This is a genomic window from Streptomyces sp. NPDC058653, assembly GCF_042716895.1.
GTDB lineage: Bacteria > Actinomycetota > Actinomycetes > Streptomycetales > Streptomycetaceae > Streptomyces.
In genome coordinates this window covers 1-49,376 of record NZ_JBHXRM010000056.1, presented here as the reverse complement: position 1 = coordinate 49,376, position 49,376 = coordinate 1, and the positions used below count along the sequence as shown (strand labels likewise).

Below are 49,376 nucleotides of genomic sequence, written 5' to 3'. Positions count from 1 at the left end.
CGCGAACACCGCGATCGTGGTGACGACGAAGGCCAGATCGGCCATCGTGAGCTCCTGAAAGAGGTCGGGAAATCATGGACCTCTAGAGGAAAGCCTCTTTTCCCGGGAACACGAGTGACGTTGACGGGTCCCATACGGCGGGAGAGGCGTGTTTTACGGATCTCATACACGGATGGCCCATACATGACTTGCGCCCGGCAGGAATCCTGCCGGGCGCGTGTCGTACGAGCGGATGTCGTTCTCCGGGCGGTGCCCCGGGGCCGCCACCCGGCCGGTCTCCGGCCGTACTCCGGTGTAGGCCGGGTACGCCGGTGTCAGCCGGCGTGCGCGGCCGGCGTGCTCGTTACGGCTTCCGGGCCCTGCCCGGCGGGGTGGGCGTCCGCGGGGCGCAGTGCGCGCTCCGCCAGCGCCCCGAAGATCAGCCCGAAGGCTGTCCACAGCAGCGCCTGCACACCCAGTGAGGCCAGCCTGAACTCCCAGAGCAGCGCGGCCGGGAAGGTCTCCCTCACCGCGTCGGTGTTGGCGGGCAGCAGCAGACAGGCCAGGGCCATGACCACCACATAGCCGCCGCCGGCGGCGACGGTCGCGTTCCAGTTGCCGAGCGTCGGCGCGAGCCGGCGTCCGGCGATGACGGCGATGACCGCGACCAGCACGCTGAGCACGATCATCAGGAAGAAGAGCGTCGTGCGCTTGCCGATGGTGTCGGGATTGCCCACGGCGGGTGGCGTCGCGGGGTACTTGAGGAACGGCACCAGATAGACGGTGGTGAACGCGGCGCCCGCGACCAGCGCGGCCGTCGCCCGTGGCCGGAGCCGGCCGACCCGGCCCAGACAGACGGCGAAAGCCAGGGAGGCGATGCCGCCCAGGGCGACGCCGTAGACGAGGACGCCGGTGGCGAGACCGAAGGTCGACTGGACCGGCCGCGTGACCAACTCCTCCTCTTCCTCGGCGGGCGCGGCCGGTTCGGCGGCAGCGCCGTCGTGCTCGTGCGCCGGCGCGGACGCGGCCTCCTCCAGGGCGATGGAGTCCTCGATGGACGGCTCCCCCACCACGTAGGCGAGCGCGAACGCGAGCAGCCCGGCGACGACGCCCGCGATCATGCCGCGGACCAACAGGGTTCTGACGGTGGACGATTGCATGGTGATGTTCTCCGAGGGTGGCCTCCGTCCGTCGGATCAGTGGCAGGGGAAGCCGAGCAGATGACGGCCGTCGTGCACCCACTCGTGCACCCCCGCCCCGGAGAACACCGACGTCGCGCCCTGTTCGGCACCGACGAAGTACAGCAGCACCAGCATCAGCGTGCCCACGAAGACAGCCCACGGCAGAACCGCCCGCAGGGGCAGGGGAGTCAGGGGCGATATCGCTGATCCGGCGGGTGAAGAAACGGCCGGGGGCACAATGGACTCAGCCACGGCACAACCTCCTTGGGAACTCGCGTCCCGTTCAGTGGAGCTCGCACGACGACCATCGGGTCTGACTCACCGGGCCGCCTCGCCGCGCGTACGCGGTGGCTGCTCGGCATACAGTGGCGCGACCGTGCCGGAATCTCACCGGACTTCCGTCTTGCCGTCGTGATATCGACGTGAACGTACCGCGATCGGGCAGGTCGGCCAAGAGGGCGACGGGTCCGGCGGCCGGCGCCGGAGCCGGACGACGGGGGCCGCGTCCGGTGAACGTACGACTCTGGGGAGCCCGATGACCGTACGCGTGACGTTGATCTCACCGGCGCTCAGCACCGCGTTGCGCGAGGCGCGTTTCGGCGACGGTCCGCTGGACGCGGCGGGGCTGCGCCAGGCCGGGGCCGTACGGGACGCGCCCACCGTCGCGGAGCAACGCGCCGCCGCCGCCCGGGTGTTCACGTCCCCCTCGGAGCGCTGCCGGCAGACGGCGGAGGCGCTGGGCCTGGTCGCGGAGCCGCTGCCCGAGCTGCGTACGTGCGCGATGGGCCGGTGGCGCGGCAGGCGGCTGGACGAGGTCGGCGCCGCCGAGCCGGAGGCGGTCGCCGCCTGGCTGGGCAACCCGGCGGCGGCGCCGCACGGCGGGGAGTCGCTGGAGGCGCTGCACAGCCGCCTCGGCCACTGGCTCGACGCGCTCGACGCCGACGCGCTGCGCGCCGATCCACCGGGCCCCGAGCCGTTGGGCGCCGAGCCATTGGGCGCCGAGCCATTGGGCGCCGATGCGCCGGGCTCCGATCCGCTGGGAAAGGACGCGCGCCCCCGTTCGGCGCGCGTCCTCGCGGTGGCCGAGCCCGATGTCGTACGCGCGCTGACGGTCCACGCGATCGGCGCGCCGGCCCAGGTGTTCTGGCGTATCGACATACAGCCGCTGACCGTCACGGAGCTGAGCGGGCGGAACGGCCGCTGGAATCTGCGCGGCGGCCGTCCCCTGCACGGCGGTTGACGCCGGGCCCTACCTGTCACGCGGCCGGGGCCGGCCCCACCAGTTCGCCGAGCACGTCCTCCATCGTGACGAAGCCCAGCACCGTGCCCGCCTCGCCCGTCACGGCCGCGAGATGGCTGTCGGCCGCCCGCAGCGCGGTGAGTGTGTCGTCCAGCGGGGTGTCGATCCGGACCCGTGTCACCGCGTGCAGTGTCGCGCGCGGAAACGGCTTGGTCCGGTCGGCGACGCCGAGGGTGTCCTTGATGTGCAGATAACCGAGGACGGCGCCCGCGGGCCCGGTGACCGGTATCCGCGAGAAGCCGGCCGACGAGGCGATCCGCTCCAGCTGTTCGGGCGTCACCCGGTGGTCGACGGTGACCATCCGGCGCAGCGGTACGAGCAGTTCGCCGACCGGGCGGGTGCCCAGTTCCAGCGCGTCCCGCAGCCGTTCGCCGTCGGCCGGTGAGAGCAGCCCCGCCTCGCTGGAGACGGCGACCATCCGGGCGAGTTCGTCGTCGTTGAAGACGGCGGCGACCTCGTTCTTGGGCTCCACCTTGATCAGCCGGAGCAGGACGTTGGCGAACGCGTTGATACCGAAGATCAGCGGACGCAGCGCGCGGGTCAGCGCGACCAGCGGCGGACCGAGCAGCAGCGCCGTCTTGGTGGGCGCGGCGAGCGCGATGTTCTTCGGGACCATCTCACCGAACAGCATGTGCAGATACGTGGCCACGGTCAGCGCGATCACGAACGCGATCGGGTGCACCAGCGCCTCGGGCACCCGCGCCGCCTCGAAGCCGGGCTCCAGCAGATGCGCGATGGCGGGTTCGGCCACGGCACCGAGGACCAGCGAGGAGACGGTGATGCCGAGCTGGGCCGTGGCCATCATGGCCGACAGGTGTTCGAGCCCGTACAGCACGGTGTGCGCCCGCTTGTCGCCCTTGCGGGCGTGCGGCTCGATCTGGCTGCGGCGGACGGCGATGAGGGCGAACTCGGCGCCGACGAAGAACGCGTTGGTCAGCAGTGTCAGGGCGCCGATGGCGAGTTGCAGGGCGGTCATCGGGCTTCTCCGGCGTACTGGCGCGAGGGGTTGTCGGTGTCGGGTGCGGGAGTCGTGGGCGCGGCCCCGGGCTTGGGCAGCCCGCGGGGGACGGGCCCCGGCCCGGCGGCGGTCTCCCGCGCGGGCTCGGTGATGTGCACACGGTCCGCGCGGTGGTGCTCGATGTCCAGGACATCCAGCCGCCAGCCGTCCAGTTCGACCGTGTCGCCCTCGACGGGGATACGCGCGAGCCTCGTCGCGACGAGCCCGGCGACGGTCTCGTACGGTCCCTCCGGGGCGACCAGACCTATTCGCGCCAGCTGGTCGATCCGTACGCTGCCGTCCGCCTCCCAGGTCGCGAGCCCGGCCGCGTTCGGTGGCGCGGGCAGCAGGTCGGGGGTCTCGACGGGGTCGTGCTCGTCGCGTACCTCGCCGACGACCTCCTCGACGATGTCCTCCATGGTGGCCACTCCGGCCGTGCCGCCGTACTCGTCGATGACGACGGCCATCGTGCGCGAGGCGCGCAGCCGGTCCAGCAGCCGGTCAGCGGTCAGGGTGTCGGGCACCAGCAGCGGCTCACTGGCCAGCTCGGTGACGGACACCCGGGCACGCCGCTCCGGGTCCAGGGCGAGGACGTCACGGATATGGACCGTGCCGATCACCTCGTCCAGGGAGTCGCGGTAGACGGGGAAGCGGGAGAGGCCGGTGGCGTACGTCAGATTGGCCGCGTCGGCGGCGGTCGCGCCCGCCTCCAGGGCCTGGACGTCGACACGGGGTGTCATCACGTTCTCGGCGGTCAGCTCGCCGAGGCGCAGTGTCCGTACGAAGAGCTCGGCCGAGTCCTGCTCCAGCGCGCCCTCGGCGGCGGAGTGCCTGGCCAGCGAGATCAGCTCGTCCGGTGTACGGGCGGAGGCCAGCTCGTCGGTGGGCTCAAGGCCCATACGGCGGACAAAACGGTTCGCCGTGCTGTTGAGATGGCGGATGAGCGGGCCGAAGGCGGCGGTGAAGCCGCGCTGGGGGCCCGCGACGACCTTGGCGACGGCCAGTGGCCGGGAGATCGCCCAGTTCTTGGGGACCAGCTCGCCGATGACCATCAGCACGACCGTGGAGATCACGACACCGAGGACCGTGGCCACCACCGAGGCGGCCGAGCCGAGCCCGACGGCCTTCAGCGGGCCGCGCAGGAGCACTGCCATGGACGGCTCGGCGAGCATGCCGATGACCAGGGAGGTGACGGTGATGCCGAGCTGGGCGCCGGAGAGCTGGAAAGTGAGCCGTCGCACGGCCTTGAGGGCGCTTTCGGCGCCGCGCTCACCGGCGGCCGCGGCGCGCTCCAGGCTGTCGCGCTCGACGGTGGTCAGGGAGAACTCGGCGGCCACGAAGACGGCGCAGGCGAGGGTCAGTCCGAGAGCGATCAGGAGAAGCAGGATCTCGGTCACCGTGCCACCCCCGCTCCGCCGGTCTCATGACACGGAGAGGAACTGGCACGGCTGGTACTAGGAGGCTCCATCGTGGAACTGCTGCTTCCTTCTTGGTCGGTCGGGGCGTCCCCGCCATGATCGGCCAGGAGGGACGGAACATCATGGTAAAGGAATGGCAAATGGAATGGGAGTGGCGAGAACGGTTACCAGGAGTGACCGCGGTCACTCTCCGGGGGCAGCTCCGGGGACCGCGCTCAGCGGCTCTCGCGCCACTCGGCGGCGATCTCCTCGACGTCGTACGGCTTCTTGTTCAGCGGCGGCCCGGCGGGCGGCCTGGCGATCGCGGCGCGGATCCTCTCGTTGATGTCGGTGATGATCCGCCGCGCCTGCGCCTCCGAAGCGGCCCCGCGGGCGGCGACGACCGCGTCCTCGACCTCCTTACGGAGGAGAAGCGTCGGCGGCAGGTGGGAGATTCCCTCCCGCTCCATCTTTCCCTTGATCCACCAGAGTTCGTCGTACGGGGCGTCCACGGACGCCAGCGGCTTTCCGGCCCCCGGCAGATCGTCGAAGGCGCCGCGCTCGGCCGCCTCCCGGATCTGGCGGTCGACCCATGTCTCGAAGGTGATGCCGGGTGGCTTGCGCTCGGTCATCCCGCTACCTCCTGTTCGACTCCGGCCAAGGCTCCGGTTCCCCTTCCATAGTGCCCGGGACACGGGCCCGCCGGAACGCTCAGAAGTCCTTCGCCGGCCAGTCCAGCAGCCGCGCGCCGATCACGGCCGTCTGGAGCGTGTAGCGGTGGAAGGGCTCCGCGGGGTCGGACCCGGTGAGCTTGTGTATGCGCTCCAGCCGGTACGTCAGCGCGCGCACGCTCAGATTCAGCCGCCGCGCCGCCTCGGCCGAGACACACCCCGCGTCGAAGTACACCCTCAAGGTCTCCAGCAGTGGTCCGGCGCCGCCGCGCGCCTCTTTGAGAGGACCGAGCGCGCTGCGTACGAGATCGGTCAGCGCCTCCCGGTCGCGGGTCAGCACCGGATAGACCAGCAGATCGTCCGCGCGGAGCACCGGCTCGTCCAGCCCCATCCGGTCGGCGAGGTCGTGCGCGTTGAGGGCCTCCTCGTACGACTGCACGACACCGCCCGCCCCCGGATGCGCGCGCCCGATGGCGACCCGCCCGCCGTCCGTCGCCGCGTGCGCCTGCTTCGCGAAGTAGGTGAGGACGTCGCCCTGGTCGGCGGGCGCCACACAGATGAGCCGCCCGTCCTTGGTGGTCAGCAGGATGTGGCGGTCGCCGAAGCGGGAGACGAGGGCGAGTTCGATACTCCGGGTGACGGGATCGGTCTCCGCGTACGCGGCTTCCCCCACCGCCACGGCCACCGCGTGGGCGTGGGAGAGCTGGAGCCCGAACCGTCCGGCCCGCTCCGCGAGCCTGCCCAGGTCGCTGCGCCCGTGCAGCAGGTCGTCGATGAACTCGCGCCGCGACGCCTCCTCGCGGCGTACGGCGATCCGCTGCGCGCGCTCGTACCCCTCGGCGAACGCGTCGACGGCCTGCTCGACGGCGGCCAGAACACTGTCGGCGGACGCGGCTCCGGCCGAGGAGACGGGCCAGGCGGCGCGGGTGGCCGTCAGATGGCGGCTGACGAGCGCCCGCAGGCCGTGCCCGTCCTCGGCCGCCTGCTCGCCGAGCCGGCGGCGCGAGTCGAGTTCGTCACGGGTCAGACGGCGCCCGGTCACCGAGACGTCCGAGAGAATCCTGTCGTAGCCGGTCAAGTACTCCTGGAACGCCGTCCGGTCCGTGGTCCGGCCTGTGGTCTGGTCCGCCATCTGGGCACCCGGCTTCCTGATCTGTCCTGACGCGTTCTTAACGCGGGTGCCGTCAAGCCTGTCAGACGGGTGTTCGGCGACGGCACCCGGCATTAAGGACGCGTAAAGATTGCCGGGAACCGGCAGTGCGCGCGGCGCCTGTCCGATGACAGGATCGAGCCACGGAAAACGGGGGACGGATTCCGGTGCCGGAGTGCGCGCACTCGTACTCCGGCATTCGGAGCCGGTCCGACGGCGGCTCGTACGGATCGCACGACTCGTACGGCCGCCGCACACCGTTTCCGGTCGTCTCCCGGCACACGGACCGGGGCGCGGACCGGGGCGCGGACCGGGCGCGCTACGCGCGGACTCGCCGGGGCGCCCGAGCGCCTAGGCGCCGGCGGACGGACGCCACCCCGGATCGCGGCCGGTCTCGGCCAGCAGCGCGTCGAAGGGCGTCGCGTCCTCACCCACCGGGACGGGCTCCCCGAAGACACCCATCGCACGCGCCGTGGGCGCCAGCGCCCCGAACTCGGCGGCGAGCATCCGTACGAGGGCGGGGTCCGGCTCGTAGGGCTGCCCCGTGGCCCGGGCCAGGTCCCAGGCGTGCACGGTCAGATCGCCGAGTGCCATCGCGCCGACGGTCCGCGCGGGCATGTTCATGGCCCCGGTGACGCCTTCCTCCGCGCCGGGCGCGCCCCACACCCTGACGAGTTCGGCGATCTCCACGGCGAAGCGCTCGTTCCGGTCGGCCGCCAGCCGCTCGGGCGCGGCGGTGAAGTCGGAGTCGCGCTTGTCGGCGAGCGCCTGGAAGTTGACGACCACCTGGAAGAGATGGTCGAGCAGGCCTTGTACGTCGTAGTCGGCGCACGGCGTCGGTGCGGTGAGCTGGTCGTCGCGTACCCCGCGCAGCACCGGGAGTGCGTCGGCGGCGGCCGTTTCGAGAAGGGTGCGGATCGTGTCGTCCATGGCTCCGACGCTAGGGAGGCCGCCCCCGCGCGTATTGAACAAACGCGACAGAACGAACCCGGCATAGGATCCCGCCATGACAGCTCCACGGCGCGACACGAGAGGCATCGTCGACGCCTCCGGGCTCTTCGCCCGGGTCGATTTCCGCCGCCGTCTGCCGGCGCCCGAGCTGCGCGGGTACGTGGAGCTGTACTGGCTCATCGACTGGGACCTCCCGGAGCCGTACGCCTCGCACGTCGTCCCGCACCCCTCGGTGAATGTCGTCTTCCAGCGGTTCGGCACGGCGCCGCCCTGGGGTGAAGTGGCGGGCATCGGCCTCGAACTCTTCACACAGAAGCTGGAGGCGCGCGGGCGGGTCTGCGGGGTGAAGTTCCGCCCCGGCGGCTTCCGGCCCTTCGCGCCCGCGTGGCCGGTGTCCGCGTGGTCGGGACGGCGGGTGCCGATCGCCGAGGTGCTCCCGGCGACGGACGCGGACGTCGAGGCGGTCCTCGGCCCTCCTGGGGAGGACGCGCGGGTCGCCGCGCTCGACGCCTATCTGCTCGGTCTCGGCGCACAACCCGATCCGGGGGCGGACGAGGCGATGAGGGTGGTCGGTCTGGTCGGCGAGGACCGCACGATCCGGCGGGCGGCGGAACTGGCCTCGGCGGCCGGTCTGTCGGTGCGCTCGTTGCAGCGGCTGTTCGCCACGTACGTGGGGGTGGGCCCGAAGTGGGTCATCCTCCGGCACCGTATCCACGACGCCCTGGAGCGCGCCGAGGCGGACGAGGAGCTCGACTGGGCCGCGCTGGCGGCCGATCTCGGCTACAGCGACCAGGCGCATCTGGTGCGGGACTTCACGGCGACGGTGGGCGTGCCGCCGACGGCGTACGCACGCGCCGTCCAGTAGTCCGGCGGAGCCCGGCGCCCGTCCCCTCCCGGCCGTCTCAGTAGGTCTCGGTCGCGGCGACCACGCCCAGGCCGTGCGCGGCGGCGTACCGGAGCACGCGCAGCGGCCCGGCCAGCAGACCGGCGGCGTCGAACTCGCCCCGGGGCGTGTCGGTCATGCCGTACGCCCACGCGTCGACGCGGGCGAGCACCTCCGTACGGCGGGGCCCCGACACGGCCAGCACCGACTCGGCGGCCGGGAGCACCGCCCGTACCTCCTCGGCACCGAGGAGGAAGTCCCCGAACCAGCCCGGCAGTTGGGCCGACGCCTCCGCGCCGAGACCGTGGTGGAGCGCGGTCGCTGGCTCTCCCTTCCGTACGGCGACGGCGAACAGCCCGTCCGGGTCGGCCCCGTCGGCCTCCGCCCGCCGCAGCAGGTCCCTCGCCGCGTCCTTCATGGCCGCCACGGCGGGCGCGCTCGGGCCGCCGCCGCGCGCGAACGCGGCGAAGCGGTACGCGGCGGGGGTCGGTTCCGGCGTGAAGTACGGCTCGCGGTCGCCGCCGCCCAGCCACCAGCGCAGATCGTCGCCGCAGCCGTCCGGGACGGTCCAGGTCTCGTCGAGATGCGCGAACCTGCGCGGCAGCGCCAGCACCTCGGCGTCGGGCACGGCGCCGACCCACCAGACCCCGGTGTGGCCCACCCGACCGCACCTCCCGCTCCGTTGTCGGTGCCTCGCTGTCAGTGCTTCGCTGTCAGTGCCGCGATCTACAGTCGGTCCCATGGAGATGAAAGCACCCCGGGTGCGGCTGGAGCCATGGGCGGAGGGCGATCTCGGGCTCCTGCGCGCGGCGAACGCGCCCGAGCTGATGGAGCATCTCGGCGGCCCCGAGACCGAGGAGCAGCTGCTCGCCCGGCACGCGAGGTACGTCTCGCTGAGCTCCGACCGGACGGGCAAGGGGCGGATGTTCCGGATCGTCCTGGCGCCGGGCGGGGAGGCGGTGGGGAACACCGGCTTCTGGGAGACCACCTGGCGGGGACAGCCGGTGTACGAGACGGGCTGGGGTGTCCTCGGGGAGTTCCAGGGGCGCGGGCTGGCGGTGGCGGCGACGAGGGCGCTGGCGGAGCGGGCGCGGGCGGAGCGCACCCACCGCTTTCTGATGGCGTTCCCGTCGGTGGACAACGGGGCGTCGAACGCGGTGTGCCGCAAGGCCGGTTTCGACCTGCTCGGGGAGAGCGACTTCGAGTATCCGGTCGGCCACATGATGCGGTGCAACGAATGGCGGCTCGACCTCGAAGCGGACCGAGACCGATCGATACCGGGTGAACCGCCGGAAACCGGCTGAAACCATCAGAAGCAGTCCGAAGCGGGCCGGGGCGAATCACACGCCCGCCCGCGCGGAAAGCCCTGGCCCGCCTCGCGGCCCGGTGTCATGCTGACGACGTGAACGGACCGGAGATCCACCTCACCTTCGCCCCTGAGCTGCACGTCTTCGTCCCGGCCGGGCGGCGGGGCGGGCGTACGGCCGTGGCCACGGACGGCTCGTCCACACTCGGTCATGTCGTCGAGTCCCTCGGCGTCCCGCTCACCGAGGCGGGTCAACTCCTCGTCGACGGGGTACCGGTGGCGACGTCGCACATCCCCTCGGCCGGCGAGTCGGTGGAGGTACGGGCGGTGGTCCGCCCGCAGCGCGTACCGGGAGCGCCCCTGCGCTTCCTGCTCGACGTCCACCTCGGCACCCTGGCCCGCCGGATGCGGCTGCTGGGCGTCGACGCGGCGTACGAGAGCGACGACATCGGCGATCCGGCGCTGGCCACGCTCTCGGCGAAGGAGCGGCGCGTGCTGCTCTCCCGCGACCGGGGCCTGCTGCGGCGCCGGGAGATCTGGGCCGGGGCGTACATCTACAGCGACCGCACGGAGGACCAGCTGCGCGACGTGCTCGAACGGTTCGCGCCCGCCCTCGCCCCCTGGACGCGCTGCACCGCCTGCAACGGCACGCTGGGGCCCGCCGACAAGGACTCGGTCGAGGGCCGCCTGGAGGAGGGCACCCAGCGTACGTACGACGTGTTCGCGCAGTGCACGGTCTGCGGCAAGGTCTACTGGCGCGGCGCGCACCACACGCGGCTGGCGGCGATCGTCGAGGAGGCCGTACGCGAATTCGGGGGCGCGGCGGCGTAGTTGACGGGCTCGGGGCGGCCCCGGGGGGCGCCGGCGAGGCGCCGGGCCGGTCGCGGACGGCCGTCAGTACACGTACAGGTCGCCGGTGGCGGGGACCAGCACATGGTGCCGGTCGTTCTCCGGGTTGCCGTCGTCGGCGCCGCCGCTCCACACGGTCGTGATGTCCACGGACACCTCGGCGGGCTCACCGACCGTCCGCAGGTCGAGCAGGACCTCGCTGTCCCGCCCGTCCGCGCGCAGGGCGCCCGCCTGGCAGTACACGACCTGGTTCCCGCCCCAGAGACAGGCGTCCGGCAAGGTCTGCCCGACGGCCAGCGGTACGGAGAAGCCGAGCCGGGCGGTCGCGCCGGCCAGGTCCGACGGGCCGTGGTTGCCGGTCGACAGCCGTAGGGAGAGGCGCCCGTCCCGGAGGGAGACGTGCCCGTGGTGCGCCACATCGGCCTCGACCGGTCGCCGCTCGGCGACGACTCCCAGGTCCGGGCGGGGGTCCGCCTCCACGCCCTTGGCCAGGACCGGGCCCGACATCGCGCCCGTCGACACGACCACGGCGGTGGTCGACACCGCCAACATCGCCCTACGCATAACTCCCATGATCCGAAGATAGTGACGAATCACCCCGGCCTGACGAGCCATCACTGTGTCGATCCGTCTTCCACCCGCATGGCAGGCCACCGGCACGCTCGTGATCCGCTCCGTCGCCCTCGCCGCCTCGTCGGGATCCGCGACGCCCGGCTCGTCCGGCGGGGCCCTCCCGATCCACGCCCCGCGCGACCACCGACCCGCACCCCCTGCCTATCCTGGCCGGAGTCCGATCAGCCGCCACACGCGCGAGGAGCACGCCATGACCGTCGCCGGTACCCCCACCGCCGTCGTCACCGGAGCGAGCAGCGGCATCGGAGCCGCCACCGCCCGCCAACTCGCGGCCACGGGCCACCATGTCGTCCTGACCGCCCGCCGCAAGGACCGTATCGAGGCGCTGGCCGCCGAGATCAACGCGGCCGGGCACTCCGCCACCGCCCACGTCCTCGATGTCACCGACCGGGCGGCCGTCGACGCGTTCGCCGCCGGGCTGGGGAGCCTCCCGTCCGTCGACGTGCTCGTCGCCAACGCGGGCGGCGCGCTCGGCGCCGACCCGGTCGCCAGCGGCGACCCGGACGACTGGCGGCAGATGTTCGAGACGAACGTCATCGGCACCCTCCACACCACCCAGGCCCTGCTCCCCGCGCTCACCGCGAGCGGCAACGGCACGGTCGTGATCCTCTCCTCCACCGCCGGCTTCGCCACCTACGAAGGCGGCGGCGGTTACGTCGCGGCCAAGCACGCCGAGCACGTCCTCGCCGAGACCCTCCGCCTGGAGATCGTGGGCACGCCGGTCCGCGTCATAGAGGTGGCGCCCGGGATGGTCAAGACGGAGGAGTTCGCCACGACGCGCTTCCGCGGGGACACCGCGCGGGCCGAGAAGGTGTACGAGGGGGTCGCCGAGCCGCTCAGCGCGGACGACGTGGCCGACACCATCACCTGGGCGGTCACCCGGCCCCACCACGTCAACATCGACCTGCTGGTGGTCCGGCCCCGGGCGCAGGCCTCCAACACCAAGGTGCACAGGGAGCTTTCATGACCGACGGCCCCGACCCGGGCACCGGTTCCGACCCGGGCACCGGTCCCGACCCCGGCACCGGCCCCGAGCCCCGTCCGGCCCCCCGCCCCGAGGTGGCCCTCGACGCCCGCCTCGACGCGGCCGTCCGCCGCGCGGGCGCGGTCCTGGAGACGTACACCCTCTCCGGCGACGGATGGCGCCGGGGCCCGGGCGAGACCCTCACGCGCGTCCTGGCCGACCTGCTGCACTGGTCGGACGACACCCAGCGCGACTTCGACGGCGCGATGTCACGGGCGCGCGCCCTGCACGCGGCGGAGCGGCGCGGCTAGGTCCGATCCGCCGGACGGGCCCTGGCGGGCCGCCGCCGCCGACCAGTGCGAGGGGCGTGCCAGGGTGGCCGGCAGGACGGTCGAGGCGTCGCCCCTCGCCGCGTTGAGCTGCGGCTGGGTGAGGAACAGGGCGCCCGTGAGATCGGCGCCGCGCAGGTCCGTGTCGCGGAAGTCCGCGCCGATCAGATCGGCCGTCCGCAGATCGGCGCCGCGCAGGTCGGCGGCGATCAGACAGGCGCCCCGCAGATTCGCGCCGCGCAGATCGGCGCCCTTGAGCCTGGCACCCATCAGATCGGCGCCCCGGCGCTCCGCCCGCCTGCCGGGGACACCGGCGCGTACGAGCTCGCTGCTCCGGAGCAGCAGTTCGCTCACGCCAGCCCGGTGGCCGGCCACATCCAGCGCCACCAGGGTCTCGGCGTCGCTCTCGGTCAGCCGCGCGATCGCGTCGAACGAGGCCCGCAGCTCCGCGTGCAGACTCCGGGCCGGCTCCATGGTCAGGGCCTCGGTCAGATGGCGGAGCAGTTCGTGCAGCTGCCGCATCACGGGGAACGCGGCGTACATCGACGGCGCGCTCGCCGGGTCGTCCCGCCAGCTCTTCCCCCCGAAGGTGACCTGTGAGACCTGCTGGCCGGCGCCGAAGCAGTCGTACACCGTGCAGCCCTGGAACCCCTTGTCCCGCAGACGGGTGTGGATGCCGCAGCGGAAGTCCGCGCGCAGATTCGAGCAGGGCTGCCCGGCCCGTTTGTCGACGGCGAAGTCCGTGGACGCGGCGAAGGGCAGGGCGACACAGCACAGCCCGAAGCAGTTCTCGCAGTCGGCGAGCAGATGGGGTCGGTCGGACACGGCGGAGGATCTCCCGGCTCGGAGGGCGGAACACCCGTCAGTGAACACCACATCGCGCGCCGGCCGCGTACGGAGCCGGGAGACAGCGACCACGGCGGCCCCGGCAAATTCGTTTGCCGCCCACCGCCCCCGGTGGAACGCTCGCCGTCATGACGACCGCCGTCCCCCGCGTCGACCTGCTGGTCCGCCAACTCGACATGGCCTGGGCCCTGTTCGAGTACTACCTGAAGGACCTGGACGACCGGGCCTGCCTCTGGGAACCGTCCGCCGACTGCTGGACGGTCCGCCAGGACGAGGGAGGCGCCTGGACCGCCGACTGGCAGGTCCCCGAGCCCGACCCGGTCCCCAGCACCTCGATCGCCTGGCTCACCTGGCACATCGGCTTCTGGTGGACGACCACCCTCACCCACTGCTTCGGCGAGGGCGCCCCACCACGCGAGTCCATCCCCTGGCCGGGCTCGACAGGGGCCACGACCACGTGGCTGACCTCCCTGAAGGACTCCTGGCGCACGGAACTGCTCCAACTCACCGACACCGACCTGGACTCGAAGTCCCGGACGGCGGGACTCCCCTGGGGAGACGACGTGGAACTGGTCCACGTGGCGAGCTGGCTCAACTTCGAACTGACAAAAAACGTCGCAGAAATCGGCCTGACCCACCGCGCCTACCAGTCGTCCACACGGCCTGGGGACTCGTGACACGGCTGTGGCGGTGCCCACCCCCGTGAGGCACCGCCACACCCTCCGCAACCGCGTTCGTCAGCCCTTCACGCACACCACCTGCTTGAGCTTCGCGACCACCTCGACAAGGTCCCTCTGCTGGTCGATGACCTTCTCGATGGGCTTGTACGCGCCCGGGATCTCGTCCACGACGCCGGAGTCCTTGCGGCACTCCACGCCCCGCGTCTGGTCCTCCAGGTCCCGCACCGAGAACTTCTTCCGCGCGGCGTTCCGGCTCATCTTGCGGCCGGCTCCGTGCGACGCGGAGTTGAAGGACGCCTCGTTGCCGAGCCCCTTCACGATGTACGACCCCGTGCCCATGGAGCCGGGGATGATCCCGTAGTCACCGCTGCCGGCGCGGATCGCGCCCTTCCTGGTGACCAGCAGGTCCATTCCGTCGTACCGCTCCTCCGAGACGTAGTTGTGGTGGCAGGAGATGACGGGCTCGAAGGTGACCTTCGCCTTCTTGAACTCCTTGCGTACGACGTTCTTGAAGAGGTCCATCATCACGGCGCGGTTGTAACTCGCGTACTCCTGGGCCCAGAACAGGTCGTTGCGGTACGCCCCCATCTCCGGGGTGTCGGAGACGAAGACGGCGAGATCGCGGTCGATCAGGTCCTGGTTGTGCGGCAGGGCCTGCGCGACTCCGATGTGGAAGTCCGCCAGCTCGTTGCCGATGTTCCGGGAGCCGGAGTGCAGCATCAGCCAGACAGAACCGGTCGAATCAACACAGAACTCGACAAAATGGTTTCCCCCGCCGAGCGTTCCCATCTGCCTGACCGCCCGCTGCTGACGGAATTTGACCGATTCGGCGATCCCGTCGAACCGCTCCCAGAAGTCGTCCCAGCGCGCGCCCACCCCCTCCGGCTCGATCAGCTCGTCGTGCATCCCCCGCCCCACCGGAATCGCCTGCTCGATCCGGGAGCGCAGGCGGGAGAGGTCGCCCGGGAGGTCGTTCGTCGTCAGGGAGGTCTTGACCGCCGACATGCCGCAGCCGATGTCCACGCCCACCGCGGCCGGGCAGACCGCGCCCTGCATCGCGATCACCGAGCCGACCGTCGCGCCCTTGCCGAAGTGGACGTCGGGCATGACGGCGAGACCCTTGATCCAGGGCAGCGTCGCGACGTTCCGCAGCTGCTGCATCGCGACGTCCTCGACCGAGGCGGGGTCGGTCCACATACGGATGGGGACCTTCTCGCCCGGCACTTCCACGTACGACATAGTCCCTCTATTCCCCCGAAAGTCTGAAAGAGCAAAAACCGGAGCCAGAGCCACCAAATCAGACAGTGGACCGGCATCCACGGCAATGCGTGAGGTAGACATTGTGTCCACCGCACGCCATGCGGCGGCAAACCCTTTTCGCGTGAACTCGCCATGTGTGCGCAACCAGGAACCAGCACGGCACCTGCGTAGTTCTCACCAGTGCGACCACTTAGAACTGATGTCCACACCGCGTAGACAAGGAGCCAAGGGACCGTGCAGCGAAAGGCGTACGTACCCGGCCTGGCGGCGCTGCTCGTGACGCTCGTCGCGGGATGCACCTCCGGGAGCGACGGCGACGGCTCCGACATCGACGCCAAGGCCGGTGTCCCCACCACCTCCACCGCGCCTCCGGGCAAGTACCGCACCCTGCGCGAGCCGTGCGGGTCCGTCGACCGTGCCACGCTGCGGGATCTGCTGCCGGGCGCCGCCCAGTTGCCGGAGGACCAGCAGGAGAAGATCTTCAAGGGCACGGCGGCCGTGACGTACGACACCGATCGCCGCGTCGGGTGCTCCTGGTCCGCCGACGCGCCGGACGCCTCGCACCATCTGGTGATCGACGTCGAGCGGGTCGTGTCCTACGACCCGGCGGTGAGCGACGCCGACAAGGCGCAGGAGGTCTACGCGAAGAAGGAGGACGGCGCGGCCCTGCCGCCCCCCGTCGACGAGGACCCGGAGGACGGCCCCGGGGACGGACCCAGCCCGTCCGGATCGGCCTCCGACAAGCCCTCCGGCTCCCCCTCCGCCGGGAAGACCCCCAACAGCGGTACGGCCACGAGCCCGGCCACGACCGCACCGCCCCCCGGTCTCCAGCCCCGGCTGCTGGACGATCTCGGCGACGCGGCCTTCGTGGACGACGTCTACGCCCCGTCCGGTTCGGCCGCGAAGCGCCGTACGGTCAGCGTGGTGTTCCGCACATCGAATGTGGTCGTGACGGTGGGGTACGCGGAGCAGCCGGCCCATCCGACGACGGTCCCCGACAGCAAGGAACTGCAGGAAAAGGCACGGGGACTGGCCCGGAAGCTGGCCGATCAGCTCAACGAGTAGGGGCGTCCGCGGGGCCCGGAAACACGTCCCGGGCGGGCGCCCGCCCGGCGCGGAGTCCGCCGCCCGGGCCCTGAGTCGCGCCCCGGGCGGTTACCGTGGCCGATCGGACCGTATGACCACCGACTCAAGGAACTCTGAAGGAACCATGCAGCGATCAGCCCCGCGACCCAGCCGCTCCCGTACCCGCAGCCGTGTACGTCTGCTCGCCTGCGCAGCCGTCCCGGTGATGATCGTCGCCGCCGGCTGCTCCTCCGACTCCGACGGCGGCGGCGGTGACGCGGACAAGCCCGCGGCCACGGCCTCCAAGGCGGCGCCGAAGGTCGCCCCGGCGAAGTTCACGACGCTCCCGGCCGACCCGTGCAAGTCGATCGCCTCGAAGACGGTCACCGATCTGGTGCCGGCGGCGAAGAGCAAGTCGGGCTCGGCGGGCAAGTCGTCCGACATCACGACGCGCGGCAGCTGCTCGTGGAACGGGCTGGACGACAACGGGGTCAAGGGCTCGCAGTACCGCTGGCTGGACATCTCCTTCATGCGGTACGACTCGGAGGAGGGTCTCGGCTCGGGCCAGGACCGCGCCGCCGACTACTACAAGAAGGAAGTCGCCAAGGCCCGGGCCACGGAAGGCGCGAAGGGCACGAAGGCGGCCCCGGCTCCCGGCATCGGCACGGAGGCGACGGCGATCACCTTCAGCGTGACGAAGACGGGCGAGTCCTTCGGCTACGCGACGGTCGTGGCCCGCTCGGAGAACGTGGTGATCACCCTCACCTACAACGGCGCGGGCTACGCGGGCGCGAAGTCCCCCGCCGCCGGTGACCTGGTGAAGGGCGCCACGAAGGCGACGAAGGAAGCAGTGGCGGCCGTTCCGGCGGCGGCGGAGTAGGCCGCCGGGGGGCGCCCCGGCAGCAGTCCCGATCCGTGTCCCGCCGCGCTTCGCGGGAGCGCGGAGCCGGTCAGGAGATTGTGGACAAACACCCCACCACGTGGCCGTTGGCGCCCCAACTCGGGCCCCTGGGAGGGTCTCTGCGCAACAGCACCCGTACACATGTGCCAGGCTGTGCCCCGCCAGACATCCAGGACGGGAGGGGCCACGGGTGGCCGCGATGCAGCTCACTCGCACGCACCGAATACTCATCGGCATCGTCGTCGCCGGCGCGGTTCTCATCGCCGCGATCGGTTTCGCGGGGTCGTACGCTGCCGTGCGCGAACTCGCCGAGCAGAAGGGCTTCGGACAGTTCTCGATCGTCTTCCCGATCGGTATCGACGCGGGTATCTGCGTCCTGCTGGCGCTCGACCTCCTGCTGACCTGGCTGCGGATCCCGTTCCCGCTGCTGCGCCAGACCGCGTGGCTGCTCACGGCCGCCACGATCGCCTTCAACGGCGCGGCGGCCTGGCCGGACCCGCTCGGCGTCGGCATGCACGCGGTGATCCCGATCCTCTTCGTCGTCTCCGTGGAGGCGGCCCGCCACGCGGTCGGCCGGATCGCGGACATCACCGCCGACAAGCACATGGAGGGTGTCCGCCTCACCCGCTGGCTGCTCTCGCCGATCCCGACGTTCAAGCTGTGGCGCCGGATGAAGCTGTGGGAGATACGCAGTTACGAGGACATCATCCAGCTCGAACAGGACCGGCTGATCTACCAGGCCCGTCTCCAGGCGCGCTACGGCCGCAACTGGCGCCGCAAGGCGCCCATCGAGGCGATGATGCCGCTGCGGCTCGCGAAGTTCGGTGTCCCCCTCGCGGACACCGCCCCGGCCGGCCTCGCCGCGGCGGGCATCGAACCGGCCCTGCTCCCACCGGCCCCGGCCCCCGCGATCGAGCCCGCGCCGGCCGCCGCCCCCGTGCCCGCCGTACAGAACACCGTGGCACCCGCCCCGGACCGGCGTCCCGCTCCCGGCGCCGTCGAACCTCCCGAGCAGCAGCAGCCGGACCACGCCGAGCCGTCCAGTCAGTGGCTCCACGCACGCGACCCCCGGGCCGTCGAGTACCAGGGCGGCTACGACCCGACGTACGACCCGGACGCCGCGTACCAGCAGGCGTACGTGGAAGAGCAGGGGGCCGAACAGTTCGACGGACAGCAGCAGTTGCGGTCCCTGCGGCAGTTCGAGGAACAGCGGCAGCTTGAGGAACAACAGCAGTTCGAGGCTCAGCAGAGCCTCGAACAGCAGGGCCTCGAACAGCAGGCGTTCCCACAGCCTTTCGAGGAGCCACCGCCCCCGAAGCCCTCTATGGAGGACACCGGCAGCTTTCCCATTCCGGCCGGTCCGGGGCGTACCCGCGAGCTGGGCACGGGCGGCGGCAATGAGCCGACCGAAGAGGACTACTACCTGGTCTTCAAGAAGTCGATAGACGGCAGCTACCCGACCTCGGGCCAGTTCAGGGGCGACGTGGAGGCCACGTACGGCACGTCGCTGCCCCTGCGCGAGGCCGACCGCCTGGTCAACCGCTTCACCAACCGCCACACCGCGGAACTCCAGGACGACCACATCGCCTGAGCCACGGCGAGGCACGAACAGGCCACCGGCCACCGGGCACCCCGGTGGCCGGCCCCGTCTCAGCCCCCCAGCAGCGTCCGCACCCTCTCCGCCCCCACCGCCAGCAGCAGCGTCGGCAGCCTCGGCCCGGTGTCCCGGCTCACCAGCAGCCGGTAGAGCACCGCGAAGAACGACCGCTGCGCGGCCTTAAGCTCCGGCGTCGGCCGCGCGTCGGGCGCCAGCCCGGCCAGCACCTTCGGCACCCCGTAGACGAGCGTCGTGAGCCCGTCCAGGGACCAGTGCGCGTCCAGGTCCGCCAGCAGCAGCCGCAGCCCCTCGCGCGTCTGCTCGTCCAGCGAGTCCAGCAGCTCCCGGTCGGGCTCGTCGCGCACGACGGTCCGGGCCTCGGCGGGCACCTGGGTGGTGATCCAGTTCTCCGCCCTGTCCAGCCGGGGCCGGGCCTCGTCCAGCGAGGTCAGCGGGTCGGCCGGGTCCAGCTCGCTGAGGATGCGCAGCGTCTGCTCCTCGGCGCCCGCCGTGACGTCCACGACGGACGCGAGCGTGCGGTACGGCAGCGGATGCGGGGTACGGGGCAGCTCACCGCTCGCCGTGCCGGTGGCCCGGGTGTAGGCCGCAGCGTCGGCGGCCTGCACCGAGCCGTCCGCGATCTTGCGCTCCAGGGCGTCCCACTCGTCGTACAGCCGCTGGATCTCCTGGTCGAAGGCGATCTTGAAGGACTGGTTGGGCCTGCGGCGCGCGTACAGCCAGCGCAGCAGCGGCGCCTCCATGATCCGCAGCGCGTCGGCCGGGGTCGGCACACCTCCCTTGGAGGACGACATCTTCGCCATCCCGGAGATGCCCACGAACGCGTACATCGGCCCGATCGGCTGCACCCCGTCGAAGATCTCGCGCACGATCTGCCCGCCGACGACGAACGAGGACCCGGGCGACTGGTGGTCGACCCCGGACGGCTCGAAGATCACGCCCTCGTACGCCCAGCGCATCGGCCAGTCGATCTTCCAGACCAGCTTGCCGCGGTTGAACTCGCTGAGCAGGACCGTCTCCCCGAAGCCGCACTCCTGGCAGACGTAGGTCAGCTCGGTCGTCTCGTCGTCGTACGCCGTGACGGTGGTCAGGTCCTTGCCGCAGCCCTCGTTGCCGCAGTACGGCTTGTACGGGAAGTATCCGGCCGAGCCGCCGCCGTCGTCCTCGTCGGCCGCGCCCGAGCCCTCGGCGGCCTCCAGCTCGGCCTCGTCGACCTTCTTCTGCTGCGGCTTCTTCCCCTGGCCGGGACCGGCCGCAGCCTTGTCCTTCGTCCGGTACCGGCCGAGGATCGCGTCGATCTCGCCCCGGTGCCGCATCGCGTGGAGGATCTGTTCGCGGTAGGTGCCGGCGAGGTACTTCTCGGTCTGGCTGATCCCGTCGTACTCGACGCCCAGCTCCGCCAGCGACTCGATGAGCTGCGCCTTGAAGTGCTCGGCCCAGTTCGGGTGCGCCGACCCGGCCGGGGCCGGCACGGACGTCAGGGGCTTGCCGATGTGCTCGTTCCAGGTGCCGTCCACTCCGGGGACCCCGGCCGGCACCTTGCGGTACCGGTCGTAGTCGTCCCACGAGATGAGGTGCCTGACCTCGTACCCACGCCGGCGGATCTCGTCGCCGACGAGGTGGGGGGTCATGACCTCGCGGAGATTGCCCAGGTGGATGGGGCCGGAGGGCGAGATGCCGGAGGCGACGACGACCGGTTTGCCAGGCGCACGTCGCTCCGACTCGGCGATGACATCGTCCGCGAAACGGGAGACCCAGTCGGTCTCGGTGCTCTGAGCCACGGTCGGCACGTCCTTCTTTCTGCTACGCCCTGCGGGATACGCCTGCGATTCCGGCGACGACGGCCATTGTCCCAGGTCGCCCGGGGATGCGAAAACGCCTTGTCGGCGCGTGGGAGAATGGCCGTGTCACTCGAACCATGTGTCAACCCGACGCCTACAGGAACGGCTCCCAGCCCATGGCCCCGGTCACTTCCCTCGCCTCGACCGTCGATCAGCGCATCGCGGACGCCCTCTCGGCCGCCCTGCCGGAGGCCGGCACCGCGGACCCCCTGCTGCGACGTAGCGACCGGGCGGACTTCCAGGCCAACGGGATGCTGGCCCTCGCCAAGAGGCTGAAGGGCAATCCGCGCGAGCTGGCTTCGAAGGTCGTGGAGGCGCTGGCCACCGGCGATGTCGTCAAGGAAGTCGAGGTCTCGGGACCCGGCTTCCTCAACATCACGGTCACCGACCGGGCGATCGTCGAGACGCTGGCCGCGCGGATCGCCGACGACCGCCTCGGCGTGCCGTTCGCCGTCGAGCCCGGCACGACGGTCATCGACTACGCGCAGCCGAACGTGGCGAAGGAAATGCACGTCGGCCATCTGCGGTCGGCCGTGATCGGCGCCGCGATGGTCGAGATCCTGGAGTTCACCGGCGAGAACGTGATCAGGCGCCATCACATCGGCGACTGGGGCACCCAGTTCGGCATGCTCATCCAGTATCTGACCGAGCACCCCCACGAGTTGGACCACAGCGCGGGCGCGGAGATCTCCGGCGAGGAGGCGATGTCGAACCTCGGCCGCCTCTACAAGGCCGCGCGCACCCTCTTCGACTCCGACGAGGAGTTCAAGGCCCGCGCCCGCGACCGGGTCGTCGCGCTCCAGGCCGGTGACACGGAGACCCTGGCCCGGTGGCAGCGGTTCGTCGACGAGTCGAAGATCTACTTCCACTCGGTCTTCGACAAGCTCGACATGGAGATCCGGGACGAGGACGTCGTCGGCGAGTCCGGCTACAACGACATGCTGGAGGAGACCTGCCGCATCCTTGAGGAGACGGGCGTCGCCGTCCGCTCCGACGGTGCGCTCTGTGTCTTCTTCGACGATGTGAAGGGCCCGGACGGCAATCCCACACCGCTGATCGTCAAGAAGAGCAACGGCGGTTACGGGTACGCGGCGACCGACCTGTCCGCGATCCGCGACCGGGTGGGGAATCTGAAGGCGAACACCCTGCTGTACGTGGTGGACGCCCGCCAGTCGCTGCACTTCAGGATGGTCTTCGAGACCGCCCGCCGGGCGGGCTGGCTGAACGACCAGGTCCATGCCGTCCAGCTCGCCTTCGGCACCGTCCTCGGTAAGGACGGCAAGCCGTTCAAGACCCGTGAGGGCGAGACGGTGCGGCTGGTGGACCTGCTGGACGAGGCCGTCGAGCGCGCGTCGGCGGTCGTCCGGGAGAAGGGCCAGGCGCTCGGTCTCACGGAGGACGAGATCGTCGAGCGCGCCACGGAGGTGGGCATCGGCGCGGTGAAGTACGCCGACCTGTCGACGTCCGCGTCCCGGGACTACAAGTTCGACCTGGACCAGATGGTGTCGCTGCACGGCGACACGAGCGTGTACATCCAGTACGCGTACGCCCGGACGCGGTCGATCTTCGGCAAGGCCGGAGAGCGTACGCCGGTGGCCCACCCCGAGCTGGAACTCGCCCCGGCGGAGCGGGCGCTGGGGCTGCATCTGGACCAGTTCGGCGAGGTCGTGGCGGAGGCCGCGTCGGCGTACGAGCCGCACAAACTGACGGCGTATCTGTACCAACTGGCCTCGCTGTTCACGACGTTCTACACGGAGTGCCCGGTCGTGAAGCCCGCGCCGCCTCGGGAGGTCGCCGAGAACCGCCTCTTCCTGACCGACCTCACGGCCGCCACGCTGCGCCGGGGCATGGCGCTGCTCGGCATCCGTACGCCCGAGAGGCTCTGAGCGGGACGCCGCCCCCGGCCGTCGGACGGGTCCGACGGCCGGGGGCGGGCGGTCAGCGCAGGGCCCCGCGTGTCTCGGGGTACGTCACCTCGTCCGGCAGCCGGTAGCCGAGCGCGGTCAGCCGCGCGGCGACGTCCGCCGGGCTGCGCCCCGTGAGGCTCGCGCTGCGCAGGACGTTGTCCAGATGGACGTCGTCCAGATACGAGCGGGTGACGGTGGCGAGCAGGTCGATGTCCGCCTGGTCCACGGTCTCGGGCAGGTTGGCGTTGTCGTGCAGCCAGTGGCCGAGCTCGGTCAGCCTCTCGCGGACCGACGCGGGACTGCGTCCGGTGATCTGTGCGGCGCGCAGGATGTGGTGCACCTGGAGGCCGACGACGGTGTTCTTCCAGAGCCAGGGCGCCCGGCCGTCGAGGTTCTCGCTGAGGAGGACGAGGTCGTCGGCCTCCGCGGTCTCCGGCACGTTCCCGTCGGGCCGTTGGGTGCCCAGGGCGCGCAGCCGGTCGACGACGTCCGCCTGTGTGCGGCCCGTCTCCCGGGCGACGGCGATGATGTGCCCGACCGGCGGGGCTCCCCAGGGGCCGATCCAGCTGTGGGGCGCGGCGTCCCGGATGCGCAGGATCCGCTCGTCCCCGGGTTCGGGGGTGTACGGCAGCCGCACGCCCAGCTCGACCAGCCGCTCGGCGGCGACCAGCGGGCTGCACGACAGTTCCTGGGCCACGGTGAGCACATGCTGCGCGGGCGCCTCGTCGTCCCAGTCGAGCCACGCGCCCCGGATGTTGGTGCGGATCAGCCCGATATCACGCGGGTTGGCGGTCTCGGGCAGCGGCCGGGCGCCGGTCCCGACCCGGTAGCCGTAGGCGGTCATACGGCGTGCGACATCGGCCGGGGAGCGCTCCTCGCGCGCCGCCGACTCGACGATCTGACGTAGGGACAAGGTCGTGTCGACGTCGACGGGCTTGACGCCCCATTTGCTCTCCACGCTCTGGAGCAGCGGGGTGTCGTCGGGCTCGACGGCGTCGGGCATTGGGCCCTCGGGGCGCTGGACGTCGGCGTATCCCAGCTCGCCCAGCCGGGCCAGGACGGCGGCGGGGCTCCACTTCAGCTGGGCCGCGGCGAGCAGCACGATCCCGTAGGGCACCTGCTTCTCGGGATCCCGCCAGGGAGACCGGCTGTTCAGACTGGAGCTGGCGATCAGCCGGTCGTCCGGGTCCTGGGACTCGGGCGCATGGATTTCGGGGTCGCGGGGCACGGGGGTGGCCTTTCAACGGTTCAACGGTTCAACGGTTCAACGGTTCAGGAGTTCAGAGGGTTCGAGGGTTCGAGGGTTCAACGGGTCCGGCTCTTCCCGGCGTTCGAGGGGAGACGGCTCGCGCGGGCGCTCATTCGGACGCCGCGATGTAGCGGCCGTCCTCGTCCCAGTCGCTCGGATCGCGTTCGTGCTTCGACGTCAGATCCACCCGCACCCCCGCCGGCTCCAGCTCCGTCCAGATCCGCAGCATCATCGGGTCGCTGATGAAGTGGTGCGAGAGGTCCAGCTCCCGCAGGTGGGTGAGCGGCTGCCCTTGGAGCAGCGCCTCCACGCCGTCGTCGGAGAGCGTGCCCATCGACAGGCTCAGCGAGGTGAGTTGGGGCACGACGGGCGCGGAGGCGATCGCGGAGGCCAACTCGTCCTGGATGAAGCTGTTCTGGAGGCCCAGGTGGCGCAGCGCGGGCTTGCCCTCGCCCGTGAGCAGCGGGGCGAGCTGCTCGACCGTGACGCCGCCGCCGTAGTTCTCGTCACCGAGCCACAGCTCCAGGCGTTCCAGCGACGGCAGTCGGGCGGCGCCCAGGTGCTCGATCGCGCTCGGCGGCAGCCCGCCGGACTCGACGCGCAGGGCGCGCAGTCCCTCGTGGCCGGAGACGGGGAAGTCCAGGCCGTCCCCGCCGCGCACCGCCAGCTCCCTGAGCCCGGGGAAGGCCTCCAGGAGCGGCGCGAGATCCCCGAGGTAGATCGTGGAGATCATCGCCTGCTCGTCCTCCAGATCGCCGAGGAAGAGCGCTTCGAAACTGGTCAGCCGGGGGGCCAGACCGATCAGGTCGTCGAGCGGCAGCCCTCCGTCCCCGTCGTACCAGGGCTGTCCGAAGATGATCGCCCGCACCTTCTCCAGCTCCACCGACTCGGTGAACCGCCTCCAGCAGTCCTCCGAGCTCTCCTCGTTGTCGTACGGCTCGCGGTGCAGGCGCCAGGCGACCGCGTCGGCGGGTGGCAGGTCGGCGGGGTCGGCATACGGCGGGAAGTTGAACGTGGGCAGTCCGTGGAAATGTTCCACATGGTGCACGTAAGACAAGATCGAGCTCCTGAGGCTTCTGGTACGCCAGTTGGAGATCCCCATCCTTCCGTCTCCACTCCGCCTCTCGCACACACTTCCGTATCTCCCTTGCTTACCTCCCGGTGCGTAGCACACCAATTAGTCGGTACTTGTGGGCAGAAGTCCTCCGTCCGAAGATCGGAGGCGACCCCGTTCCCGTCTCCGGAGGAGCACCCGTATGTCCCCCAGCACCAAGCCCGCCGTCTCCGTCATCGGCCTCGGAATGATGGGCACGGCTCTCGCCGTCGCCTTCCTGAGGGCGGGGCACCAGGTCACCGTCTGGAACAGATCGGCCGCCAAGACCGGGCCGCTGGCCGCCCAGGGCGCGCTCCCGGTGGACACGGCCGCCGAGGCGGTCGCCGCGAGTCCGCTCGTGGTCGTCTGCCTCAGTACCTACGACACGGTCCGCACCGTCCTGGAACCGCTCACCGGCCGGTTCACCGGCAAGACCCTCGCCAATCTCACCAACGGCACCCCCGACCAGGCCCGCGACCTCGCCGTCTGGTCGGCCAAGGAGGGCGCCGACTATCTGGACGGCGGGATCATGGCCGTCCCGCAGATGATCGCGGGACCGCACGCGTACGTCTTCTACAGCGGCCCGCGGGAGGTCTTCGAGGCGCACCGGGAGACGTTCGCCGCGCTCGGCGGCACGAGGTACGTGGGCGAGGAGGTCGGCCTCGCCGCGCTGTACGACCTGGCGCTGCTCACCGGCATGTACGGAATGATCATGGGCGTGATGCAGTCGTACGCCCTCGTCCGTACGGAGTCCATACCGGCCACCGACTTCGCCGAGCTGCTGGTGCCCTGGGTGGGCGCGATGCTCGGCTCGGCGCCCGCGTGGGCGGAGGCGATCGACTCGGGGCGGCATCTGACGGACGTGGCGAGTCTCGCCACGAACCAGGAGGCGTTCCCGAATCTGCTGAGCACGTTCGCCGCGCAGGGTGTGAGCGGCGAGCTCTTCGCCCCCGTCCAGGGCCTCCTGGACCGCGCGATCGCCGAAGGGCACGCGGCCGACGGTCTGTCACGCCTCGCCGATCTGCTCGGTACGGGCCCGGGGCGGGGGCCGGCCACGGAGAGCGGCCAGGGACTCGGCACTTGAAGTTCCACAAGCCGAACCCCGTTGTCAGTGGCGGCATTTAGGGTCTCCAGCATGGCGACGCTCCCCAACCCCCTGCCCGCCCTGGCCACCGACCCCTCGGGGCGCTCGGCCGGGCTCCGACTGCCGCCCGGCAAGCTGGTCGACACGACCATCGACGGGACCTGGCACGAACCGCTCCTGTGGTACGCGGACGAGCCGGCGTCCCCGCGGGCCTGGGCCGACCTGCTGCCCGCCCGCAGGACGGCGGGGCTCCATCCGCTGCTGGTCCACGGCGGTCACCGCAAGCAGTGGCCCGAGGCGTGGGACCTGAATCCGGAGTCGGTGTCGTATCCGGGGGACCACGACGCGGAGGACGTCCTCGCGGGCTTCTGGGAGTACGCGACGGAGGAGGACGAGTGGCCGGGTCTCGCGGCGGCCCCGGCGACGGCGGAGGACGAGGCCGGGGACCGGGAGGGGGAGGCGGCCGATCCGGACGACGAGGCCGCCGAGATCGCCTCCCTCCTGACGGACGAGGGCAGTTGGATGCACGGCGCGCGGGTGGCCCTGGTCCCCGCCCGCCGCAGCGCGGACATCCCGGCGGCCATCGGCTGGAGCGGCCCGGTGAACCACGAGGAGGACGTGGCGCGGCTGTCGGCGGTGCTGCGGTCGTGGGAGGACCGGTTCGGGATACGGGTGGTGGGGCTGACCTTCGACCAGCTGGTGGTCTCGGTGGCCTTCCCGCCGACGACGCAGGACGAGGCGGAGGCGGTGGCGGCGGAGCACTACGCGTTCTGCCCGGACAACATCAACCAGGGCCGGCACACGTCACTGTCGGCGTACGCGACCCATCAGGTGCTGGACCAGCCCGCCTGGACCTTCTGGTGGGACTGAACGGCCCGGCTCAGCGGTCCTTCCCGCCCTGCCCGCCGTCCCGCTCGTCCGCGACCGACCGGGGCGGGACCCAGCGGCGCACGGGCTCTTCCGCGGGCCGGGCGTCCCGGCGCCGCGCGATCAGCATGCCCGCCGCCACACCCGTGGGCATCGACAGCAGCAGGGCGCCGGACAGGCGGGTGTTCTGCTTCGACGAGCAGACGTTCAGCGCGTTCGCCGTCCGGTCCGGGTCCCTTGTCACGGCCGCCTTGCTGTCCTCGAAGGACGAGTGACCCGTCCCGTCGCCGGTCCAGTTGAGGTTGAGCGCCGGACGGCACTCCGCACCGGCCAGGCCCGGATCCGGGCTCGACAGCAGCAACCAGAGGATGAACGCCAGTCCGGCGCCGGTGCCTGTCGCAAGGGGAAGCCGACCTCTGTCCATGCGTCGATGGTACGAAGCGTGCCTCCCCCCGCGCCACCGCGTAACCGGCCCCGAGGGACCGGCCCGCCCGGTCAGATCACGAACTCGCACCACACGATCTTGCCGGGCCGGCGCTCCCCCACACCCCACTTGTCGGCGACCGCCGCCACGAGCATGAGCCCGCGCCCCGTCTCCCCGTACGGCTCACGCACACTCGGCCGCCAGTCACCGCTGTCGTGCACCTCGACTCGGAACACCCCGTCCGCGAGCAGCGACAGACTCAGCAAGTAGCCGCGGCCGGGCGGAACTCCGTGCACCAGGGCGTTGGTCGCCAGCTCGCTCACGCAGAGCAGGACATCGTCGAGCCGGTCGCCGAGCGCCCAGTCGGCCACGGCCTCCCGTACGAACTGCCTGGCGGCGGGCACGGAGCGGCGTTCGCGACGGTAGAAGCGCTCACGCGGGGCGGGGGGTGGATTCGTCTCATTCACAGGGCGATTGTCACTGAACGTGATTGGGCTGATGCAGTGCGCGCACCCGTACAAAGATTTCGTACGGGTGGTGCGGGCGTGACGTACGGGCGGGAACGGGGAGTTGGACGGACATGCACATCAGAAAGCAGCAGCGGAAGAACGCGTCGGCGATGAAGCTCGTGGGCGCGCTGGTCGCCCTCTTCCGGGAGGCGGCGGGCCTGACCCAGCGCCAACTCGCGGAGCTCGCCTGCGTACACACGGAGACGATCGCGTCGGTGGAGCAGGGCCGGCGGCCACTGAAGCCCGATCTGGCGGAGCTGCTGGACCAAGTGCTGGAGACGAAGGGGGCGTTGGCGACGGCGGTGGAGAACATGCCGGAGATCGACCGGTATCCCGTCTGGGCGGCGGCGTTCATCGATCAGGAGCAGGAGGCGATTGCCATCTCCTCGTACCAGAATCAGGTGATGCCGGGCCTGCTCCAGACCGAGCGCTACGCGCGTGCGGTCTTCCGCAGCAGGGTGCCCGCCTTCAGCGAGGACGAGATCAACACCCGCGTCGCCGGGCGTATCGAGCGCCAGCACATCCTGCACCGCAAGGTCCCGCCGACCTGCAGCTTCCTGATCGGCGAGGCCGTGCTCAAAGACCGGCTGGGCTCAGTGGACGTGTACGCGGAACAGCTTCGCTCTCTCCGGGAGAGCGCCGAGGTCCCGGGCCTGACCCTCCAGATCATGCCGTTCGGCCGGACCACCCACGCGGGACTATCCGGGCCGTTCGTCCTGCTGGAGACACCCGATCATCAGCATCTCGCCTATGCCGAGACCCAGCGGGGCAGCCTCTTCGTCGAGGACCCGGACGAGGTCAGCATCCTGGCGCGCAAATATGCGATGCTGCGGACGCAGGCCCTCAACCCCGAAGAGACGAAGGGCCTGTTGGACCGGTTGCTAGGAGAGTAATGAGCACTCCACTTGAGTGGTTCAAGTCCAGCTACAGCGGGAGTGAGGGCGGCGCCTGCCTCGAAGTCGCCTACCACTGGCGGAAGTCGAGCTACAGCGGCGATGAAGGCGGCGATTGCGTCGAGGTCGCCGCGCACCCCGCCGCCGTGCATGTCCGGGACTCGAAGGTCACGGACGGGCCCGTGCTCACCCTCGCCCCCGCCGCCTGGGCGGCCTTCACCGCGGACGTCGCCCGCTGACCGTCGCGCCCACTGCGCCGGTCAAGTGAATACCGTTTCCATATGCCCCGTCAGCCGTGACCTTTGAGCCGGATCTGAGGAATAGACAGACCGGAACAAGGATGAATACGACGAGCAGACGGGATACGACCAGATGAAAGCCCCTCACACCCTGACGGTCTTCGGCGCGGCGGTGCTGGCCGCGGTACTCCCGGCCACCGGCGCCGCCGCGGACGAGACCCACACGAACTCGCACAACGGCGGCTTCACCCTGCTCTCGGTCGGACAGATCGACGACCCGGCCGAGGATGTGCTGGAACACGCGACGATCCTCGGCGAGACGCACATGACCGAGGGCGCGCAGGCGCCGGAGCCGGCCGAGGCACCGGAACCCGCGGATGCACCGGAGCCGGCCGAGGCACCGGAGCCCGCGGAGGCACCCGACACCGCCTAGGTCCGCCTACGGAACAGCGGCCGGCTCCCACTTCGAGGCGCCGTTGGGGTGGTCGTACGACGGCCGCCCTTCCGCACCGCTCGTACGGAACGGCTTCCCGGCGTCGTCCACCCGGAGCGTCCCCTGCCGTGCGCCGCTGGACCACACCAGCTCCAGATACCAACTCACGTCGTGGTCCCTGGCGTTCGCGGTGATGTAGAAGACCTCGGGGTCGGACTCGCTGACCTTGTAGGGGAAGTCCCGCTGACCCGCCTTCGGTACGGAGGCGGGGCGGCCCTCGTCCAGGTCCACGGAGAACGTCTTGGTCGACACCCCGCCCCCGCAGCCGACCCCCATGCCGTAGTCGTTCCAGGCGAGCGGCTCACCTGTCTCCACCACGCGCACGTCGAGCGACTTGAGTACGACGGTCTCGCTCCCGGTGCCCTGGACGGCCAGCTCGATGAACTGGCTGCCGCTGGCGACCCCGCCGAGCGCGCCCACCCAGCCGGGCGCGTCCGGCTCGGCGGGAGGCGGGGGGATCTGCTCCGGAGGGCGGTCGATCAAATAGCGCTGACTGCACGGGTTCTCGAAGGCGTACGGCTTGGTGGTCACCGTCACCGGCACCCCGCCCGTCGTTGCCTTCCCGTTCCCGGCGTCGGCCCCCGCGTCCTTCTGCCCCTCCTCGCGGGGAGTCGCCCTGTCCGACGGACTCGCGCCGCGCGAGGGCGTGTTGTCCGGGGACGGTGAGCCGGACGGCTCGGCCGACGGCGGCGGGGCGGACTTCGATCCACCGCCCGCGTTGCTCTCGGACGCGACGGGCTTGCGGTCCTTCGACGACGGGTCGTCCCACGCGCCGAGTCCGATCGCCGGCACAGCGACGGCGGCGACGACCGCGGCGGCGGCGAGAGTGATGTAGAGCCGCTTCCTGCGCGCCGTACGAGGGGTGTCCCCACCCGGCCCGTCGGAACCGGACGCCGCGACGGAGCCCAACTCCTCGACGGAGGAGGCGGAGGAGACATCGGCATCCGGGGCGCCGGCCCCGTCGGACCCGCCGGATTCGTCGGAGGCCCCAACAGCCCTGTCGCGCACGGGAGTCCCGGCCGCGTCACCCGTCCCCGAGGCCGTGGCAGCCGCTCCCCCGGCGGGAGCCGACGGCGCGGACCGCGACCGCCGCCGCGCCTCGTCCGCGAGGATCCAGCGCCGGTGCAGCTCCACGAACTCCTCGGCCGTCGCCCCGCACAGCCGCCCGAGGCGCTCCGCCGCCGAGAAGTCGGCGGGCACGGCATCACCGTTGCAGTAGCGGTGGAGCGTGGACGTACTGACATGAAGCTTCCCGGCGAGTACGCCGTAGCTCTGTCCGGAACGGTCCTTCAACTCGTTGAGCAGTGCCGCGAAAGCCTTGGCCTCGGTCGTCGCCACTCCCGTTTCCCCCTCCACACATCGGTACGCCACCGTACTCGACCGTTCCAGGAACGCGTCCCAGGGTGACGTTGTTTCCGCAGGTCAAACGGTACTTGAGCGTTCCAGCTTCCCTCATTGTCCCTTGCCGATTGCGGCCGCTTCCGGCCGCCCCGCAAGGTGAGTGCAGCACCCGCCGAACGAGGGGGAAGCGATCCGAACCCGACTCCGCGACGGCCTCGTCGATGCCGTGGCCGTCTGCGTACTCGTCGCCTGCACCGCCGTGTTGCTCGTGCTCATCAACCGCTACTGACCGCACCACCACAACGGGAGACAGAGACTCATGCGTAACCTTCGATTCCGCTCGGCCGCCACCACAGCCACCACCGCTCTCGTGGCCGCTCTCGCCCTCACCGCCTGCCAGCCCTCGGACGCGGTCGGCTCCACCCCGCAGCCCGAGTCCACGGCTTCCGCCGCCACGGCCACGGCCACGGACGCACCGGACGCACCGGACGCCAAGGCCACCGACAAGCCGAATCCGCCCGCCGACCAGAACACGGACAACAGCGGCAGCGGCAGCGGCAGCGGCAAGAGCACCGACAAGGGCAGCACCAGCACCAAGACCACCACCTGCACCGGCGACAACACCAGCGTCACGGTCACCAAGGTGAGCCGGCCCGTCAACCACCTGCTGCTGACCGCCACCAACACCGGCAGCACCGGCTGCCACGCCTTCTCCGCGCCGTTCCTCCGCTTCGACGACGCCCAGGCCGTCACGCAGATCAACGAGGACAGCCAGCCGCAGGCGGTGGTCACCCTGTCACCCGGCCAGTCGGCGTACGCCTCGATCTCGCTGGGCGGCACCGACGGCGCCCCGACCACCGCGGTGTACAAGCTCGGCGTCCACTTCGCGAGCCGCGACAACCAGGGCTCCGTGGGCTCGCCCGCGGACCTCACCCTCCCGGCGGGAACGAAGATCGCCGACAGCGCGTCGGTCTCCTACTGGCAGACCGAGATGGCCGACGCCCTGGTCTGGTAGCGGGCCGCACGGTCCCGCGCGGGCGCCTCAGAGCGCCCGCGCGACCTCCGTCGCCCAGTAGGTGAGGATCATCCCCGCGCCGGCCCGCTTGATCCCCGTCAGGCTCTCCATGATCGCCTTGTCGCGGTCGATCCAGCCCTTCTCCGCGGCGGCCTCGATCATCGCGTACTCGCCACTGATCTGGTACGCGGCGACGGGCACGGTCACCTCGGCGGCGACCTTCGCCAGCACGTCCAGATAGGGCCCGGCCGGCTTCACCATCACCATGTCCGCGCCCTCTTCGAGGTCGAGCGCCAACTCCCGGAGCGTCTCACGGGAGTTGGCCGGGTCCTGCTGGTAGGTCTTGCGGTCGCCGGTCAGCGAGGAGCCGACCGCCTCCCGGAACGGGCCGTAGAACGCGGACGAGTACTTCACCGCGTACGCCAGGACCGCCACGTCCTCCTTGCCGATCGTGTCCAGCGCGTCCCGCGCGACCCCGACCTGGCCGTCCATCATCCCGCTGGTGCCCACCACGTGCGCGCCCGCGTCGGCCTGCACCTGGGCCATCTCCGCGTACCGCTCAAGGGTCGCGTCGTTGTCGACGCGCCCCTCGGCGTCGAGCACCCCGCAGTGGCCGTGGTCGGTGTACTCGTCCAGACAGAGGTCGGACATGATCACCAGATCGTCGCCGACCTCCTCGCGGACCGCCCGGATCGCCACCTGGAGGATTCCCTCCGGATCGGTCCCGGCCGTCCCGAGCGCGTCCTTCTTCGCGTCCTCCGGCACCCCGAACAGCATGATCCCCGAGACACCCGCGGCCACCGCGTCGACCGCCGCCTTGCGCAGCGTGTCCAGGCTGTGCTGCACGACCCCGGGCATGGCCGAGATGGCCACGGGCTCGCCGGCACCCTCCCGCACGAACGCGGGCAGGATCAGGTCGGCCGGGTGCAGCCTCGTCTCGGCGACCATGCGCCGCATCGCGGGGCTCGTCCGCAGCCGACGGGGCCGGGTGCCGGGGAAGGAACCGTACAGAGTCATGGTGAGTCGCCTCATGGGTCCGGAAAAGGGCAGTCGTTCGGTGCCCTTCCACGCTACGCCGCGCGGCCGGCCCCGGGCGACGGCCCCCTCCCGCCCCTGAGGCGTACCGCTCAGGTCGTACGCCGCCGCCTCGACCCCGGTCGCCGCTCGCTCGGCCGGGTGACCGTTTCTCCGGCCTCCCGCGCCGCCTCACGGCGCTCCGCGCCGAACGCCGCCAGCGCCTCTGCCAGCTTGTGCACCGAAGGCTCCGGAGCCAGCACGTCCACCCGGAGCCCGTGCTCCTCCGCCGTCTTGGCGGTCGCCGGACCGATGCACGCGATGACGGTCACGTTGTGCGGCTTGCCCGCGATACCGACCAGATTCCGCACGGTGGACGACGAGGTGAACATCACCGCGTCGAAGCCTCCGCCCTTGATGGCCTCCCGCGTCTCGGCGGGCGGCGGCGAGGCGCGCACGGTCCGGTAGGCCGTGACGTCGTCCACCTCCCAGCCCAGCTCGATCAGCCCGGCGACCAGCGTCTCCGTGGCGATGTCGGCGCGCGGCAGGAACACCCGGTCGATCGGGTCGAAGACCGGGTCGTACGGCGGCCAGTCCTCCAGCAGCCCGGCGGCCGACTGCTCACCGCTCGGCACCAGGTCGGGCTTGACGCCGAAGTCCACCAGCGCGGCGGCCGTCTGCTCGCCGACCGCGGCGACCTTGATCCCCGCGAAGGCACGAGCGTCGAGCCCGTACTCCTCGAACTTCTCCCGGACGGCCTTCACCGCGTTGACCGAGGTGAAGGCGATCCACTCGTAGCGCCCGGTGACGAGCCCCTTGACCGCGCGCTCCATCTGCTGGGGCGTACGGGGCGGTTCGACCGCGATCGTCGGGACCTCGTGCGGTACGGCGCCGTAGGACCGAAGCTGGTCGGAGAGCGACGCGGCCTGCTCCTTCGTACGCGGGACGAGCACCTTCCAGCCGAACAGCTGCTTCGACTCGAACCACGCGAGCTGGTCGCGCTGCGCGGGCGCGCTGCGCTCCCCGACCACGGCTATGACCGGCTGGTGCCCGGACGCCGACGGCAGGACCTTCGCCTGCTTCAGCGTGAGCGCGATCGTGCCGAGCGTCGCGGACCAGGTGCGCTGCCGGGTCGTCGTCCCGGCGACGGTGACCGTCATCGGGGTGTCCGGCTTGCGGCCCGCGGCGACGAACTCCCCGGCGGTCGCGGCGACCGTGTCGAGCGTCGCCGAGACGACCACCGTCCCGTCGCTCGCGCCGAGCTCGGTCCAGCAGCGCTCACCGGCCGTACGGCTGTCGACGAACCGGACGTCGGTGCCCTGCGCGTCCCGCAGCGGCACCCCCGCGTAGGCGGGCACCCCCACGGCCGCGGCGATACCGGGCACGACCTCGAAGGGAATGCCCGCGGCGGCGCACGCCAGCATCTCGGCGCCGGTGTCGCTGTCGAGACCGGGATCCCCGGTCACCGCACGGACGACCCGCTTGCCGCCCCGCGCGGCCTCCATGACAAGATTGACGGCATCCCTGATCGCGGGGATACCGGCGGCTGTTGACGCATCGTCAACAATCGTCAGCTCAGGTGTGCTCACACCCGCACGCGCATGGCCGCGTACGACTTCGAGCACATCAGGCTCGGCGATCAGTACCTCCGCCCCCGCGAGCGCCTCGACGGCGCGGAGTGTCAGCAGACCCGGATCCCCGGGTCCGGCACCGAGGAAGGTGACGTGCCCTGATGCGGAGACGGCCGGGTGGTCGGCGATGGGGCTCAAAGTGCTCGCTCCCCCATAAGACCGGCCGCACCCTTGGCGAGCATCTCGGACGCGAGTTCGCGACCGAGCGCGACGGCGTCGCCGTGCGACGTGGGTACGGGACCGGTGATGGACAACTGCACGAGCGTCGAGCCGTCGGTCGTGCCGACGACGCCCCGCAGGCGCAGTTCGTTGACAAATCGCGTGTCCTGGCCGTCGCCCAGCAGGTCGGCCAGCGCACCCACAGGTGCGCTGCAACCGGCCTCCAGGGCGGCGAGCAGGGAACGTTCCGCGGTGACGGCGATCCGCGTGTGCGGGTCGTCGAGGCCGCCGAGCGCGGCGGTGAGTTCCGGGTCGGAAGCCACGCATTCGACGGCGAGTGCCCCCTGGCCGGGGGCCGGCAGGACCGAGTCGACCGACAGGAAGTCGGTCACCTCGTCCGTCCTGCCGAGACGGTTGAGACCGGCCGCGGCCAGCACGACCGCGTCGAGCTCACCGCTGTGGACGTAGCCGATACGGGTGTCGATGTTCCCGCGTATCGGCACGGTCTCTATGAGCAGGCCGTGGTCCCGGGCGTGCGCGTTGAGCTGCGCGGTGCGCCGCGGGGAGCCCGTACCGATCCGGGCGCCGTGCGGCAGCCGGTCGAGGGTCAGCCCGTCGCGTGCGACGAGCACGTCCCTGGGGTCCTCTCGGCGCGGTACGGCGGCCAGCGCCAGGCCCTCGGGCTGCGCCGTGGGCAGGTCCTTGAGCGAGTGGACGGCGAAGTCGACCCGGCCGCGCAGCAGCGCCTCGCGCAGCGCGGTGACGAAGACGCCGGTGCCGCCGATCTGGGACAGCTGCTCACGGGAGGTGTCGCCGTACGTGGTGATCTCCACGAGCTCGACGGCCCGCCCGGTCAACTCGCTCACGGCGTCGGCCACTTGGCGCGACTGGGCCATGGCGAGTCTGCTGCGCCTGGTCCCGAGTCTCAGTGTCTTCCCGGTCATACTCGCCCTCGGTTCTTGACGTCGACCGCGTCGCGGCCGCCGGTCCCGCCCCGGTCCGCCCGGCTGACGGCGGCGACCGTCTGCGGATCGAGGTCGAAGAGTTCGCGCAGCGCGTCCGCGTAACCGGCGCCGCCCGGCTCACCGGCGAGCTGCTTCACCCGCACGGTCGGGGCGTGCAGCAGCTTGTCGACGACGCGGCGGACGGTCTGGGTGATCTCGGCGCGCTGGCGCTCGTCGAGACCGGGGAGCCGGCCTTCGAGACGGGTGATCTCGCTGGTGACGACGGACGCGGCCATGGCGCGCAGGGCGACCACGGTCGGGGTGATGTGGGCCGCGCGCTGGGCGGCGCCGAAGGCCGCGACCTCGTCGTTGACGATCCGCTTGACCTGGTCGACGTCGGCGGCCATGGGGGCGTCGGCGGACGCCTCGGCGAGGGACTCGATGTCGACCAGCCGGGCGCCGCGCAGCCGGTGGACGGCCGCGTCGATGTCGCGGGGCATGGCGAGGTCGAGGAGCGCGAGCTCGCGCCCGCCCGCGAGTGCCTTCTCGACGGCGTCGGCGGTCAGCACGAGCCCGGTGGCGCCGGTGCAGGAGACGACGACGTCGGCACGTGTCAACTCGGCGTCGACGGCGCCCATGTCGACGGCGCGGGCACTGACTCCCGTACCGCCAGGCTCGCCCAGGATCGCCACCAGCCGTTCCGCGCGGGCCGCCGTGCGGTTGGCGATGACGAGCTCCGAGACTCCCGCGCGGGCGAGCGTCGCGGCGGCGAGCGAGGACATCGACCCGGCGCCGATGACCAGCGCCCGCCGGCCCCGGACCCAGGGCCCGACGTCCTCGCCGGCGGCGAGCTGTTCGAGACCGAAGGTGACGAGCGACTGCCCGGCCCGGTCGATCCCGGTCTCGCTGTGGGCCCGTTTGCCGACACGCAGCGCCTGCTGGAAGAGGTCGTTGAGGAGCCGTCCCGTGGTGTGCGACTCCTGGCCGCTGGCGAGCGCGTCCTTGATCTGGCCGAGGATCTGGCCCTCGCCGACGACCATCGAGTCCAGTCCGCAGGTCACCGTGAAGAGATGGTGGACGGCCCGGTCCTCGTAGTGCACGTAGAGATAGGGGGTCAGCTCGTCCAGGCCGACGCCGCTGTGCCGGGCCAGGAGCGTGGACAGCTCGGCGACGCCCGCGTGGAACTTGTCGACGTCCGCGTAGAGCTCGACCCGGTTGCACGTCGCGAGGACGGCCGCCTCGGTCGCCGGCTCGGCGGCGAGGACGTCCTGAAGAAGCTTGACCCTGCTGTCAGGTGAGAGCGATGCCCGGTCCAGCACGCTCACGGGCGCGCTGCGGTGGCTCAGACCGATGACCAGAAGACTCATGCCGGCATCACGGCGGGGACTTCCCCGTCGGGTCCCTTCCGGCTCTCGGCGGTGGAGCGGACCGGCGGCGGTGTGCCGGCCTGGGCCGCCGCGGCCTCCTCACCGGCCTTGCGCTGCTCGTGGAAGGCGAGGATCTGAAGCTCGATCGAGAGATCGACCTTCCGTACGTCCACTCCGTCCGGCACGGTCAGCACGGTCGGCGCGAAGTTGAGGATCGAGGTGACGCCGGCGGCGACCAGCCGCTCGCAGACCTGCTGGGCACCGCCCGCCGGAGTCGCGATGACCCCGATGGAGACGCCGTTGTCGCTGATGATCCGCTCCAGCTCGTCCGTGTGCTGGACCGGGATGCCGGCGACCGGCTTGCCCGCCATCTCGGGGTCGGCGTCGATCAGGGCGGCGACCCGGAAGCCGCGGGAGGCGAATCCGCCGTAGTTGGCGAGCGCGGCGCCGAGATTGCCGATACCGACGATGACGACGGGCCAGTCCTGCGTGAGACCGAGTTCACGGGAGATCTGGTAGACGAGGTACTCCACGTCGTACCCGACGCCGCGCGTTCCGTACGAGCCGAGATACGAGAAGTCCTTGCGCAGCTTCGCGGAGTTGACCCCGGCGGCCACGGCGAGTTCCTCGGACGACACAGTGGGTACGGAGCGCTCCGAGAGTGCGGTGAGCGCCCGCAGATACAGCGGAAGGCGGGCGACCGTGGCCTCGGGGATTCCTCGGCTACGGGTCGCCGGTCGGTGAGTTCGGCCAGTTGCCACGGTGCTCCTGCGGGATGAGCGGGGCTGCAGGCGGCCGTATGTCCCAGGACCGCCCCGTCCTGTGCAGGTTATGCCTTTGTGAACGCGTGCACAAAGATTGTGTCCGCTTTGTCCGCGCAAAGTGACCGGCGTCACGCGACCCGTACGAGCGATCTTGGAACCCTCGACCGCACCGGCCCGTTCAACCCATGATGGGGGCAAAGCAGTACAACTCCTCATGACCACGCCCCCGAGACCGCTCTCCCCGCGCCCGCCGGAGCCGGTCGTCCCGGCTCTTCGGAAAAGGCTCGGCAAAGCGCCCACGATCGTAACCGTCTTTCTGTCAGGTCCCCAGTTCCTTGCGGAGCCGATCGGCGTCTACGCGCCAGAAAGTGTGCTGCTCGCCGTCGACGAGCACGACCGGGATTTGCTCCCAGTAAGCGCGCCGCAGCTCTTCGTCGACCGTGATGTCCTTCTCTTCCCAAGATGCCCCGGTCTCGGCACAGACCGCGGCCACGACGGCGCGCGCGTCGTCACAGAGATGACAGCCCGGTTTCGAGACGAGCGTCACCACACGCCCGGCCGGATTCTTCTTCGCACGACGCAGCAGAGGACTCATGGGGTCCATTGTCCGGGTGCCGCGGCCACCCCGTCCCCACCCCGTCGGCCGCCCTCTCCCCACCCCGTTCACGCCGCGCCCTCCGCCTTCCCGGAGAGTTCACACCTACGGCACCCCGGCGCGTCCGGAAGTACCGAACAGACTGGCTATGCTCACGCTATGGCCGCACTGGGATGGCTCACCCCCCGTAAGCGCTCCGCGACAGCACGGAGCGTGCTCGCGGGTGAGGCCGCAGCAGAGGCAGGACTCAAGTCGTCGCAGGAGATCGACGGCGTCGGCGCGGCACCGACGGGCACCGGCGCCGGTGCGGGCGTGCCCGACTTCCCCGTCTTCGGCGACGCGCGCGCCGCCGCCTTCTTCGACCTGGACAACACGGTCATGCAGGGCGCCGCGATCTTCCACTTCGGGCGCGGACTGTACAAACGGAAATTCTTCCAGCGCCGTGAACTGGCCAGATTCGCCTGGCAGCAGACCTGGTTCCGGCTGGCCGGCGTCGAGGACCCGCAGCACATGCAGGACGCCCGCGACAGCGCGCTGTCCATCGTCAAGGGCCACCGGGTCTCCGAGCTGATGTCCATCGGCGAGGAGATCTACGACGAGTACATGGCCGACCGCATCTGGCCGGGCACCCGCACACTGGCCCAGGCGCACCTCGACGCCGGGCAGCAGGTCTGGCTGGTGACCGCCGCGCCCGTCGAGACGGCCACGATCATCGCCCGGCGCCTCGGGCTGACCGGCGCGCTCGGCACCGTCGCCGAATCGGTCGACGGCGTCTACACCGGCAAGCTCGTCGGCGAGCCCCTGCACGGCCCGGCGAAGGCCGAGGCGGTACGGGCGCTGGCGACCGCCGAGGACTTCGACCTGGAGCGGTGCGCGGCCTACAGCGACTCGCACAACGACATCCCGATGCTCTCGCTCGTCGGACATCCGTACGCGATCAACCCGGACAGCAAGCTCCGCAAGCACGCCAAGGACCGCGAATGGCGGCTGCGCGACTACCGGACGGGCCGCAAGGCGGCCAAGGTCGGCATCCCGGCGGCGGCCGGGGTCGGCGCGCTGGCGGGCGGCACGGCCGCCGCGGTGGCGCTGCACCGCCGCCGTCGCTGACGCACTCAGGCACAACAGATCACGTCAGCTGACAGATCGTGACGTCAAGCGATCAATAACCGCTCACGATGTGCTACTGGATTCGCCGTATAGGCGTAACAGAAGCGACGTAATCGATGATTTGAGCAACTGGGTGTAGTGCTGCCTGTACGAAGCGTTATTCTCCTCAGACGCATACCGGACCCCACACGTCGCCACGACGAGTGAACGGTCCCGCACTGAACGTGATGGAAGCTCTGCCTCTGGGAGTCCCGTGTACCCACACGTCGGGGTTGACGCCTCGGGCCTGGCTACGCTGCGCGCATCGGTCCTCGACCGCTTGCGCGGCTTCGTCCCCACCGCGTACGCCGTCCCCGCCCACGCCGCCGCGGCCCCTGCCGTGAGCGGCCCGATTGGTCCTTGCTATGCCCTGGCGAACGGTGGTGCGGCGGTCGGCAGAAGGGGAAGCAGGAACAGCGCCACCACCGCCGCCTCCACCCCTGTCCGCCGCCCCACGGCCGACAGCGACAGCGCCCGCATGATGGAACTCGTCGAGCGCGCCCAGGCCGGCGAGGCCGAAGCGTTCGGCCGGCTCTACGACCAGTACAGCGACACCGTCTACCGCTACATCTATTACCGCGTGGGCGGCAAGGCAACCGCGGAGGACCTCACGAGTGAGACCTTCCTGCGCGCCCTGCGCCGTATCTCCACGTTCACCTGGCAGGGCCGCGACTTCGGCGCCTGGCTGGTCACGATCGCCCGGAACCTGGTCGCCGACCATTTCAAATCGAGCCGCTTCCGACTGGAAGTGACCACCGGCGAGATGCTCGACGCCAACGAGGTCGAGCGCAGCCCGGAGGACTCCGTCCTTGAGTCCCTCTCCAACGCCGCGCTGCTCGAAGCCGTACGGAAACTCAACCCCCAGCAGCAGGAGTGCGTGACCCTGCGCTTCCTGCAAGGGCTCTCCGTCGCCGAGACGGCCCGGGTCATGGGCAAGAACGAGGGAGCGATCAAAACCTTGCAGTACCGGGCCGTGCGCACGCTGGCGAGGCTGCTTCCGGAGGACGCCCGCTGATACTCCCGGACCACTCGGCGACCGGTCCGGGACAGTCGGCGGACGACGCGGCGCACCGTTCAACTCACCGTCGGTGACGCCTCGATGACGCGCTGGTCCGATCATCTTTCGCGCGTAACCCAAGTGCCGCGACGCTCGTTGTGCGGGATGCAGGCTCCCTGTGGATGCGCTCAAGGCGTGCAACCTTCCGAACCCCCAGGGGAGTCGATCGTCATGACGAGAGGAGGTGCCGCCAGTGATCGCGAATGTCTCGGCACACCGGCGGGCGAACGCCTTCGCCCAGGCTTTGGAAGACCGGACGCCCCAGGGCGAGGCGGCGGAGCGGCCCGCCGCTTCGGCCGAACCGACTGAGCAGGGGCGGCTGTTGGCCCTGGCGACCGGTCTCGGTGAGCTACCGAGACCCACGCTGGACCCCGAGGTCAAAGTGGTGCAACGAGCACAGCTCGTGGCAGCCATGGAGGCCATGCTGCTGGAGGGCACGGCGGGCGGTGACGCGTCCGCGGGCCCCGCGGTGCCGGAGCAGAGACGGACATCGGGAAGAGGCGCCCACCGGGCCTCCCCGCTCCGGGGGCTGCGGAAGCTCCAGCCGAAGTCCCGCTGGTCGAAAGGGCTCGCGGCCGGTGGTCTCACCGTCGGCGTGGCCGCCGGTGCCTTCGGCGGTGTGGCAGCCGCGAGTTCCGACGCCCTGCCCGGCGATTCGCTGTACGGGCTGAAGCGCGGCATGGAGGACTTCAAGCTCGGCCTGGCCGACGAGGACGCCGACCGCGGCGGTCTCTACCTCGACCACGCCTCCACCAGGCTGAACGAAGCCCGCCGACTGCTGGAGCGTGGCCGCTCCGGCACGCTCGACCATGAATCGCTCGGCGAGATCCGCCGGACCCTCAACGGCATGAAGCACGACGCCACCGAGGGCCACCGGCTGCTGAACCAGGCGTACGAGAAGGACGGCAAGATCAAGTCGATCGCGACGCTCTCCTCGTTCTCCGCGTCGCACCGCGCCATCTGGGACAGTGTGCGGGACCAGCTGCCACCGCAGCTGAGCGATGTGGGCAGCCAGGTCAACTCGGTCTTCGACGCCATAGACGAAGACGTCGCACCGTTGCAGTCGTTGCTGCCCCGGGCGCCCGACCGGGACCGGCGCTCGCAGGATCCGGGCGGCGCCACCAAGGAGGCCGACGGCTCGGGCGGCGGTGCGGACAGCCGTCCCTCACCGTCGAAGTCGGCCACCGACACGGGGCGTACGGACGAGGTCGGGAAGCCGACTCCGTCCCGTCCCGGGGCCACCGAGGACGGCGGGCTGCTGCCCAGCGCCCCCGGCGATCTGCTCAACCCGCCGTCGGGCGAGGACCTTCCGTCGGTGCCCGGGCAGGGCGGCATCCCACCGGCCCCGGACGTCACGATCCCGCCGCTGCTGCCGAACCTGCTGCCGGGTCTGGGCATCGACACGGAGAACGTGGACTGACGAAGGCGCGGTAGGTGGTTGCGTGGAAGAGGCGAGGGCCGCCGGCCCTCGCCTCTTCTCGTGTCCCTGGCCGGGTGGGGGCCGGGGCGGCCGGTGTGGTCTCAGAAGAAGACCGACCGGCGCTGTACGAGCAGCTTGTAGAGCGTGTGCTGGATCTGTTCCCGTACCTGGTCGGTCAGGTTGAACATGAGCATCGGGTCCTCCGCCGCTTCCGGCGGATAGCCGTCCGTGGGGATCGGCTCGCCGAACTGGATCGTCCATTTCGTCGGCAGCGGCACCGCGCCCAGCGGCCCGAGCCACGGGAACGTCGGCGTGATCGGGAAGTACGGGAATCCCAGCAGCCGTGCCAGCGTCTTGGAGTTGCCGAGCATCGGGTAGATCTCCTCCGCCCCGACGATCGAGCACGGCACGATCGGCACGCCGTGCCGCAGCGCGGTCGAGACGAAGCCGCCCCGGCCGAAACGCTGCAACTTGTAGCGCTCGCCGAAGGGCTTGCCGAGGCCCTTGAACCCCTCCGGCATCACGCCGACGATCTCGCCGCGCTGGAGCAGCCGTTCCGCGTCCTCGGCGCAGGCCAGGGTGTGACCGGCCTTGCGCGCCAGTTCGTTGACGACCGGCAGCATGAAGACGAGGTCCGCGGCGAGCAGCCGCAGATGCCGACCCGCCGGATGGTTGTCGTGGACGGCGACCTGCATCATCAGCCCGTCGAGCGGGAGGGTGCCGGAGTGGTTGGACACCACCAGGGCGCCGCCGTCCGCCGGGATGTTCTCGATCCCCTTCACCTCCACGCGGAAGTAGTTCGCGTAGAGCGGGCGGATCAGCGACATCAGGACCTGGTCGGTGAGTTCCTTGTCGTACCCGAACTCGTCGACCTCGTAGTCCCCGGTGACCCGGCGCCGAAGGAAGGCGAACCCCTGGGCGAGCCGCCGGTCCCAGAGACTCCCGCCGGCCCCGGGCTCGGCCTCGGATTCGCCGTCAGCCCCGGGCCGGACTCCGTCCGCCCCGGCGGCGGGAGGCTGGGGCTCCGACGGGCCCGGTTCCGACGCCTCGGACCGGGACGGACCGGGCTTCCGCACCTCGCCGGCGGCATCAACCCGCGTCCCGTCCGGCTGATCGGGAACGGACGACAGCGACTGCTGCCCCGTACCCGGCTGGGACGACGCGGATTTCCCACGTTCCTTCGAGCGCTTCGCTGCGGCGTCCTTCGCCGCCTTGGACGACTTCGATGCCTTCGACGCCCCGCCGCCGGCACCGGCGGCGCCGCCCAGCCGCGCCGCGCGCCGTGACCGGGGCTCTTCGCCGAAGGGGATGACCTTGGCATCGGCCATGTCAGATGCGCTCCTTGCTGACGAGGGTGGCGAACCGGTCGACCGCGTCGGCGACAGCCTCCGGCGGCAACAGCCCGGCACCCCGGCTACGTGCGAAGTCCGTGAAGGCCTCCGCCGTCGTGTACGTGGGTACGAACCCCAGTGTCTCGCGCATCTGATCCGTGCTGACGACCCTGCCGTGGGTCAGCAGCCGGATCTGCTCCGGCGAGAAGTCGGTCATGCCGAGCGTGCGCAGCGCGGAGCCGACCCAGGTCACCGCCGGCAGCAGGATCGGCACCGTCGGCCTGCCCAGACGCCGGGAGCACTGCGAGAGCGACAGCACGCCGTCACCGGCGATGTTGAAGGTCCCGCTGTTGAGCGTGCCGCGCCGCGGCTCGTGCAGGGCGATCCGCAGGACGTCGATGACATCGTCCTCATGGACGAACTGGAGCCGCGGGTCGTAGCCGAAGACCGTCGGCAGCACGGGCAGCGCGAGATACTCGGCGAGCGGTGAATCCGCGGCGGGCCCCAGGATGTTCGCGAAACGCAGCACACACACCGCGACATCGGGCCTGCGGCGCGCGAAGCCGCGTACGTACCCCTCGACCTCCACCGCGTCCTTCGCGAATCCGCCGCTGGGCAGCGACTTGGGCGGGGTGGTCTCGGTGAAGACGGCCGGGTCCCGGGGCGCGGCGCCGTACACGCTCGTGCTCGACTTGACGACCAGGCGCTCGACGGTGGGCGACTTCTGGCACGCGCCGAGCAGTTGCATCGTGCCGATGACGTTCGTCTCCTTGACGGCCGTCCGGCCACCGGTGCCGAGCGGTGTGCCCGTCACGTCCATGTGCACGACGGTGTCGACGGAATGCTCGGCGAGGACGCGCGCTATGGCCGGCTGGCGGATGTCCGCCCGTACGAAATCCGCGCCGCCGAGACTGTGCTCGGGGGTGACGGCGTCCACACCGATGACCCGGTCCACCTCGGAGTCGCGCAGGATTCTCCGTACGAGACGGCTGCCGAGCTGGCGGGCCACTCCGGTCACGAGCACGACCTTGCCCAAGATCAGCGCCTTCCCCTGAATTCGATGTCCGACCCAAGCACATTGCTTGTCCCAGCCGTCACCGTAGCGGGTCGCCGCGGCCAGGTGACGGCCGCGCGAGGGTCTTCTCCGCAGCTTCGCGAATCTTTGACCCGAACCGACCCCGACGGACATCACCGAACCCGGATCGCCCCGACCTCGAATCGGACGGCGAATCGGACCACAAAGGGGAGCCGTAACGCACCGCGGCCCTCCCACCTGCGTGGTGGAAGGGCCGTGATGTCACGTACAGCTGTCGCTCACTTCTTGTTACGACGCTGAACGCGGGTGCGCTTGAGCAGCTTGCGGTGCTTCTTCTTGGCCATCCGCTTACGCCGCTTCTTGATAACAGAGCCCACGACTACCCTCGCTCACTTCTCTTCACTCGGTGCGGGGCGTCTGGGCCCACACGACCTACGTTGGCCCAGCCTACCCGTCGCCGAGTGAGGGACGTAATCCGAGGGAAATCTCAGGCGGATTCGACCCCCACGAAAGACTCGCGGAGATACTCGTGAACCGCTTGCTCCGGAACCCGGAAAGACCTGCCCACCCGGATCGCCGGCAGATGACCACTGTGCACCAATCGATACACGGTCATCTTCGACACTCTCATCACCGAGGCGACCTCCGCCACGGTAAGGAACTTGACCTCGTTGAGAGGCCTCTCGCTGCCAGCAGCCATGACCCACCTGTACCTTCCGCAACCGACGCGCACCGGCTTCCCCTCCGGTGACTCTTCGTCGCTGTGCGCTCACACCCCAGACTAGGGGCGGGTGGTACGAGTGGGGAAGAGGAGCAGCACATGGTCGCCTACTGTGACAGACACGCTCGATTGAGTACATAGCGAGTCAGTGGACGGTAGTAATCGGACCGGAGACCGTCGTCAACCGGAACCACGACGGACACCCGGCCCTCCGCCTCACCGACGAAGAGCGCCGGATCGTCGGTGTCGGCGAGCCCGATGGCCTCAATCCCCAACTGACCTGCCCCGCAGACCCATCCGTGGTCACCGACGACCAGCTCCGGGAGCGGTCCGCCGGCCTCCGCCGCACCGTCCAGCGCGACCCGAACGGGTAGGGGAGAATGGCTGTGTGCGCCGGTCTCACTCCCCGCGCGCGGGGCTTCGGATTCCCGCACCAACGCGACTCCCCGTACGTAGTCCAGACGGTACGTGCGTACTCCGAACCGGGTCGTTATGTCGATACATCGCCCCTTCGCCGGGGTGAGGACGACGCACCCGGCCGCCGACAAAGCGTCTGCCAACCCCGCGTAGAAGCCGATCAACCGGTGCGGATGGCCGGTCCCGAACAGCACAGGAGCCCGTCGGCCGGCGGCCGCGCCGAGCCGTTCCGCGAAGGCGTCGAGTCCGCTCAACGTCCGCTCGGGGTCGATGACATCACGGCCCGAGACAAGCGCGGGATCGCCCGACACGCCGCACCGGTCGGCCATCAGCCGCAGCACGTCGCGCTCGCGCCAGGCCTGTTCGGGCGCGAGCCCGAGGGTCGCGCGCGGATCGCGGACGGCGAAGAGCCGGTAACTGCGCAGGCTCTTCTCCCGTGCGGTGGCCACGGGGCCGGCCAGTCCGGTGGCCAGCAGATGGGCCTGGAGAGCGTCGGTACTCAGCACGGTCCCGATGGTCCCGCACCGGGCCGGTCGGGGGACCAAAACCGTTGCGGGACCGCACAGTTGGCGTAACCGGGCGGGACGGGGGACGCGTGCGGCGGTGGGACACGTGCGACGGGGGGTGGGTGGAACGGTGGGGTGCGTGGGGCGGTGGGGTGCGTGGGGGCGCTGCGGGGTCCGCGCGTCAGGCCAGCAGCCCCCGCAGCGGGAACGACGCCTTGCGGGTCGCGAGAATCGCCTGATCCAGCCGGTCGGCGGGGTCGTAACCCGCGTCCCACGGCTGCCAGTCCGCCGAACGCCCGTCCGTCATCCGCCGCGGCGCCGACTCACGGGTGGTGGCGTACACCTCGTCCCGCCACTCCTCCGGCACAGCGGTCGCCGGGTCGATGGGCGCGTGCGCAGCGATCGCCACCAGATGGGTCCAGGAGCGCGGCACGACGTCCACGACCGAGTATCCGCCGCCGCCGAGCGCGACCCAGCGGGCCCCGTCGACGTACTCGTGGGCCAGGTCGTGACAGGACGCCTGCACCGCCCGCTGCGCGTCCAGCGACACCGCGAGATGGGCCAGCGGGTCCTCGAAGTGGGTGTCGGCGCCGTGCTGCGTCACCAGCGCCTGCGGCCGGAAATCCGCCAGCAGTTCGGGCACCACGGAGTGGAACGCCCGCAGCCACCCCTCGTCGCCCGTCCCCGCCGGCAACGGCAGATTGACCGCGCTGCCCTCACCCGCGCCCTCGCCCGTCTCCTCCGGCCAGCCGGTCTGCGGGAAGAGCGTCCGGGGATGCTCGTGCAGCGAGATCGTCAGTACGCGCGGGTCGTCCCAGAACGACGCCTGGACGCCGTCCCCGTGGTGCACGTCCACGTCCACGTACGCGACGCGCTCCGCGCCGAGTTCCAGCAGGCGCGCGATGGCGAGCGAGGCGTCGTTGTAGATGCAGAAACCCGAGGCCGAGCCCGGCATCGCGTGGTGGAGACCGCCCGCGAAGTTCACCGCGTGGTTGGCCTCCCCGAGCCACACCGCCTCGGCCGCGCCGACCGACTGCCCGGCGATGAGCGCGGACGCCTCGTGCATGCCCGGGAAGGCCGGATCGTCGGGTGTCCCGATGCCGTACGAACCGTCGGCGGACCTCGGATCGGCCGAGTACCGCCGTACCGCCTCGACGTACGCCTCTTGGTGAACGAGTCTCAGCGTGGAATCCCCGGCGGAGCGCGCGGAGACCACGTCCACCTTGCTGTCGAGCCCGTACGCCCGTACGAGCTTCCTGGTCAGTGCCAGCCGTACGGGGTCCATCGGGTGGCTCGGCCCGAAGTTGTAACCCGTTACGGCGTCATCCCACATCAGCTGCGCGCGACCGGTCATGCCTGCCACCGTATCGGGCGGACCCGTCGGCGAACGACGGGGCGTACACCAGGGTCACAAGGATCATCAGCATCGGTACGAGCATCGCGCCCCGGTAGCTCCATACGTCACCGAGGGCGCCGACGAGGGGTGAACCGATCAGGAAACCGACGTAGTTGAAGATGTTGAGCCGGGCCACGGCCGCGTCGCTGGCGTCGGGAAACATCCGCCCGGCGGCGGCGAAGCACTGCGGTACCAGGACGCAGAGACCGAACCCGAGCACCGTGAACCCCAGAATCCCCACCCATGCGCCGGGGGCCAGCGCGACCACCGCGAATCCGGCGGCGGCGGAGAGCGCCCCGAAGCGGACGCCGGCGACGGGCCCGAAGCGGCGCACCCCGAGGTCGCCGGCGGCGCGGCCGAGGAGGGTGGTGACCATGTAGGCGTTGTACGGGACGGTGGCGACCTCGTCGGAGCTGCCCAGCACGTCCTGGAGGTACTTGGCGCTCCAGTTGGAGACGGTGGAGTCGCCGATGTAGGCGAAGGTCATGACGAGACAGAGTGGCAGGAGGGCCTTGAAGACCACGCCGCCTCGGGCGGCGGCCCCGCGCTCCAAGTCGGTGGGCGCGTCGGGCCCGGTGAGCGCGTCCGTGTACCAGCGGCTGCCGACGAGCGCGGCCGGCAACAGCACGACGACAACGGGCAGATAGGACACCAGCAGCGAGAGATCCCAGTGCGCGCCCGCCCACGCGAGCGAGGCCCCGGCGATGCCTCCGAGGCTGTACGTGGCGTGGAAACCGAGCATGATGCTGCGCCCGTACGCGCGTTGAAGGCGCACGCCGAGCATGTTCATCGACGCGTCGAGCGCACCGACCGACAGTCCGAACAGGCTGAGCGCGACAGCGACCTGCCACACCTGATCACCGGCGGCCACACCGAGGAGAGAGATCAGCACGACCGGCTGGGACCACCGCAGTACGACGCGAGGCCGCACGCGCGCGACGATCTTCTCGGTGAGGACGCTGCCCACACCGGCCAGAATCGGCACCGCCGCGAGGAACACCGGCAGCAGTCCGTCGGATATCCCGTACCGGTCCTGGATGGCGGGGATGCGCGTGACGAGGAGGGCGAAGGCCACTCCCTGGACGAAGAAACTCAGCGCCAGGGACACCCGTCCGTGTCTCAATCGCACAGCTGCGTTGACCGGTATGCCTGCCATGGCCGGACAGCGTATGGCTCAGCGCTACCCAGGGGTAGATGGATCAGGCAAGGAGTTCCGGGAGTTCGGCCATGGAGGAGAAGTACCCGGTGGCACCCTGGAGCTTCTCGGCCGGGGTCATCGCGGTGAACGCGTACACATCCATCCCGGCCGCCCGCGCAGCGGCCACCCCGAGCGGGCTGTCCTCGACGACGACGCACCTGGCGGGATCGGTCCCCATCCGGTCGGCGGCGTGCAGAAAGAGATCGGGGGCCGGCTTACCGCGCCCGACGTCCTGCGCGCTGAAGACGATCGCGGGCGCGAACCACCGGTCCAGCCCGGTCTTTCGGTGCCCCACCCGGATCCGCTCGTGGCTCCCGGACGACGCGACACAGTACGGCTGACCGTCGGCGACCAGCTTGCCGAGCACCTCGGGAACACCCTCGACGGGCCCCAACTCCCGCTCGAACGCGGCGAACACACGGCTGTGCAGGATGTCGTCGAAGTCGGCCGGCAGCTGCTGCCCGGTTCTCTCCCGTACGAGGTCATGCACCCGGTGGACCGCGGCACCCATGTAGTCGCGGAGGGAATCCTCGTACGTGGTCGGATGACCGAGCTCGGTGAGATAGGCCGCGAGGATGGTGTTGGAGAGCGGCTCGCTGTCGACAAGGACACCGTCGTTGTCGAAGATAACCAGTTCATAGCGCATAGGCCGACTGTAAACGACCCCTGAACGCGAAAATGCCCCGCACCTGAAGGTGCGGGGCATCCCCACAAAAATTGTTCGGCGGCGTCCTACTCTCCCACAGGGTCCCCCCTGCAGTA

At 70.8% G+C, this 49,376-nt stretch carries 51 protein-coding genes and 1 riboswitch; of the genes, 20 read left to right on the top strand and 31 right to left on the bottom strand.

What is annotated here, in order from left to right; all coding sequences use genetic code 11:
* Positions 1–314: 314 nt before the first annotated feature.
* A complete protein-coding gene (locus ACFWU9_RS32790; RefSeq protein ID WP_384324719.1) occupies positions 315–1,139 on the bottom strand; it encodes a CbtA family protein in 825 nt (274 codons plus the stop codon).
* A 36-nt stretch (positions 1,140–1,175) separates the two neighbouring features.
* Positions 1,176–1,412 carry a CbtB domain-containing protein gene (locus ACFWU9_RS32785; RefSeq protein WP_031230106.1) on the bottom strand — a complete coding sequence of 79 codons (237 nt, stop codon included), beginning with the start codon at positions 1,410–1,412 and terminating at the stop codon, positions 1,176–1,178.
* Between the two features lie 36 nt (positions 1,413–1,448).
* Positions 1,449–1,605: riboswitch (cobalamin riboswitch) on the bottom strand.
* Between the two features lie 90 nt (positions 1,606–1,695).
* On the opposite strand from ACFWU9_RS32785, the gene ACFWU9_RS32780 reads away from it, so the two are divergent.
* Positions 1,696–2,400 carry a histidine phosphatase family protein gene (locus ACFWU9_RS32780; RefSeq protein ID WP_384324718.1) on the top strand — a complete coding sequence of 235 codons (705 nt, stop codon included), beginning with the start codon at positions 1,696–1,698 and terminating at the stop codon, positions 2,398–2,400.
* Between the two features lie 16 nt (positions 2,401–2,416).
* Here the strand turns inward: ACFWU9_RS32780 and ACFWU9_RS32775 are convergent, their stop codons facing one another.
* The 5 genes from ACFWU9_RS32775 to ACFWU9_RS32755 form a co-directional block, all read right to left on the bottom strand.
* Positions 2,417–3,436 carry a hemolysin family protein gene (locus ACFWU9_RS32775; protein ID WP_384324717.1) on the bottom strand — a complete coding sequence of 340 codons (1,020 nt, stop codon included), beginning with the start codon at positions 3,434–3,436 and terminating at the stop codon, positions 2,417–2,419.
* Positions 3,433–4,854 (bottom strand): hemolysin family protein, encoded by a 1,422-nt coding sequence (locus ACFWU9_RS32770; protein WP_384324716.1) that lies wholly within the window; start codon positions 4,852–4,854, stop codon positions 3,433–3,435. Before ACFWU9_RS32770 ends, ACFWU9_RS32775 begins: the two co-directional genes overlap by 4 nt.
* Before the next feature lie 236 nt (positions 4,855–5,090).
* Positions 5,091–5,486, bottom strand: coding sequence for a DUF1992 domain-containing protein (locus ACFWU9_RS32765; RefSeq protein WP_384324715.1), 396 nt, complete (start codon positions 5,484–5,486; stop codon positions 5,091–5,093).
* A 79-nt stretch (positions 5,487–5,565) separates the two neighbouring features.
* Complete coding sequence (locus ACFWU9_RS32760) at positions 5,566–6,657, bottom strand: PucR family transcriptional regulator (protein WP_384324714.1); 1,092 nt, start codon at positions 6,655–6,657, stop codon at positions 5,566–5,568.
* 369 nt (positions 6,658–7,026) lie between these two features.
* Positions 7,027–7,605, bottom strand: coding sequence for a TIGR03086 family metal-binding protein (locus ACFWU9_RS32755; protein WP_384324713.1), 579 nt, complete (start codon positions 7,603–7,605; stop codon positions 7,027–7,029).
* 76 nt (positions 7,606–7,681) lie between these two features.
* On the opposite strand from ACFWU9_RS32755, the gene ACFWU9_RS32750 reads away from it, so the two are divergent.
* Positions 7,682–8,491 carry a DUF6597 domain-containing transcriptional factor gene (locus tag ACFWU9_RS32750; protein ID WP_384324712.1) on the top strand — a complete coding sequence of 270 codons (810 nt, stop codon included), beginning with the start codon at positions 7,682–7,684 and terminating at the stop codon, positions 8,489–8,491.
* Between the two features lie 37 nt (positions 8,492–8,528).
* Here the strand turns inward: ACFWU9_RS32750 and ACFWU9_RS32745 are convergent, their stop codons facing one another.
* Positions 8,529–9,170: a hypothetical protein gene (locus ACFWU9_RS32745; RefSeq protein WP_384324711.1), complete on the bottom strand. Its 642-nt coding sequence runs from the start codon at positions 9,168–9,170 to the stop codon at positions 8,529–8,531.
* Between the two features lie 79 nt (positions 9,171–9,249).
* Between ACFWU9_RS32745 and ACFWU9_RS32740 the strand changes: the two genes are divergently transcribed.
* Positions 9,250–9,813: a GNAT family N-acetyltransferase gene (locus ACFWU9_RS32740; RefSeq protein WP_384324710.1), complete on the top strand. Its 564-nt coding sequence runs from the start codon at positions 9,250–9,252 to the stop codon at positions 9,811–9,813.
* 98 nt (positions 9,814–9,911) lie between these two features.
* Entirely contained in the window at positions 9,912–10,646 is a 735-nt protein-coding gene (locus ACFWU9_RS32735; protein ID WP_384324709.1) for a Mut7-C RNAse domain-containing protein, read from the top strand.
* A 63-nt stretch (positions 10,647–10,709) separates the two neighbouring features.
* Here ACFWU9_RS32735 and ACFWU9_RS32730 read toward each other — a convergent pair whose 3' ends face one another.
* Entirely contained in the window at positions 10,710–11,237 is a 528-nt protein-coding gene (locus ACFWU9_RS32730) for a hypothetical protein (protein ID WP_384324708.1), read from the bottom strand.
* 250 nt (positions 11,238–11,487) lie between these two features.
* Between ACFWU9_RS32730 and ACFWU9_RS32725 the strand changes: the two genes are divergently transcribed.
* Complete coding sequence (locus ACFWU9_RS32725; protein ID WP_384324707.1) at positions 11,488–12,264, top strand: SDR family NAD(P)-dependent oxidoreductase; 777 nt, start codon at positions 11,488–11,490, stop codon at positions 12,262–12,264.
* Positions 12,261–12,572, top strand: a complete 312-nt coding sequence (locus ACFWU9_RS32720; protein WP_384324706.1) for a hypothetical protein — start codon at positions 12,261–12,263, stop codon at positions 12,570–12,572. The genes ACFWU9_RS32725 and ACFWU9_RS32720 overlap by 4 nt, the downstream gene beginning before the upstream one ends.
* Here ACFWU9_RS32720 and ACFWU9_RS32715 read toward each other — a convergent pair.
* Complete coding sequence (locus ACFWU9_RS32715; protein ID WP_384324705.1) at positions 12,531–13,415, bottom strand: pentapeptide repeat-containing protein; 885 nt, start codon at positions 13,413–13,415, stop codon at positions 12,531–12,533. The two genes, ACFWU9_RS32720 and ACFWU9_RS32715, sit on opposite strands and share 42 nt — an antisense overlap.
* 149 nt (positions 13,416–13,564) lie before the next feature.
* Here ACFWU9_RS32715 and ACFWU9_RS32710 point away from each other — a divergent pair, with 149 nt between their 5' ends.
* Positions 13,565–14,113: a DinB family protein gene (locus ACFWU9_RS32710; protein ID WP_384324704.1), complete on the top strand. Its 549-nt coding sequence runs from the start codon at positions 13,565–13,567 to the stop codon at positions 14,111–14,113.
* 60 nt (positions 14,114–14,173) lie between these two features.
* On the opposite strand, the gene ACFWU9_RS32705 is transcribed toward ACFWU9_RS32710, so the two are convergent.
* A complete protein-coding gene (locus ACFWU9_RS32705) occupies positions 14,174–15,355 on the bottom strand; it encodes an RtcB family protein (protein WP_384324703.1) in 1,182 nt (393 codons plus the stop codon).
* 255 nt (positions 15,356–15,610) lie between these two features.
* Between ACFWU9_RS32705 and ACFWU9_RS32700 the strand changes: the two genes are divergently transcribed.
* From ACFWU9_RS32700 to ACFWU9_RS32690, 3 genes are all read left to right on the top strand, one after another.
* Positions 15,611–16,441, top strand: coding sequence for a DUF3558 domain-containing protein (locus tag ACFWU9_RS32700; RefSeq protein ID WP_384324702.1), 831 nt, complete (start codon positions 15,611–15,613; stop codon positions 16,439–16,441).
* 145 nt (positions 16,442–16,586) lie between these two features.
* Positions 16,587–17,321, top strand: coding sequence for a DUF3558 family protein (locus ACFWU9_RS32695; protein ID WP_384324701.1), 735 nt, complete (start codon positions 16,587–16,589; stop codon positions 17,319–17,321).
* Between the two features lie 220 nt (positions 17,322–17,541).
* A complete protein-coding gene (locus ACFWU9_RS32690) occupies positions 17,542–18,933 on the top strand; it encodes a DUF2637 domain-containing protein (protein ID WP_384324700.1) in 1,392 nt (463 codons plus the stop codon).
* Positions 18,934–18,992: 59 nt separating this feature from the next.
* Here ACFWU9_RS32690 and lysS read toward each other — a convergent pair whose 3' ends face one another.
* Positions 18,993–20,747: a lysine--tRNA ligase gene (gene lysS / locus ACFWU9_RS32685; RefSeq protein WP_384324699.1), complete on the bottom strand. Its 1,755-nt coding sequence runs from the start codon at positions 20,745–20,747 to the stop codon at positions 18,993–18,995.
* 167 nt (positions 20,748–20,914) lie between these two features.
* Between lysS and argS the strand changes: the two genes are divergently transcribed.
* A complete protein-coding gene (gene argS / locus ACFWU9_RS32680) occupies positions 20,915–22,684 on the top strand; it encodes an arginine--tRNA ligase (RefSeq protein ID WP_384324698.1) in 1,770 nt (589 codons plus the stop codon).
* A 52-nt stretch (positions 22,685–22,736) separates the two neighbouring features.
* Here argS and ACFWU9_RS32675 read toward each other — a convergent pair whose 3' ends face one another.
* The gene (locus tag ACFWU9_RS32675) at positions 22,737–23,933 is read right to left on the bottom strand and encodes a hypothetical protein (RefSeq protein ID WP_384324697.1); all 1,197 of its coding nucleotides are present in this window, start codon (positions 23,931–23,933) and stop codon (positions 22,737–22,739) included.
* Between the two features lie 130 nt (positions 23,934–24,063).
* On the bottom strand, positions 24,064–25,002 hold the full coding sequence (locus ACFWU9_RS32670; RefSeq protein ID WP_384324720.1) for an STM4015 family protein: 939 nt from the start codon (positions 25,000–25,002) through the stop codon (positions 24,064–24,066).
* A 208-nt stretch (positions 25,003–25,210) separates the two neighbouring features.
* Between ACFWU9_RS32670 and ACFWU9_RS32665 the strand changes: the two genes are divergently transcribed.
* Entirely contained in the window at positions 25,211–26,131 is a 921-nt protein-coding gene (locus tag ACFWU9_RS32665; protein ID WP_384324696.1) for an NAD(P)-dependent oxidoreductase, read from the top strand.
* Positions 26,132–26,182: 51 nt separating this feature from the next.
* Positions 26,183–27,001: a DUF4253 domain-containing protein gene (locus ACFWU9_RS32660; RefSeq protein ID WP_384324695.1), complete on the top strand. Its 819-nt coding sequence runs from the start codon at positions 26,183–26,185 to the stop codon at positions 26,999–27,001.
* A 10-nt stretch (positions 27,002–27,011) separates the two neighbouring features.
* Here the strand turns inward: ACFWU9_RS32660 and ACFWU9_RS32655 are convergent, their stop codons facing one another.
* Entirely contained in the window at positions 27,012–27,422 is a 411-nt protein-coding gene (locus ACFWU9_RS32655; RefSeq protein WP_384324694.1) for a hypothetical protein, read from the bottom strand.
* Between the two features lie 71 nt (positions 27,423–27,493).
* Positions 27,494–27,889, bottom strand: a complete 396-nt coding sequence (locus ACFWU9_RS32650) for an ATP-binding protein (RefSeq protein WP_384324693.1) — start codon at positions 27,887–27,889, stop codon at positions 27,494–27,496.
* Positions 27,890–28,002: 113 nt separating this feature from the next.
* Between ACFWU9_RS32650 and ACFWU9_RS32645 the strand changes: the two genes are divergently transcribed.
* The 3 genes from ACFWU9_RS32645 (at position 28,003) to ACFWU9_RS32635 (ending at position 29,496) form a co-directional block, all read left to right on the top strand.
* On the top strand, positions 28,003–28,824 hold the full coding sequence (locus tag ACFWU9_RS32645; protein ID WP_384324692.1) for a Scr1 family TA system antitoxin-like transcriptional regulator: 822 nt from the start codon (positions 28,003–28,005) through the stop codon (positions 28,822–28,824).
* The gene (locus ACFWU9_RS32640; protein ID WP_384324691.1) at positions 28,824–29,063 is read left to right on the top strand and encodes a DUF397 domain-containing protein; all 240 of its coding nucleotides are present in this window, start codon (positions 28,824–28,826) and stop codon (positions 29,061–29,063) included. The genes ACFWU9_RS32645 and ACFWU9_RS32640 overlap by 1 nt, the downstream gene beginning before the upstream one ends.
* A gap of 133 nt (positions 29,064–29,196) precedes the next feature.
* A complete protein-coding gene (locus ACFWU9_RS32635) occupies positions 29,197–29,496 on the top strand; it encodes a hypothetical protein (protein WP_384324690.1) in 300 nt (99 codons plus the stop codon).
* Between the two features lie 6 nt (positions 29,497–29,502).
* On the opposite strand, the gene ACFWU9_RS32630 is transcribed toward ACFWU9_RS32635, so the two are convergent.
* Positions 29,503–30,894 carry a helix-turn-helix domain-containing protein gene (locus ACFWU9_RS32630; RefSeq protein ID WP_384324689.1) on the bottom strand — a complete coding sequence of 464 codons (1,392 nt, stop codon included), beginning with the start codon at positions 30,892–30,894 and terminating at the stop codon, positions 29,503–29,505.
* A 322-nt stretch (positions 30,895–31,216) separates the two neighbouring features.
* Between ACFWU9_RS32630 and ACFWU9_RS32625 the strand changes: the two genes are divergently transcribed.
* Complete coding sequence (locus tag ACFWU9_RS32625) at positions 31,217–31,912, top strand: DUF4232 domain-containing protein (RefSeq protein ID WP_384324688.1); 696 nt, start codon at positions 31,217–31,219, stop codon at positions 31,910–31,912.
* 27 nt (positions 31,913–31,939) lie between these two features.
* Here ACFWU9_RS32625 and hemB read toward each other — a convergent pair whose 3' ends face one another.
* The 6 genes from hemB to ACFWU9_RS32595 form a co-directional block, all read right to left on the bottom strand.
* Positions 31,940–32,929: a porphobilinogen synthase gene (gene hemB, locus ACFWU9_RS32620; RefSeq protein WP_384324687.1), complete on the bottom strand. Its 990-nt coding sequence runs from the start codon at positions 32,927–32,929 to the stop codon at positions 31,940–31,942.
* Positions 32,930–33,039: 110 nt separating this feature from the next.
* Complete coding sequence (locus ACFWU9_RS32615; RefSeq protein WP_384324686.1) at positions 33,040–34,695, bottom strand: uroporphyrinogen-III synthase; 1,656 nt, start codon at positions 34,693–34,695, stop codon at positions 33,040–33,042.
* Entirely contained in the window at positions 34,692–35,660 is a 969-nt protein-coding gene (gene hemC, locus ACFWU9_RS32610) for a hydroxymethylbilane synthase (RefSeq protein WP_384324685.1), read from the bottom strand. Before hemC ends, ACFWU9_RS32615 begins: the two co-directional genes overlap by 4 nt.
* On the bottom strand, positions 35,657–37,027 hold the full coding sequence (locus tag ACFWU9_RS32605; protein ID WP_384324684.1) for a glutamyl-tRNA reductase: 1,371 nt from the start codon (positions 37,025–37,027) through the stop codon (positions 35,657–35,659). Before ACFWU9_RS32605 ends, hemC begins: the two co-directional genes overlap by 4 nt.
* Positions 37,024–37,788, bottom strand: coding sequence for a redox-sensing transcriptional repressor Rex (locus ACFWU9_RS32600; RefSeq protein WP_384324683.1), 765 nt, complete (start codon positions 37,786–37,788; stop codon positions 37,024–37,026). The genes ACFWU9_RS32605 and ACFWU9_RS32600 overlap by 4 nt, the downstream gene beginning before the upstream one ends.
* A gap of 322 nt (positions 37,789–38,110) precedes the next feature.
* Positions 38,111–38,386: a glutaredoxin family protein gene (locus ACFWU9_RS32595; RefSeq protein WP_384324682.1), complete on the bottom strand. Its 276-nt coding sequence runs from the start codon at positions 38,384–38,386 to the stop codon at positions 38,111–38,113.
* A gap of 159 nt (positions 38,387–38,545) precedes the next feature.
* Here ACFWU9_RS32595 and ACFWU9_RS32590 point away from each other — a divergent pair, with 159 nt between their 5' ends.
* From ACFWU9_RS32590 to ACFWU9_RS32580, 3 genes are all read left to right on the top strand, one after another.
* Positions 38,546–39,493, top strand: coding sequence for an HAD family hydrolase (locus tag ACFWU9_RS32590; protein WP_384324681.1), 948 nt, complete (start codon positions 38,546–38,548; stop codon positions 39,491–39,493).
* Between the two features lie 253 nt (positions 39,494–39,746).
* Positions 39,747–40,547: an ECF subfamily RNA polymerase sigma factor, BldN family gene (locus ACFWU9_RS32585; RefSeq protein WP_384324680.1), complete on the top strand. Its 801-nt coding sequence runs from the start codon at positions 39,747–39,749 to the stop codon at positions 40,545–40,547.
* 235 nt (positions 40,548–40,782) lie between these two features.
* Positions 40,783–42,009, top strand: a complete 1,227-nt coding sequence (locus ACFWU9_RS32580) for a DUF5667 domain-containing protein (RefSeq protein ID WP_384324679.1) — start codon at positions 40,783–40,785, stop codon at positions 42,007–42,009.
* 101 nt (positions 42,010–42,110) lie between these two features.
* Here ACFWU9_RS32580 and ACFWU9_RS32575 read toward each other — a convergent pair whose 3' ends face one another.
* From ACFWU9_RS32575 to ACFWU9_RS32540, 8 genes are all read right to left on the bottom strand, one after another.
* Positions 42,111–43,337, bottom strand: coding sequence for a lysophospholipid acyltransferase family protein (locus ACFWU9_RS32575; protein ID WP_384324678.1), 1,227 nt, complete (start codon positions 43,335–43,337; stop codon positions 42,111–42,113).
* A 1-nt stretch (position 43,338) separates the two neighbouring features.
* A complete protein-coding gene (locus ACFWU9_RS32570; RefSeq protein WP_384324677.1) occupies positions 43,339–44,376 on the bottom strand; it encodes an NAD-dependent epimerase/dehydratase family protein in 1,038 nt (345 codons plus the stop codon).
* Positions 44,377–44,654: 278 nt separating this feature from the next.
* The gene (locus ACFWU9_RS32565) at positions 44,655–44,753 is read right to left on the bottom strand and encodes a 30S ribosomal protein bS22 (RefSeq protein WP_003948845.1); all 99 of its coding nucleotides are present in this window, start codon (positions 44,751–44,753) and stop codon (positions 44,655–44,657) included.
* 110 nt (positions 44,754–44,863) lie between these two features.
* Complete coding sequence (locus ACFWU9_RS32560; protein ID WP_014046653.1) at positions 44,864–45,076, bottom strand: helix-turn-helix domain-containing protein; 213 nt, start codon at positions 45,074–45,076, stop codon at positions 44,864–44,866.
* A 128-nt stretch (positions 45,077–45,204) separates the two neighbouring features.
* Positions 45,205–46,020 (bottom strand): phosphatase, encoded by an 816-nt coding sequence (locus ACFWU9_RS32555; protein ID WP_384324676.1) that lies wholly within the window; start codon positions 46,018–46,020, stop codon positions 45,205–45,207.
* A 181-nt stretch (positions 46,021–46,201) separates the two neighbouring features.
* Positions 46,202–47,374: an acetoin utilization protein AcuC gene (locus ACFWU9_RS32550; RefSeq protein ID WP_384324675.1), complete on the bottom strand. Its 1,173-nt coding sequence runs from the start codon at positions 47,372–47,374 to the stop codon at positions 46,202–46,204.
* Positions 47,343–48,572, bottom strand: coding sequence for an MFS transporter (locus tag ACFWU9_RS32545; RefSeq protein WP_384324674.1), 1,230 nt, complete (start codon positions 48,570–48,572; stop codon positions 47,343–47,345). The genes ACFWU9_RS32550 and ACFWU9_RS32545 overlap by 32 nt, the downstream gene beginning before the upstream one ends.
* A gap of 43 nt (positions 48,573–48,615) precedes the next feature.
* Positions 48,616–49,260, bottom strand: coding sequence for an HAD family hydrolase (locus ACFWU9_RS32540; protein ID WP_384324673.1), 645 nt, complete (start codon positions 49,258–49,260; stop codon positions 48,616–48,618).
* Positions 49,261–49,376 lie beyond the last annotated feature (116 nt).

What these genes read in the sequence shown, in the direction of transcription:
- ACFWU9_RS32790 (WP_384324719.1), bottom strand. Translation starts at nt 1,139, where the DNA reads ATGCAATCGTCCACCGTCAGAACCCTGTTGGTCCGCGGCATGATCGCG.
- ACFWU9_RS32780 (WP_384324718.1), top strand. Translation starts at nt 1,696, where the DNA reads ATGACCGTACGCGTGACGTTGATCTCACCGGCGCTCAGCACCGCGTTG.
- ACFWU9_RS32775 (WP_384324717.1), bottom strand. Translation starts at nt 3,436, where the DNA reads ATGACCGCCCTGCAACTCGCCATCGGCGCCCTGACACTGCTGACCAAC.
- ACFWU9_RS32765 (WP_384324715.1), bottom strand. Translation starts at nt 5,486, where the DNA reads ATGACCGAGCGCAAGCCACCCGGCATCACCTTCGAGACATGGGTCGAC.
- ACFWU9_RS32760 (WP_384324714.1), bottom strand. Translation starts at nt 6,657, where the DNA reads ATGGCGGACCAGACCACAGGCCGGACCACGGACCGGACGGCGTTCCAG.
- ACFWU9_RS32755 (WP_384324713.1), bottom strand. Translation starts at nt 7,605, where the DNA reads ATGGACGACACGATCCGCACCCTTCTCGAAACGGCCGCCGCCGACGCA.
- ACFWU9_RS32750 (WP_384324712.1), top strand. Translation starts at nt 7,682, where the DNA reads ATGACAGCTCCACGGCGCGACACGAGAGGCATCGTCGACGCCTCCGGG.
- ACFWU9_RS32740 (WP_384324710.1), top strand. Translation starts at nt 9,250, where the DNA reads ATGGAGATGAAAGCACCCCGGGTGCGGCTGGAGCCATGGGCGGAGGGC.
- ACFWU9_RS32730 (WP_384324708.1), bottom strand. Translation starts at nt 11,237, where the DNA reads ATGGGAGTTATGCGTAGGGCGATGTTGGCGGTGTCGACCACCGCCGTG.
- ACFWU9_RS32725 (WP_384324707.1), top strand. Translation starts at nt 11,488, where the DNA reads ATGACCGTCGCCGGTACCCCCACCGCCGTCGTCACCGGAGCGAGCAGC.
- ACFWU9_RS32720 (WP_384324706.1), top strand. Translation starts at nt 12,261, where the DNA reads ATGACCGACGGCCCCGACCCGGGCACCGGTTCCGACCCGGGCACCGGT.
- ACFWU9_RS32710 (WP_384324704.1), top strand. Translation starts at nt 13,565, where the DNA reads ATGACGACCGCCGTCCCCCGCGTCGACCTGCTGGTCCGCCAACTCGAC.
- ACFWU9_RS32705 (WP_384324703.1), bottom strand. Translation starts at nt 15,355, where the DNA reads ATGTCGTACGTGGAAGTGCCGGGCGAGAAGGTCCCCATCCGTATGTGG.
- ACFWU9_RS32695 (WP_384324701.1), top strand. Translation starts at nt 16,587, where the DNA reads ATGCAGCGATCAGCCCCGCGACCCAGCCGCTCCCGTACCCGCAGCCGT.
- ACFWU9_RS32690 (WP_384324700.1), top strand. Translation starts at nt 17,542, where the DNA reads ATGCAGCTCACTCGCACGCACCGAATACTCATCGGCATCGTCGTCGCC.
- argS (WP_384324698.1), top strand. Translation starts at nt 20,915, where the DNA reads ATGGCCCCGGTCACTTCCCTCGCCTCGACCGTCGATCAGCGCATCGCG.
- ACFWU9_RS32665 (WP_384324696.1), top strand. Translation starts at nt 25,211, where the DNA reads ATGTCCCCCAGCACCAAGCCCGCCGTCTCCGTCATCGGCCTCGGAATG.
- ACFWU9_RS32660 (WP_384324695.1), top strand. Translation starts at nt 26,183, where the DNA reads ATGGCGACGCTCCCCAACCCCCTGCCCGCCCTGGCCACCGACCCCTCG.
- ACFWU9_RS32655 (WP_384324694.1), bottom strand. Translation starts at nt 27,422, where the DNA reads ATGGACAGAGGTCGGCTTCCCCTTGCGACAGGCACCGGCGCCGGACTG.
- ACFWU9_RS32645 (WP_384324692.1), top strand. Translation starts at nt 28,003, where the DNA reads ATGCACATCAGAAAGCAGCAGCGGAAGAACGCGTCGGCGATGAAGCTC.
- ACFWU9_RS32640 (WP_384324691.1), top strand. Translation starts at nt 28,824, where the DNA reads ATGAGCACTCCACTTGAGTGGTTCAAGTCCAGCTACAGCGGGAGTGAG.
- ACFWU9_RS32635 (WP_384324690.1), top strand. Translation starts at nt 29,197, where the DNA reads ATGAAAGCCCCTCACACCCTGACGGTCTTCGGCGCGGCGGTGCTGGCC.
- ACFWU9_RS32625 (WP_384324688.1), top strand. Translation starts at nt 31,217, where the DNA reads ATGCGTAACCTTCGATTCCGCTCGGCCGCCACCACAGCCACCACCGCT.
- hemB (WP_384324687.1), bottom strand. Translation starts at nt 32,929, where the DNA reads ATGACTCTGTACGGTTCCTTCCCCGGCACCCGGCCCCGTCGGCTGCGG.
- hemC (WP_384324685.1), bottom strand. Translation starts at nt 35,660, where the DNA reads ATGACCGGGAAGACACTGAGACTCGGGACCAGGCGCAGCAGACTCGCC.
- ACFWU9_RS32605 (WP_384324684.1), bottom strand. Translation starts at nt 37,027, where the DNA reads ATGAGTCTTCTGGTCATCGGTCTGAGCCACCGCAGCGCGCCCGTGAGC.
- ACFWU9_RS32595 (WP_384324682.1), bottom strand. Translation starts at nt 38,386, where the DNA reads ATGAGTCCTCTGCTGCGTCGTGCGAAGAAGAATCCGGCCGGGCGTGTG.
- ACFWU9_RS32590 (WP_384324681.1), top strand. Translation starts at nt 38,546, where the DNA reads ATGGCCGCACTGGGATGGCTCACCCCCCGTAAGCGCTCCGCGACAGCA.
- ACFWU9_RS32575 (WP_384324678.1), bottom strand. Translation starts at nt 43,337, where the DNA reads ATGGCCGATGCCAAGGTCATCCCCTTCGGCGAAGAGCCCCGGTCACGG.
- ACFWU9_RS32560 (WP_014046653.1), bottom strand. Translation starts at nt 45,076, where the DNA reads ATGGCTGCTGGCAGCGAGAGGCCTCTCAACGAGGTCAAGTTCCTTACC.
- ACFWU9_RS32550 (WP_384324675.1), bottom strand. Translation starts at nt 47,374, where the DNA reads ATGACCGGTCGCGCGCAGCTGATGTGGGATGACGCCGTAACGGGTTAC.
- ACFWU9_RS32545 (WP_384324674.1), bottom strand. Translation starts at nt 48,572, where the DNA reads ATGGCAGGCATACCGGTCAACGCAGCTGTGCGATTGAGACACGGACGG.
- ACFWU9_RS32540 (WP_384324673.1), bottom strand. Translation starts at nt 49,260, where the DNA reads ATGCGCTATGAACTGGTTATCTTCGACAACGACGGTGTCCTTGTCGAC.